The sequence below is a fragment of the Paenibacillus sp. FSL R5-0744 genome, from assembly GCF_037972555.1.
Classification (GTDB): Bacteria; Bacillota; Bacilli; order Paenibacillales; family Paenibacillaceae; genus Paenibacillus_AQ.
This window is the reverse complement of record NZ_CP150228.1, coordinates 1,038,085-1,095,755: the sequence shown is the minus strand read 5'-3', so window position 1 is coordinate 1,095,755 and position 57,671 is coordinate 1,038,085. Positions and strand designations below refer to the sequence as shown.

At 44.4% G+C, this 57,671-nt stretch carries 52 protein-coding genes and 1 riboswitch (2 of these 53 only partly in view); of the genes, 12 read left to right on the top strand and 40 right to left on the bottom strand.

The window, feature by feature from the left end; translation table 11 throughout:
* On the top strand, positions 1–707 hold the 3' portion of the coding sequence (locus MKY19_RS04820; protein ID WP_052404165.1) for a polysaccharide deacetylase family protein. The gene continues 43 nt to the left of window position 1, outside the view; only the last 707 of its 750 coding nucleotides appear in the window; its start codon lies beyond the left edge, outside the window; its stop codon occupies positions 705–707.
* A 66-nt stretch (positions 708–773) separates the two neighbouring features.
* A complete protein-coding gene (locus tag MKY19_RS04815; RefSeq protein WP_339800802.1) occupies positions 774–1,745 on the top strand; it encodes a helix-turn-helix transcriptional regulator in 972 nt (323 codons plus the stop codon).
* Between the two features lie 172 nt (positions 1,746–1,917).
* On the opposite strand, the gene modB is transcribed toward MKY19_RS04815, so the two are convergent.
* From modB to MKY19_RS04790, 5 genes are all read right to left on the bottom strand, one after another.
* Positions 1,918–2,580, bottom strand: a complete 663-nt coding sequence (gene modB / locus MKY19_RS04810; RefSeq protein WP_339269014.1) for a molybdate ABC transporter permease subunit — start codon at positions 2,578–2,580, stop codon at positions 1,918–1,920.
* Between the two features lie 35 nt (positions 2,581–2,615).
* Positions 2,616–3,404, bottom strand: coding sequence for a molybdate ABC transporter substrate-binding protein (modA, locus tag MKY19_RS04805; protein WP_042185209.1), 789 nt, complete (start codon positions 3,402–3,404; stop codon positions 2,616–2,618).
* 237 nt (positions 3,405–3,641) lie between these two features.
* Complete coding sequence (locus MKY19_RS04800) at positions 3,642–4,607, bottom strand: WYL domain-containing protein (RefSeq protein WP_339269012.1); 966 nt, start codon at positions 4,605–4,607, stop codon at positions 3,642–3,644.
* Positions 4,608–4,806: 199 nt separating this feature from the next.
* Entirely contained in the window at positions 4,807–5,493 is a 687-nt protein-coding gene (locus MKY19_RS04795) for a hypothetical protein (RefSeq protein WP_042185207.1), read from the bottom strand.
* Positions 5,494–5,684: 191 nt separating this feature from the next.
* Complete coding sequence (locus tag MKY19_RS04790) at positions 5,685–6,371, bottom strand: M50 family metallopeptidase (protein WP_060625056.1); 687 nt, start codon at positions 6,369–6,371, stop codon at positions 5,685–5,687.
* 225 nt (positions 6,372–6,596) lie between these two features.
* Between MKY19_RS04790 and MKY19_RS04785 the strand changes: the two genes are divergently transcribed.
* Together MKY19_RS04785 and MKY19_RS04780 are read left to right on the top strand one after the other, a co-directional pair.
* On the top strand, positions 6,597–7,064 hold the full coding sequence (locus MKY19_RS04785; RefSeq protein ID WP_042185202.1) for a hypothetical protein: 468 nt from the start codon (positions 6,597–6,599) through the stop codon (positions 7,062–7,064).
* A 49-nt stretch (positions 7,065–7,113) separates the two neighbouring features.
* On the top strand, positions 7,114–7,818 hold the full coding sequence (locus MKY19_RS04780) for an AIM24 family protein (RefSeq protein ID WP_042185200.1): 705 nt from the start codon (positions 7,114–7,116) through the stop codon (positions 7,816–7,818).
* Between the two features lie 80 nt (positions 7,819–7,898).
* On the opposite strand, the gene MKY19_RS04775 is transcribed toward MKY19_RS04780, so the two are convergent.
* A complete protein-coding gene (locus MKY19_RS04775; protein WP_339800796.1) occupies positions 7,899–8,354 on the bottom strand; it encodes a Dps family protein in 456 nt (151 codons plus the stop codon).
* Between the two features lie 185 nt (positions 8,355–8,539).
* Positions 8,540–10,018 (bottom strand): potassium/proton antiporter, encoded by a 1,479-nt coding sequence (locus tag MKY19_RS04770; RefSeq protein WP_339269010.1) that lies wholly within the window; start codon positions 10,016–10,018, stop codon positions 8,540–8,542.
* A gap of 194 nt (positions 10,019–10,212) precedes the next feature.
* Between MKY19_RS04770 and MKY19_RS04765 the strand changes: the two genes are divergently transcribed.
* On the top strand, positions 10,213–11,259 hold the full coding sequence (locus MKY19_RS04765; RefSeq protein ID WP_339800792.1) for a GNAT family N-acetyltransferase: 1,047 nt from the start codon (positions 10,213–10,215) through the stop codon (positions 11,257–11,259).
* Positions 11,260–11,692: 433 nt separating this feature from the next.
* Here the strand turns inward: MKY19_RS04765 and MKY19_RS04760 are convergent, their stop codons facing one another.
* The 22 genes from MKY19_RS04760 to MKY19_RS04655 form a co-directional block, all read right to left on the bottom strand.
* Positions 11,693–14,440 (bottom strand): discoidin domain-containing protein, encoded by a 2,748-nt coding sequence (locus MKY19_RS04760; RefSeq protein WP_339800789.1) that lies wholly within the window; start codon positions 14,438–14,440, stop codon positions 11,693–11,695.
* Between the two features lie 9 nt (positions 14,441–14,449).
* On the bottom strand, positions 14,450–15,970 hold the full coding sequence (locus tag MKY19_RS04755) for a glycosyl hydrolase (protein ID WP_339800786.1): 1,521 nt from the start codon (positions 15,968–15,970) through the stop codon (positions 14,450–14,452).
* Positions 15,971–16,123: 153 nt separating this feature from the next.
* Positions 16,124–17,674, bottom strand: a complete 1,551-nt coding sequence (locus MKY19_RS04750; protein ID WP_339800783.1) for a glycosyl hydrolase — start codon at positions 17,672–17,674, stop codon at positions 16,124–16,126.
* A 12-nt stretch (positions 17,675–17,686) separates the two neighbouring features.
* Positions 17,687–17,766, bottom strand: a riboswitch (cyclic di-GMP riboswitch).
* A gap of 136 nt (positions 17,767–17,902) precedes the next feature.
* A complete protein-coding gene (locus tag MKY19_RS04745; RefSeq protein ID WP_036676586.1) occupies positions 17,903–19,276 on the bottom strand; it encodes a sugar phosphate nucleotidyltransferase in 1,374 nt (457 codons plus the stop codon).
* 82 nt (positions 19,277–19,358) lie between these two features.
* Positions 19,359–19,544 carry a hypothetical protein gene (locus MKY19_RS04740; protein WP_339800780.1) on the bottom strand — a complete coding sequence of 62 codons (186 nt, stop codon included), beginning with the start codon at positions 19,542–19,544 and terminating at the stop codon, positions 19,359–19,361.
* A 454-nt stretch (positions 19,545–19,998) separates the two neighbouring features.
* On the bottom strand, positions 19,999–21,339 hold the full coding sequence (locus MKY19_RS04735) for a UDP-glucose/GDP-mannose dehydrogenase family protein (protein WP_339800777.1): 1,341 nt from the start codon (positions 21,337–21,339) through the stop codon (positions 19,999–20,001).
* A 4-nt stretch (positions 21,340–21,343) separates the two neighbouring features.
* Positions 21,344–22,444 (bottom strand): glycosyltransferase, encoded by a 1,101-nt coding sequence (locus tag MKY19_RS04730; RefSeq protein ID WP_042185185.1) that lies wholly within the window; start codon positions 22,442–22,444, stop codon positions 21,344–21,346.
* Between the two features lie 61 nt (positions 22,445–22,505).
* Entirely contained in the window at positions 22,506–23,645 is a 1,140-nt protein-coding gene (locus MKY19_RS04725; protein ID WP_339800773.1) for a glycosyltransferase family 4 protein, read from the bottom strand.
* On the bottom strand, positions 23,645–24,832 hold the full coding sequence (locus MKY19_RS04720) for a glycosyltransferase family 4 protein (RefSeq protein ID WP_042185181.1): 1,188 nt from the start codon (positions 24,830–24,832) through the stop codon (positions 23,645–23,647). Before MKY19_RS04720 ends, MKY19_RS04725 begins: the two co-directional genes overlap by 1 nt.
* Positions 24,819–25,676 (bottom strand): glycosyltransferase family 2 protein, encoded by an 858-nt coding sequence (locus tag MKY19_RS04715; RefSeq protein ID WP_042185179.1) that lies wholly within the window; start codon positions 25,674–25,676, stop codon positions 24,819–24,821. The genes MKY19_RS04720 and MKY19_RS04715 overlap by 14 nt, the downstream gene beginning before the upstream one ends.
* Before the next feature lie 26 nt (positions 25,677–25,702).
* A complete protein-coding gene (locus MKY19_RS04710) occupies positions 25,703–27,088 on the bottom strand; it encodes an oligosaccharide flippase family protein (protein WP_339268995.1) in 1,386 nt (461 codons plus the stop codon).
* Positions 27,054–28,532: an O-antigen ligase family protein gene (locus MKY19_RS04705; protein WP_076299139.1), complete on the bottom strand. Its 1,479-nt coding sequence runs from the start codon at positions 28,530–28,532 to the stop codon at positions 27,054–27,056. The genes MKY19_RS04710 and MKY19_RS04705 overlap by 35 nt, the downstream gene beginning before the upstream one ends.
* Entirely contained in the window at positions 28,529–29,302 is a 774-nt protein-coding gene (locus MKY19_RS04700; RefSeq protein ID WP_042124436.1) for a WecB/TagA/CpsF family glycosyltransferase, read from the bottom strand. Before MKY19_RS04700 ends, MKY19_RS04705 begins: the two co-directional genes overlap by 4 nt.
* Complete coding sequence (locus MKY19_RS04695; RefSeq protein WP_339800770.1) at positions 29,299–30,645, bottom strand: O-antigen ligase family protein; 1,347 nt, start codon at positions 30,643–30,645, stop codon at positions 29,299–29,301. Before MKY19_RS04695 ends, MKY19_RS04700 begins: the two co-directional genes overlap by 4 nt.
* Positions 30,646–30,654: 9 nt before the next feature.
* A complete protein-coding gene (locus MKY19_RS04690) occupies positions 30,655–31,590 on the bottom strand; it encodes a glycosyltransferase (RefSeq protein ID WP_339268993.1) in 936 nt (311 codons plus the stop codon).
* Positions 31,591–31,615: 25 nt separating this feature from the next.
* Positions 31,616–32,308: a sugar transferase gene (locus MKY19_RS04685; protein ID WP_042124430.1), complete on the bottom strand. Its 693-nt coding sequence runs from the start codon at positions 32,306–32,308 to the stop codon at positions 31,616–31,618.
* A gap of 30 nt (positions 32,309–32,338) precedes the next feature.
* On the bottom strand, positions 32,339–33,229 hold the full coding sequence (gene galU / locus MKY19_RS04680) for a UTP--glucose-1-phosphate uridylyltransferase GalU (RefSeq protein ID WP_042185171.1): 891 nt from the start codon (positions 33,227–33,229) through the stop codon (positions 32,339–32,341).
* A 149-nt stretch (positions 33,230–33,378) separates the two neighbouring features.
* On the bottom strand, positions 33,379–34,020 hold the full coding sequence (locus MKY19_RS04675) for a CpsD/CapB family tyrosine-protein kinase (protein ID WP_042185169.1): 642 nt from the start codon (positions 34,018–34,020) through the stop codon (positions 33,379–33,381).
* Positions 34,004–34,744, bottom strand: a complete 741-nt coding sequence (locus MKY19_RS04670) for a Wzz/FepE/Etk N-terminal domain-containing protein (RefSeq protein WP_076283895.1) — start codon at positions 34,742–34,744, stop codon at positions 34,004–34,006. Before MKY19_RS04670 ends, MKY19_RS04675 begins: the two co-directional genes overlap by 17 nt.
* Positions 34,745–35,009: 265 nt before the next feature.
* Positions 35,010–35,645, bottom strand: coding sequence for a response regulator transcription factor (locus MKY19_RS04665; protein WP_042185164.1), 636 nt, complete (start codon positions 35,643–35,645; stop codon positions 35,010–35,012).
* 25 nt (positions 35,646–35,670) lie between these two features.
* On the bottom strand, positions 35,671–37,317 hold the full coding sequence (locus tag MKY19_RS04660) for an ATP-binding protein (protein WP_042185158.1): 1,647 nt from the start codon (positions 37,315–37,317) through the stop codon (positions 35,671–35,673).
* A gap of 317 nt (positions 37,318–37,634) precedes the next feature.
* Positions 37,635–38,489, bottom strand: coding sequence for an AraC family transcriptional regulator (locus tag MKY19_RS04655; protein WP_076283894.1), 855 nt, complete (start codon positions 38,487–38,489; stop codon positions 37,635–37,637).
* Between the two features lie 84 nt (positions 38,490–38,573).
* Between MKY19_RS04655 and MKY19_RS04650 the strand changes: the two genes are divergently transcribed.
* Positions 38,574–40,484 carry a family 20 glycosylhydrolase gene (locus MKY19_RS04650; RefSeq protein ID WP_339800763.1) on the top strand — a complete coding sequence of 637 codons (1,911 nt, stop codon included), beginning with the start codon at positions 38,574–38,576 and terminating at the stop codon, positions 40,482–40,484.
* 41 nt (positions 40,485–40,525) lie between these two features.
* Here the strand turns inward: MKY19_RS04650 and MKY19_RS04645 are convergent, their stop codons facing one another.
* Positions 40,526–40,819 (bottom strand): hypothetical protein, encoded by a 294-nt coding sequence (locus tag MKY19_RS04645; protein ID WP_339268986.1) that lies wholly within the window; start codon positions 40,817–40,819, stop codon positions 40,526–40,528.
* 103 nt (positions 40,820–40,922) lie between these two features.
* Here MKY19_RS04645 and MKY19_RS04640 point away from each other — a divergent pair, with 103 nt between their 5' ends.
* Together MKY19_RS04640 and MKY19_RS04635 are read left to right on the top strand one after the other, a co-directional pair.
* Positions 40,923–41,858, top strand: a complete 936-nt coding sequence (locus tag MKY19_RS04640) for a hypothetical protein (protein ID WP_339268984.1) — start codon at positions 40,923–40,925, stop codon at positions 41,856–41,858.
* 94 nt (positions 41,859–41,952) lie between these two features.
* Positions 41,953–42,192, top strand: coding sequence for an NHLP leader peptide family RiPP precursor (locus MKY19_RS04635; RefSeq protein ID WP_170880314.1), 240 nt, complete (start codon positions 41,953–41,955; stop codon positions 42,190–42,192).
* Between the two features lie 16 nt (positions 42,193–42,208).
* On the opposite strand, the gene MKY19_RS04630 is transcribed toward MKY19_RS04635, so the two are convergent.
* The gene (locus MKY19_RS04630; protein WP_339804170.1) at positions 42,209–44,119 is read right to left on the bottom strand and encodes a HAMP domain-containing sensor histidine kinase; all 1,911 of its coding nucleotides are present in this window, start codon (positions 44,117–44,119) and stop codon (positions 42,209–42,211) included.
* A gap of 114 nt (positions 44,120–44,233) precedes the next feature.
* Positions 44,234–46,132 (bottom strand): ATP-binding protein, encoded by a 1,899-nt coding sequence (locus MKY19_RS04625; RefSeq protein ID WP_339800756.1) that lies wholly within the window; start codon positions 46,130–46,132, stop codon positions 44,234–44,236.
* A 224-nt stretch (positions 46,133–46,356) separates the two neighbouring features.
* Here MKY19_RS04625 and MKY19_RS04620 point away from each other — a divergent pair, with 224 nt between their 5' ends.
* Positions 46,357–46,755, top strand: coding sequence for a hypothetical protein (locus MKY19_RS04620; protein WP_339800753.1), 399 nt, complete (start codon positions 46,357–46,359; stop codon positions 46,753–46,755).
* Between the two features lie 92 nt (positions 46,756–46,847).
* Here MKY19_RS04620 and MKY19_RS04615 read toward each other — a convergent pair whose 3' ends face one another.
* Positions 46,848–48,053: an MFS transporter gene (locus MKY19_RS04615; protein ID WP_076283887.1), complete on the bottom strand. Its 1,206-nt coding sequence runs from the start codon at positions 48,051–48,053 to the stop codon at positions 46,848–46,850.
* A gap of 204 nt (positions 48,054–48,257) precedes the next feature.
* Here MKY19_RS04615 and MKY19_RS04610 point away from each other — a divergent pair, with 204 nt between their 5' ends.
* Entirely contained in the window at positions 48,258–48,941 is a 684-nt protein-coding gene (locus tag MKY19_RS04610) for a peptidylprolyl isomerase (RefSeq protein WP_339804168.1), read from the top strand.
* An 82-nt stretch (positions 48,942–49,023) separates the two neighbouring features.
* Here MKY19_RS04610 and MKY19_RS04605 read toward each other — a convergent pair whose 3' ends face one another.
* From MKY19_RS04605 to MKY19_RS04595, 3 genes are all read right to left on the bottom strand, one after another.
* The gene (locus tag MKY19_RS04605; RefSeq protein WP_339800749.1) at positions 49,024–50,130 is read right to left on the bottom strand and encodes a Glu/Leu/Phe/Val dehydrogenase; all 1,107 of its coding nucleotides are present in this window, start codon (positions 50,128–50,130) and stop codon (positions 49,024–49,026) included.
* A gap of 183 nt (positions 50,131–50,313) precedes the next feature.
* Positions 50,314–51,246, bottom strand: coding sequence for a manganese-dependent inorganic pyrophosphatase (locus MKY19_RS04600; RefSeq protein ID WP_339800746.1), 933 nt, complete (start codon positions 51,244–51,246; stop codon positions 50,314–50,316).
* A gap of 118 nt (positions 51,247–51,364) precedes the next feature.
* The gene (locus tag MKY19_RS04595) at positions 51,365–52,162 is read right to left on the bottom strand and encodes an AAC(3) family N-acetyltransferase (RefSeq protein WP_339800743.1); all 798 of its coding nucleotides are present in this window, start codon (positions 52,160–52,162) and stop codon (positions 51,365–51,367) included.
* Positions 52,163–52,329: 167 nt separating this feature from the next.
* Between MKY19_RS04595 and MKY19_RS04590 the strand changes: the two genes are divergently transcribed.
* Entirely contained in the window at positions 52,330–53,307 is a 978-nt protein-coding gene (locus MKY19_RS04590; protein WP_339800740.1) for a ring-cleaving dioxygenase, read from the top strand.
* A 58-nt stretch (positions 53,308–53,365) separates the two neighbouring features.
* Here MKY19_RS04590 and MKY19_RS04585 read toward each other — a convergent pair whose 3' ends face one another.
* Positions 53,366–54,067, bottom strand: coding sequence for a YjjG family noncanonical pyrimidine nucleotidase (locus MKY19_RS04585; protein WP_339800736.1), 702 nt, complete (start codon positions 54,065–54,067; stop codon positions 53,366–53,368).
* A gap of 168 nt (positions 54,068–54,235) precedes the next feature.
* Here MKY19_RS04585 and MKY19_RS04580 point away from each other — a divergent pair, with 168 nt between their 5' ends.
* The gene (locus MKY19_RS04580; RefSeq protein WP_339804166.1) at positions 54,236–55,171 is read left to right on the top strand and encodes an MraY family glycosyltransferase; all 936 of its coding nucleotides are present in this window, start codon (positions 54,236–54,238) and stop codon (positions 55,169–55,171) included.
* A 164-nt stretch (positions 55,172–55,335) separates the two neighbouring features.
* Here the strand turns inward: MKY19_RS04580 and MKY19_RS04575 are convergent, their stop codons facing one another.
* The 3 genes in view from MKY19_RS04575 to MKY19_RS04565 are tightly spaced (at most 42 nt apart) and all read right to left on the bottom strand, a layout consistent with a single transcriptional unit that may run on beyond the window.
* On the bottom strand, positions 55,336–55,857 hold the full coding sequence (locus MKY19_RS04575; protein WP_076283881.1) for a mismatch-specific DNA-glycosylase: 522 nt from the start codon (positions 55,855–55,857) through the stop codon (positions 55,336–55,338).
* 35 nt (positions 55,858–55,892) lie between these two features.
* Positions 55,893–56,450 carry an RNA 2'-phosphotransferase gene (locus MKY19_RS04570; protein ID WP_339800731.1) on the bottom strand — a complete coding sequence of 186 codons (558 nt, stop codon included), beginning with the start codon at positions 56,448–56,450 and terminating at the stop codon, positions 55,893–55,895.
* A 42-nt stretch (positions 56,451–56,492) separates the two neighbouring features.
* A protein-coding gene (locus tag MKY19_RS04565) for a polynucleotide kinase-phosphatase (protein WP_339800728.1) crosses the window boundary here: on the bottom strand, positions 56,493–57,671 show its 3' end. The gene runs 1,443 nt beyond the window's last position; the window shows 1,179 of its 2,622 coding nt (coding positions 1,444–2,622); the start codon falls outside the window, past its right edge; it ends in the stop codon at positions 56,493–56,495.

The following is a 57,671-nucleotide window of genomic DNA, read 5'->3' as shown; positions in this document are numbered from 1 at the left end:
TGTTATGCTTCACGAACTCCGCTCTAGGTAGCCCGAGCAAGAACCGCGACTACTACGAAAAAAGAGGAGACATGATTTGGGAAGTACATACTAACCAAAAAGTGATTGCATTAACGTTTGATGACGGTCCTGACCCTTCTGAAACCGATCAAATATTAAAGGTATTGAGTCAATATCATGCGAAATGTACCTTCTTTGCCATAGGAAAAAGAATTGCAGCGTATCCAGATGTGGCGAAACGAGTCATTTCCGAAGGACATGAATTAGCTAACCATACCTACAATCACGTCTATTTTAGAAAACCTATTAATAAAGCCCAGTTTGAGCGGGAGCTTAATTTAACCGAAGAAGAAATCATAAAGGTTTCTGGAAAGCATAGTGCTTTGTTCAGACCCCCGGGTGGCATGTATGACGAGACACTAGTGGATACTTCAAACAACATGGGCCTAAAGCCTATTTTATGGTCCTGGCATCAAGATACACGTGACTGGAATCGCCCTGGCGTGCAGAGTATCGCGAACAAGGTTATTCGAAACGCACATAATGGTGATATCGTCCTGTTTCATGATCATGTGCATGGACAATCTCAAACCAGAGAAGCGCTCAAAATTATTTTGCCAGAATTAGAAAAGCAAGGTTTCCGATTTGTCACCGTTTCAGAATTAATCAAATTATCCAATACACAGCAGGCAGGTAAAGCACAATAGCCTAATTGCACAGGACTTCAAAATAAGGTAGTCTTGTCCTATTATGAAGTTCTGGAGGCTTTTGTCATGTCTGATAACACATCCTATACGACTGAGGAAATTGCCCGTTTACTGAAGATCTCGAAATTAAAAGTATATGATCTGATTAAAAAAGGGGAGCTTCCCTCCTACCGTGTAGGAAAACAGATGCGTGTGGATCAATCCGATTTAGAAGCCTACAAACAGAATGCTCGAAGTGGCATGACCCTATCGACATCGCCGCTGACTTTTGCTGGAGCAAATCTAACACAAGTTGCCACACATTCTGGCCAATTTAATAGTAAAGCTACAGGACACAGCCTCGTGATTACGGGTCAGGATATGTCACTCGATATTCTGGCCACCTATTTGGAGCGTTGCCTGCCCACTGAGCGCCCTCTTCGTTCTTACGCTGGCAGTCTAGATAGTCTGATTGCCATGTATCAGGGCGAGTCTGACATCGTCAGTACGCATCTGCTCGACGGGGATACTGGAGAATATAACCTTCCCTATATTCGTAAAATACTTGTGGGCTTCTCTTATGTTGTAGTCCGTCTGTTGACCCGAAGTGCGGGATTATATGTTCAAAAGGGAAATCCTAAAGGTCTTCATGAATGGTCTCATCTGCAACAGGATGGACTTACACTGATTAATAGAGAACGGGGCGCTGGTGCACGTGTGTTATTGGATGAGCAACTCCGATTGCACGGCATTCCTACCGCAAGCCTATCTGGATATGAGCAGGAGGAGAATAGTCATTTGGCAGTCGCTGGTAAAGTGGCACGAGGAGAAGCCGATGTGGCCATCGGTACCGAGAAGGCTGCTCAGATTGTCGACGGCGTTGATTTCATTCCCTTGATTCAGGAGTGTTATGATCTAGTGATGCTCAAGCAACCGGGAAATGAGCACTGGATCACCACCGTGATTGATATTTTACGCTCGCCAGCCTTTCAAAGTGAGCTTGGGTCCATTCACGGATATGATCTCACGGAAACCGGGACGATTATTTACGAAACCTGATAGTCACAGGCTTGTTTCTTATTAAAAGGGTTTTGTTTTAACGGTGCGTTTCTAAAGAAAAAAACCTAGTCCATCCCAGGTTACTCCTGGATGGGCTAGGTTTTTTTTAATTTATCAAGATTTCCAATCGACATTCCACTGAAGTCAGCGGAGCGATCTCTGTCGAGCATAATTAAGTACGCCGGTTCACAAACATCAACATCACAGCAGACATAACAATAATGGAGCACACCCACATCCAAGCAAGAGTCATGTTGCCGCCATCCACCGCGACATAGATCGCTGTAGGTACAGTCTGCGTGCGGCCAGGAATATTTCCAGCTACCATGATCGTTGCGCCAAATTCTCCTAAACCGCGGGCAAAACCTAGAACATACCCAGCAGCGAGTGACCGACCTGCAAGGGGCAATGTGACATAACGCAGTACCTGCAGTTCACTCGCTCCCTGCGCACGCGCCGCATCCTCAAGATCCGCTTCCACGCCTTCAAAGCCCGCCTTCACCGTACGGTAAACGAGAGGAAAAGCTACGACAACCGCGGCCATAACCGCAGCCCCCCATGTAAAAAGGATCGTATGCTCCGTCATTTGTTCATACCATCTGCCAATCCAGCTGCGACGACCTAAGACGACCAATAACACAAATCCGACAACTGTCGGCGGCAATACGAGAGGAAGTAGCATTACAGTCTCAACCAAGCTATAACCAGGAAATTTCCGACCCGCCATAGCCTTGGCAGCGGCCGTTGCAAGAATAAATACAATGATGCTGGTAATTACTGAAATTTTAACGGAAAGCCATACCGGGGCGAAGAAATCAGTCCAATTTATTTCCATCCTTATTCACCCCGCTTCTTCTCATGATTTCTTATTTAAGGAAGCAAGAAGCCATAGCTTGCAAAAATATCACTAGCCTCTTTGCTTTGAAGATAATTGTAAAATTCTTTAGCTTCCTTCTGATTCTTCGAATCCTTCACGATTCCCGCCGGATAATTAATGGCTTTGTGAACATGCGGGCCTACAGTAAGGGCGATCTTCGTCTTTTTTGAAGTCAATGCATCTGTCTTATATACAAAGCCTGCATCGACATTCCCCGTTTCGACGTAAGACAGAACCTGACGTACATCCTTCGCAAATACAAGTTTGTTTTGCAGCGTATCCCATACCTTCTTCGCAGTTAACGATTGCTGAGCATATTGGCCAGCGGGCACAGATTCAGGCTGCCCTACCGCTACCTTCTTAAAGGATTTATCCGTAAGTTGAGTGATTGTATTTAATGAAGCTTTTGAATTCGAAGGTACGACTAGAACCAACTGATTCTTAAGCAGAACCTTATGGTCAGAGATCAGTCCAGCATCCACTAACGCATTCATCTGTTTATCCCCTGCTGAGAAGAACAGATCAGCCGGAGCACCCTGCTCAATCTGCTTCTGTAATGTGCCAGATGCAGCATAATTAAAGACCAAATCAATATCGGGATGCTTCTTCTCATAGAGAAGCGCCATTTTATCTAAGCTATCTTGCAAGCTGGCTGCAGCGGATACTATAATCTCTGTCTTCTTGGCGGCTGCCTCTACCTCCAACCCTGCGCCCGCAGATAAATTCACAACCAAAAAAATTGCTAATACACCAAAGATCCTGACTGACCATTTCTTAAACATTTCCATTCCTCCCATTTTCACATGTATATATGTAGATGCTATTCTAGCATACGTTTTTTCGATTTTCTATAGATTGAGTTGTGTTTGGATATGTTTAGTTATATATTGTTATAATTAGATAGTTAGAAATGAGTATCTTGGACTTACTCGCAAAAAAAGGATGCCACCGGCAACCATTTAAATGGTTGCTCAAGCACCCCATCTTTCGAATTGAACGAAGGTCAAATGAGCGTATCACTATTTATAGTGCGAACTCCATTTTTCCAACTGCTGCCTGATTACTTCACGATAATAGTACGGTTCAATGATTTCCGCTTCCTCTTCGAATCTCTTAATCCAGCGGACAAATCCTATATCTTGTTCCACGGCAACCTTAAAGTGAAAACATCTAGATTGACGATCCACTTTACTTGGCTTAAAAGGCAATTCGTCCTTCTTAATTCCTTCCATTACCCGTTCCGAGAATTTCACTTTGAATTCTACCTGTAAACTATCCCTATCGAGTGACCATTTCTGCTTCATAAAGGCTTGCACATCAAACGCTTCCTTCGAAAAAAAACGATTTAATGGCTTCACATTAGAAAAATCGTTGATATGATATGTACGAATAACACCCTGACGATGACAAAATCCAATGAGATGAAAACGACTTTCCAGCGGGACCAGACAATAAGGATCAATGGTGATCCCTTTCTCTTCTAATGCATTCTCACTATAATTCGCTTGAATACTCTTTTGCTTTAATAAAGCCTCCAGGATCGGAGTAAGAAATGAGTGTTGTTCCATATGCGAACTGTTTCTTTCTGCCCACCCCACCCCTACTTCTCTTCTTGCACGTTCTATTGTTTCTTCTCTCTCCGCCTTACGTTTATATTCAGCCGCGACTACTTTTTCATACGCGCTTTCAAAATCTATGGGTAATGCTGGTTTTATATCTTCCATAATATAGCGTAATTGCGAAAACGCGTTTGCTTCTTCTTCCGACCAATCCAAGGGATAGAGTGCAAAATTCCCAATAAAAGCATAACCTTTTCCATGCCCCAGGTGGGTTATGGGAATATGCATGGCGCTAAGCGCGTCCATATCCCGGTAAATCGTTCTCTCGCTGTTGCCGCAGCGTTCCGCCAATTCGCGGGCTAATATCCCTGGCTTGGCTTGAACAAGTGTAATAATGCGCATCAGTCGGATTAATCGGTCTGTCATATTCAGTTCCCCTTGATTTATGGTTAAATAGACCCATTATTTTATGAAAAAAAGTAAAATTGTGATAGAACTTTTTTACTATGTTACCACATTTTATATTACAATTCTTCTTATAATTTTCCGCCGAATCCGCTGAAAAATCCAATTTATGTATAGGTCTTTTTTCGCTTATGTGCATCCTCGTGCAGTGAGTCCTATATTAAATTCCACCAACGGCTTTACTTCGTTGCTGATGCTCGAACCCGATCTGTTTATACAACATTTCAGCCTCTTTAAGCAGCAAAGGATCTCCAGAGCGTACTGCGAGTAGCAACATCTTATCCGCATGTCGATTGAGCATTTCGTGAGCTTCACTATGCTGGCCTTTACTTCGTAGTGCCTCTGCTGCTTCAACCGTTTCAGCCGTCTTCAACAATTCCAGATGCTTCTCAACATAAAAGCAGCAAGTATCGCTCAGAATGCGCGTATGATGCGCGTACTCCAGCTCAAGTACCTTCACGGGGAGTTCACGAACACGCTCTACGGTTGGTTTTTTATACTTCCACTGTAGGGATAATGCTTCATATTTACCTGCTACAGAACTAGAAGTAGTGAACTCCAATCCTATGAATTTGCGTTGTCCTGTTTTTATTTTTCCAAGCTTAAGCAAGAGTGAATTCCCTTCTCCAGCCTCCATTTCACATCCATAACAGCGCTTAAAAGTTACATGTGGCTCAAGCCAAACTCGTAGTTCAATATCACGTGCAACCACTTTGTGGCTGCTTGGTCGGCTATTTTCTGAAGGCAAATTTCCTTTCCATTCGACAAGTAAAACAACATCCCGATTTCCACCTGCAAAAATACGATCTTGACCCCACGTAAATATAGGAGTAATACTTTCCATCATATTTTCCACCTCTTTCTTTTTTTGGGTCTTCTATTAATGTACCAATAATGGCGGACAACTCCATGTCATGGAATGTATGTTCGGTTCTATATTATCGACAAAAAAAGAGCCATTCTACATACTAAGTAGACTGACTCTCGCAAAAACAGCCCCTTTTGTCTGTTTATGACGAAAATTTTATGTTTTTAACTTTAACGACTCTGAAGTTTAGGCTGCACTCGCTCCCGCTTAAAAAATAGTCCCAGCGCCCATTTGGCGCAAAGCAGAGAAAATATAAAAAATAGGACTGCCCAAAATATGGCCGGCACCGATGTCATCCTTGCCAGGTTACTGGCATCTCCCGCACGAGATGGGGATACAACGGCCGCATATACGAGAAATAAACTTCCCATTACAGACTCTTCCAAGGTCAAAAAAGCTAATAACAAATAATAATATTTGCTGGCCTTTTTCCACACCACCAGCATTAAAACATTCAGCGCAATAAACCCGCCTAACCACATCATTCCGAAGCTTCCCCGCACGTACATTACCAGCATAATCAATGCTACTGTTGTAGCTAAGATAAGTCCCCAATCATGCCGTCCTTTACTGTAGAGATAGAAGAGCAGCAATGCGAATAAGGAAGCCAGCATATACCCGGATAGCGACACCAGTATCGCTCTGCCTCCATCTTGAATGGCTGAATAGGTGACCCCACTATGATTCGCGTATAGCTCAATCCGCAGCACACTGCCAGACAGCAGTAAAGTCACCAGCGCATGACCAAATTCATGAATCATCGTGTCCAAATTCCGAAACAAAGATGAGAATGGAATCAACCTCGTCAAAAAAGCAGATCCGACCAAAAATAACATTGTCTTAAGCCATTTATTCATTCCGCAGCAGCCCCTTTCCGTCCAAAGTATACGATAAATAGTCCCTCTTCTCAATCATGTTGAGCACAGCCAAATCGTTCTTTACAAGGAAGTGTAACTCACTTCAAACAGGCAAATATTACTGACCCAAGAAGCCCTATTCACGTTTAGCGTACGCTGTCAGAAGCTGTCAAGCTGTGTTAAAATAAAAGAAATACAAGCCTAAATTGGGTGGTGATTATATAGATGAAACAACGTAAATACCGTAAATATCTACAGCTGTTATGTTCGCTCCTGCTTCTGCTGACCCTTTCCATATCTCTTCCGGCCCCAGTAGCACAAGCCAATATATTCAGTGATATCTATAATGGATTCAAAAGCTTCTCTGAGCTTCCAAATGAAGTCAATGAATTGAAAGAAGGATTTCAGCAGACAGCTGAAGAGCTACAACAGGCGAAAGATAAGCTTACGAATACCATGCAGGAAATGGAGGCCTACCGGACACAGAACGAAGCCCTGCAGGAGCAGAATCGCCAACTAACGCAGATGGTTGATGAGTTGCAAAATGACCGGACGGCACGCGAAGAATATTATCATAAAATCAAAGTGACTATTTTTACAGGGATCGGTCTAATTCTGGGGTATTTTATACTCATCCGTATTGTTCGTTTCAGCATGCTTCACCGTTCTAGAAAAGGAGACCGCCTGCGCTAATCTTGAACATTCAGTAAAGATCACGTCTACAGCATGAGGGAGATGAAATATGAACATCGATGTCCAAGATGAAAGCGACAGCGGGAGCGGACAAGCCGTAGCCTTCACCCTTGGGGAGAAGGAAGAGGTTCATGTGCTGCACCCACAACAAATTATCGCTTATCAAGGGCCTGCCACTGGACGGGCAGACAGATTTATGGATGTAAAGGGCATCTATCGCAAGCGAAAACTGATTCGTTCGGATATGTCTGGCCCTTGCCATTTTGTCGCCGCCCTTCCACCAGGTTATCGGGTAAAGATTCTGCAGCTTGATGGAAAGAGCGATTTATTGTACGACTTTAAACATCTCTTCTTCTACAGCAAGGGAGTTACGATGGATACACGAGTGCTAAGTATGAAGAATGTGCTCGTTACACGAGATATTGTGAAAGTGAAATTTACGGGTAACGGCATCATTGGTATATTGACTGAAGGTACGGTATGTGAAGCTGAGCTTCATCCTTACAATCCGCTCTATGTGGATGCAGGCAGCATTATTGCCTATCCTGAGAATGCGAAGCTGGAGCTTACCGTTTACGGCAACCATTTAGCTAGCCAGCATATGAGTTATCATTGGAAGATGACGGGCCACGGCCCTGTGTTGTTTCAGGCGGGACGCCAGAATCGCCGATTTGAAAGAGATAATAACGATGATGGAATTATTAAACGATTTCTGCGCGAAGCCGTGCCATTTGGTGGAGTATTTATTAAATAGAATGCTTCAAAAAAAAGAGCGCCATGCGTTAACAATACGCAGGCGCTCTTTGTATATTCTATCCCTATAAGGATGTTGTCTTAGCCGATAAAGGCATTCAGCATCCAAGCATGTTTCTCAATGCTGCTTCTGATGCCAATCAGCAGATCCGCAGTTGGTTGATCGCTCAATTCTTCAGCAGTAGCAATTGCATCTTGCAGTTCTTTAGCAACAGTCTTAAAGTCTCTCACGAGCTCAAGTACCATACCTTTAGCATCTTCGCCGCCGCGAGCTTCTTGTAAGTCGGACAATTCAAGATATTGCTTCATTGTGGAGGCTGGTTGTCCACCAATAGAAAGCAAACGTTCAGCCAAATCATCTGCATAACCTGCAGCTTCATTGTATAGCTCTTCAAACTTCTCATGCAGTGTGAAGAATTGAGATCCGCTAACATACCAGTGATAATGATGAAGCTTTACCCCGAGCAGGAACCAGTTCGCAGTTTGGCGGTTCAAAGCAGCTTGCAGTCCAGTATGGTTCTTTAATTGTGTTGTCATTAATAAAACCTCCTATGGTTCATTTATTATAATTGTATTTAGACTCGTTCTAAATCTATATACAATTTAACACACTCTTTCGTGTTTTGCAACTATTCTGGAGATTATATGTTGTGCCGATTCTAGCACAGCTTATGTTATGAAGCCTATTATGTGTGTCACACTTTGGTAAAAGAGTCTCTTCTCTAGATTAAAGAAACATCCTCCTCCGCGGTCTTTCCTTTCCTGCTGCGGAAGAAAGCCCTCATCTCATCACGCTTACTCTTCGGACTTAGGACATACACAGTATCCCCAGGCTCAATAACAGTACTTCCATGCGGAGTGACAATCTTTTTATTGCGGATAATTGCCGTAAATAAGATATCATCTGGCAGACCTATTTCTGAAATCATCTGTCCAGCAATGGGCATATAAGGGTTAATTCCAATATGGTTAAACTCCGAGTCTGTCTTGCCAAGAGCAACCAGCTCCATCAGGGAAGGCTGATCTGAATCTTCTTGCCCCACAAGCTTCAATCGGGATGCTAGCGGGGAAATACTAGTTCCCTGAATCACCGCCGAGGTCAGTACGACAAAGAACACAACATTAAAGAATAGTCGTCCGTGAGACAGATCAGCCAGCAGCGGATAAGTCGCTAACACAATCGGAACGGCTCCACGAAGTCCGGCCCAAGAAATCAAAGTCTTCTCGCGGATCGTAAATTTGGAAAAGTGCAGGCTTATAAATACACCGATTGGTCTAGCTACAACCATCAGAATGACGGATAACAAGATACCTTGCCATGCCACTTCCGCCAGCTCCTGTGGAAATACTAACAAACCAAGCAGTATGAACATAAATATTTGCATCATCCAAGCAAAACCATGACTAAAATTCATAATGGTACGGTGATACATTAGCTCGGAATTCCCAAGCGTAAGGCCCATAACATAAACAGCCAGCAGCCCGCTGCTATGTACCCATGCTGATAAACCATAGGTCAGAACAGCAAAGCCAATCGCCATTACTGGATAAAGACCTGTGGAATCCAGGTTAATTCGATTGATACAGAAAACTGCGATCTTCCCCAGCACAAAACCCAGTACTAAGCCAATGCCCATCTCCCATATAAAAGACAACAGCAGCCCCCATATCGCCATATCCGGATGCTGTATCCATTCGATTAGCGAGACTGTCAAGAATACCGCCATTGGATCGTTGCTTCCTGATTCTGCTTCTAACGTCGAGGTCAGACGTTTATCAATGTTCTTACCGCCAAGTACCGAGAAGACTGCAGCCGCATCTGTCGATCCAACGATCGCTCCAAACAGAAAGCTTTCTGGCCATGACACATCAAGGATCAGCTTAGCGAATACCCCTACAATGGCTGTCGTCATGATTACGCCTACCGTTGATAAGGATAATGCTGGCCGAATAACAGGTTTAATATCCTTAATATTCGTCTGCATGCCACCTTCGAATAATATGACAACCAATGCGAAGATCCCGGCCATTTGCGTTAAGGAAGCATTGTTAAAAAAAACAAATTGGCTTAGCACCATCCCCGCAGCAAGAAACAGCACTAAAGCTGGCATTCCAAATTTAGTGGAGAACTTGGTGGAAAATACGCCTACAAGCAAGAGTGCTGCCAGTAATAATATAATATTATCTGCAAGTTGGGACACCGATTATTCACTTCCCTTTCTCTTCTAGCTTTAAAATATAAGAAGCTTCCTTATTTATGTACTTTATTACCCTTTTCGATATCCTTTTGAGACATTGAATAATATAAACAAGATTGGAGATTTCATTCCCCGGGCCTTATACTTTATGTAAATGCTTTCTCCCCATCGTGTGTACATATAGGAGGTTGAATGTTATGCAATTGAGATTAATTAAACCTGCGGAGCTAGACCAAGCGGCTCTGCTCGCAGATTCTGTCTTTCGTGAACCGGGTGCCACTTCAATGAAAGAACTGTTTCCACTTATTTTCCGTCCTGGGCTCAGTCATTCCTACGCGGCTATTACCGATGACGGAACGGTTGCTGCTTTCATGGGGCTCGTACCCTCCACGATCAAGACTGGAGATGCTTTCCTGAATGTATTCTCCATAGGTGCTGTCTGCACCGATCCCGCTTTTCGGGGCCAAGGACTGGCGGGCCAACTTCTACAGCTATGCCAGAGTCACGCTGCCGAGGCCGAGGCATCGCTGATTTTTGTCTCGGGTGATCGTTCGTTATACATCCGAGCTGGGTGCGTACCGTTCGGAGGTACGCAATTTGCCGAGCTGAACGCAAGCTCAGCTCAGGCTCTTGCAGCCGCAGCAGGAGAAGAATGGACGCTGCGGCCAATGCAGCCGGGCGACTTCTTCGCCGTCTACCGGCTGCTCAATGAACGCGAAGCCGGACATGTATATAGTCCGGGTGAGCTGGCGCTGCTGCTGGGGACCGAGGCTTACGCGGGTGTGATGGGCTTAGCCCAGCGCACACTCGTAGCCGTTCGGGACGGCAGCATCGAGGGGTTCGCCGCGGTGGCTGTGCCCGCGGCGGCGGACGTGCCAGCGCCGAACACGGCGACGGCGGTGGAATGGGCCGGCCAGCCGAGCGCGGTAGCGGCATTGCTGGCCAAGGCGGCCTTGTGCGGCGGCGTTGGCACGCTGCAAGTGCCTGTGCCGTGGCAGGAGCGCGGCTTGCTCGCGCTCCTGCGGGACGCCGGCGCCAGCTTAAGCGGCGGCGCGAACAGCGGGACGGTCTGCATCGCAGACCGGGAAGCGCTATTGCGGCAGACCGAAGGCTGCCGCAAGGGCCTCGACTTGTCGTCCGTGCAGGACGACAAGGAGCTGATCTCGCTGCTCTTTGATCCAGCGAGATCAGAGGATTCCGATGCTATTGCTTTGCCGTATATGTCTGGACTTCGTTTCATTTAACGGATTTAAACAAGAATAAACGGAAGCCGTCCTTTTAAGGACGGCTTCCGTTTCTGCGAGAAAGAGAAAGATAATATATGCCGTGGAACATATACATTCTGATCTATGGGATATCCCAAACTCCCCCACCTTCTGCACTCAGTCTAAGAAATTGTGATGGGGCGTTGGGGAAGGAGTTTTATGGGGAAAAACTCCCTCTATTTAGGATGATTTCCTCACAATTGCCCAGTTATGCGGAATTTCTCCCTATAATACGGAGGATTTTCTAAAAAACGGCGATATCCGCTGGAATACAGGGAGAAATTCCCTATATTCCACCTGTTCAACCCTAAAACACAAAATTTATAGGGAAGAATTCCCTATTCCATTGTAGATCTATCTCACAGTAATTTAGTATGCGCTATAAATGATTATATAAATTCAAATGATACCCTTATTCTCTGGAATACACCTGCAGCTCTTGAATGGACCAATAATTCCCGCCGGATCCGGTCTGTACAATTTTGACATACCTCGTCTTTACTTTAGAAAAGGATATCTTAGTAAGCTCTTTCGTACCTTTACCAGACGTGAGTTTTTTCCAGTTTTGAGCATCGTCAGAAATATAAACTACATAATCTCTTGGATAATCAAAAGGTGATAACGTGCTATCCAAATCTATTCTTTCAATTTCATGTGCTTCACCCAGATCAATCTGAAAATACTCTCCGGAAACCTGATGTTTCCCCGTATCCCAGCGCGTGCGCCGATCCCCATCGATGGCCAGACTCGGAGCTGATGCTGCCGTATTCACATTTGAGGATACCTTCCATTTAGTACGATCCAGAGGAACCAGTCCGGTGGCTGTAATCTGAACTTTATCGGACAGTAAATTAGAGCCGGATACCCTTACCGCGTAGGTATATAACGTCCCTTCACGTAAATTATGATCCGTATATTCTGTAAGCTTCACATCGGTGGCTACCACCTTCATTTCCCCGCCGCTACCTTCAGCGCGAAGCAGTTCATAGCTTGCTCCTGGTGCCTCCAACCAATTTAATTTTACAGCTAAACCTTTTGTTGCTGCGGCTTTGAATCCTTTAGGGGCCAACGGCTTTACTTCAGAGGAAGGCTGCAAAATATACTGTACAGCCTCTCCTGGAGCAAGTGTCTCCGTAAAGGTTAACGTGGGAGTAGCCTTTTTGCCTGTTACATAACTTCTTGCTTTTTCATACGTATCCCCGTTTCCAAAACGTTCCCCTTCGTACACCCCGTTTTTCTGCATAGTCACATTTACACTCACGGTCTGTGGAGTAGACTCAAAGTTAACGAAATTAACCAGTACCTTATTTGAAGTCGCCCCGCTTCCAGCAAGAGGCTTCAATGTAGAAGTATCCACGGCCCGAACATATACCAGCTTGTCGGCTAACACATCTTTGTTTGCAACTTGGTAAGTTAATGGAGCTCCATGTGTAGCATAGGCAAGACTGAGCCTTCTCATAATGCTGACACGTGAATCCTCATTTTCTTTTGTATAATAAATCTCTGTGGTCGCCGGATCATGCTCTTCTAAATTAAACCCGTATTTGAATAAACTGAAATCCTTAAAAAAAGCAGCATGCTGCACAAACATATCCGCATAACCAATATGCGCACGCATGATCCGGTCGAATACAGCCGCTGTCCGCTCCGTTGCCCCGTATTGATAGGCATCCACATGGCTGTCCGAGGTACCAAATTCAGTGGTCAGCATTTTTTTGCCGAGTCCATTGTCTGCGCCAGTGAAGGTCTTCAAATTCTCAGTAAAGCTTCCTCCATTACTAAAAATATAAGAGTCGCCGTAGGAGTGTCCATTGGTCAAATCCGTAACCTTCTCCAGCTCCATACGTTGCTCTGGATCACGTTCCCAGCCATCTGGATCTCCACATTCCTTCCCGGTTCCCTTCTGATTACCACAGGAATCTTCACTGTAGCTCGGCCAATACGCCCAGCCCGGAGCAACAGTTTGTAAATGGGGCGCGATTTGCTTCCCTTTTTTATTCAACCAGTCCGCAATCGCCAGGTTAACTGCCTTAGAACGATTGAATAACCCTGGCTCATTATCTACCTCATAATATTGAAAATAAGGGCTATATTGTTCAAAATAATCTGTCAGCTTTTTCTCCGCATCAGCAGGCAACGATCCATCTGCCTTAAGCTTAATATCACCAGTATGCAAATACAGAGCAACCGCCTGCATGTTGTAATCCTGCAATACCTTGTAATATTCCAGCATATCTGAGCAGGATCTCCCGACATCACTGGCACAGCTGGTACGCATCACATTGCCGCTATAAGCCATCCCTAGCCATTTGATAACATAAGGCAAGTGCGTAACCGCACCTTCATCAAAGTAAAACTGCTTATTATTCACTACTGTTCCGGTCAGTGTATAGCTGCCATGAATAGGCTCGGAAATTGGAGCGTTAAGAGATTCTAAACGGAGATTATCCCAAGTCCACCAGGAATATTCGTCTTCTTTGTCACTACAATATAAACAGCGAACCGTTTGCAGCTTCAATTCGTTCGTTCCCAGCTTCAATTGCTCCTTGGGAATGTATAATTCATAGGATTTTTGAAAGCTATATTCACTTTCTGTGCCCGATACGCCCGCAATTTGAATGATCCCTGACAATTGATGATTGGAAAACACACTCATTTGTGGCACGGATTTATAAGCATCCAGAATTCCTACGCTAAATAAGACCCCATTCTCCGGGATCTTATTTAGCTGATAGGTGATCGTTAATTCCGGCTGGGTCTTTCCATTCAAGCCTGCAGGCAAGCTCTGAAGAGCCGATGATTTGAGCGCTGAAGAAGGAACATTAAATATCTTCTTACTGCCAGAAGTGCCACTCGTAGCGAACTCAGCTGCTGAGCCATCATGTTGTCCCAGATTCCAGATCAGAGTACCATCCGGTATTTCTGCTGCAACATCACTTCCTGTGGCTAATCTTGGTATATTGGCACCTACCTTATAATCGTTCGTCTTATTCGTTCCGAAAACAGAGACAGACAACAGAAACAAGACGGTTAATGCGGTGAATTTCAGTAATAACAGTAATGGTTTGTTTGCAGTTATCCTATTTTTTCTATTAGATATTCTCCTCGTTATTCCCATCCATAGGTCCTCTCTTTCTTCCGGAATGTCTAACCCTATCATTTCATTAGATTAAGGAAGGAACAATGCCCCTTGTGGAATCACCTGCTGCTTCTGGCTGGAACTCTCCCACAGCAAGCGAAGATTAGCATCTCCTTCATTCTCATAATATTCAATTTGGATATCATAAAGTGTTCCGGCTGTGAGCGGGATACTTCCTTTATGAAGTGTTGCACTTTGATTCTTCCAATTATCGATGATCAGCTTTCCGTCAATCCAGACACGGACTCCATCATCAGAGGATGCCGAAATCGTATATTTTTCACTGAATTTGGGTTTGAGCTTCCCTTTCCAGCGAACAGAAAAATGATCTTCATCTATCTCCTGTGCAGGTGACCCGCCATGCCAATTAAAATCAATCTTACGATCATCGCGGATAAGTACCGCTTCTCCCTCTAAATCAGTATTGTTATAGTATTCTCCAGTTAAACCCGCTAGGGTTCCCGGGATTACCGGTGCTATCGAAGGGCCTCCTGTTGTGAGAACGTAATCCTCTCTCGATAATATAAACGAGTCATTCATAAAGCTTTTAATTGACTGTAGCGTATTATTTTCTGTCAGTAATTTTCCCCAGGTCATCATATAGACCCATTTATTTTGTTTCTCGGTTAATACTTCCGGGTTCGGCAGCTGTCCACTCTCCCCGATTCCGATAGGTTTACCTTCAGCAAGTGCGAGCAGATCCTCATAGTAGGACTGCTTATAATCGTTATTGTAGATATCCGCAGCCAGAACATCGAGTTTATCCGCACCCGGATAATATGCAGCATAAGGATCTGCCCATTCATTCGGCGCATTTGGATTCCACACCCACAGTAGATTATTCAGTTGATGTGTGTTTACAAAACGATCATAGACAATATTCCAAAGCGCTGAAAAATTGTCCTTTTTCCCCCACCAAAACCAACCGCCGTTCATTTCATGGTAAGGTCGCCATAAGACTGGAACTCCGGCATCACGCAGCTGTCCCAAATAGCCAGCGATCTCGTCTAGATCAGAGATTAGACTCTTATACTGAGCCGTCCCAGGCGTAACATAAGCATTAAACTTCTCTTGACTGAGACTTCTGTTTACATTGGACCATTCCGGAGAAGTCCCCGGCAAACTCTGATGGAATGTCATGGCTACAATGCCACCCTCTTGATGCCACTCCATTGCACTGTCTATAACAGCTTGTCGCTGTTCTGCGATCGTCCCTTCGGGTTGATTATTAATTGCCCCCAATTCATAACCATGTAGAACGGCATTTTGTCCCGATGTATTCTTCAGCTTATGAACCAGTTCATCTGGACTTTCTAGATAATCATGCTGGCCAGACAGGATTCCTTTGCCACGTAGATTCACCAAATTACTCAGCAGTTGCTTGGCTTCTTCAGAAGCTGATGGATTGCTTGGTATAGCCGAAGGAAGAGAGGAAGAAACACTCATAGCCTTCGGAAGACCCTTAACCTCTCCCCAAGGCAGCAAGGAAAAAATAATAAACACCGGTAATATAGTAAACAACAATCTGTTTTGCTTATAATATTTACGCAAATAAATCCTCCTTTCGGTAGCTGTACTGCCTCCACAGGTGCTAAATAAACATACCTGTTATCGGACAATCGTCTTCTGACCTAATGAGGACTATAGCTTAGTAGCTCTGCAATAACGCAGAGCCACTAAGGATCGACCTTTAATTTTCATCAATCAGGAGACATCCGGAAGATAAAGTGCACTTGCTGGAACTGTCTCTTTAGCTTGACTAGCACTTTCCCACATCAAGCGGACTCTCGCATCGCCTTCATTTTCGTAATACTCCACCTTGATATCATATAGCTGGCCAGCCTTCAGCGTTATATTACCCTTACGCTCAGTACCACTTTGCTTAGTCCAACTATCAATCACGGATTGCCCATTCACCCACACACGGATGCCATCATCTGAGGTAGTGTAAAATGTATATTGCTCATCATATAATGGCTTAATTTTACCGCTCCAACGTATGGAGAAACGATCAATCCCAAGGGCGGCATCCGGCGATCCTTGCCGCCAATTGAAATCGATAATTGCATCAGTTCTAGTAAGAGCTGCTGTTCCCGATAGCTGTATGTTGTTGTAATATTCTCCTGCAAGCCCCTTCGCAAGAGGAATGGCTTCCTCACCCTCTTCTTCGGGAGGTGCCGGCGCTGGTGCAGCGCTAGGTGTCGGTGCCAGACCAGTATTTAATTTATCTCTGGTCAGGGTATAGTTGCTATTCATAAATGTTTTAATTGTATCTGCACTGTTATTCTCGTAAAGCATTTTTCCCCAGCTCATCATATACGTCCATTTACTTTGTGATTGCTGAAGCTTCTCCAGATTAGGCATTTCACCATTCTCCCCGATCGCAATCGGTTTGCCTGCGGCTAGACTCAACAAGCTGTCATAGTATTTTTGCTGGTAATCATTTTCGTATATATCTGCTGCCAGAATATCTACTTTATCAGCACCTGGATAAGTTAGCGCATAAGGATCTGACCAAACATTGGGAGCATTCGGACTCCATACCCATAACAAATTATTTAATTTATGAACGTTAACAAAACGGTCATACATAATATTCCAAAGTTTAGAAAAGTTATTTTTCTTCCCCCACCAGAACCAGTTCCCGTTCATTTCATGATAGGGTCTCCAAAGCACCGGAACATTGGCATCGCGCAAGCTTTTTAGGGAGACTGCCACCTTATCAAGTTCAGCGATCAGATTGTTATATTGCTTGGTACCCGGTGTAACGTAACTATCGAACTCATTCTGACTAAGTGTTTTTTTTACATTATCCCAGTCATAAGAGGTGCCCGGCAGGTTAGCATGAAAAGTCATAGCTACGATCCCGCCCGCTTTATTCCAGTTGATGGCGCTGTTCACCACATTTTGACGCTGCCAGGCCATCGTTCCTTCTGACTGACCGCTGATCGCGCCCAGTTCATAACCGTGAAGAGCGGCATATTGTCCGCTGGTTCCCTTCAGCATATTGTTAATTTCATCTGGACTTTCTAAATAGTCATGTTGACCAGCAATAATACCTTTTCCTGAGATCGAGTAAAAATAGTTAAGCAGCTTTACGGCTTCAAGTGAGGCTCCTGGGGTAACTGGCGTTCCAGAATTTGAAGCAGCTATGACAACAGACGGCGAAATTCCAACAGTAAGCGGAAGTGCAGTCAGAAACAAGACGAGTGACAGAAATGCGCCAAATAATCGATACGTACGGTAAGCTTTCAAAATAATCTCCCTTTCGGTAGCCAGGCTGCCACTCTTTCGAAGGCCCTATAGCTTTGCGTCCCTACCTTTCGATAGGTTTGCCTTTTCAATTTAAGAGAAATAATCTCTCTTACCGTAAGTATCGACGACAATTAATGATATATTTAGTGTTTTTATGACTTTTTTTGATAATTGAGTCAATTTACCTGTTTCAAGAAATTTTGGATTGGTTAAATAGATAGGTTAGACCTATGAAATGAATTGTTGTAGTTCTATATCATTCCAGTCTAAAGTAATACGAATGTTATCTTCTTCTACTAATTCAGAACCCGTCTGTACCTCTATAAACTCGACATCCGTCAAAGCAAGGATCGCGTGCTTCGTTCCTTCCGGTATACGTACTACGTCCCCAGCCTTCACATTATGTTTTTTCTCATTCAGCACAATACTTGCTTCGCCGCTGACGATTGTCCAAATTTCACTACGCTTGCGATGTAATTGATAGCTGATATTATTCCCCTCGGATATAAAAATCCGTTTGGTCAGCACTTCATTGCCTTCATCATATTTCACATAATCAATAACTTTGTAATGGCCCCAGCGGCGTTCCTCGTACATCGGTCTTTGTTCAAAGGTCTTCAGCACTTCTTTAATCCGTGGGCTCTCAGCTTTATGGGTAACTAGAATCCCATCCGGGCTAGCCGCAATGATCAGATCCTTCGCACCAATTACCGTAATCGGAATATCCAGCTCATTAATCAAGCAAGTCCCCTCAGAATCCGCCGTTACAAAACCTTTTCCTACATGCTTGCTGCTCATTTCCTCTGTCAGCGTATTCCACGTTCCAAGGTCCTTCCAGAATCCATCATACGGCTGCACCACAATATGTTCTTCTTTCTCCACCACTTCATAATCAAAGCTGATGGAAGACAATAGCTTATACTGCTTCTGCAATTCTTCATATCCTAAAGGCAACCCTTTACGCTGCAAAATATCTAACAAGTACCCTAAGCGGAAGGCAAACACTCCACAATTCCACAATGCATTTTGCTCGATGAGCTGTTCTGCTTGTATACGGTCTGGTTTCTCTTGAAAGTGACTCACCTTCATAAAACCATTTCCCCCCGCCTCTTCGGTGGTAGGAATAATATATCCGTATTTCTCTGAGGCATGTTCAGGAACAACACCCATTAGTGCCAGATTTGCTCCACTTTCCAGCATGGTCCCCTCAAGCATAGCTATGGTATCGAAAAAGGATGCTTCTACATAAGGGTCAACAGGCAATATTGCTACCGTTTCCGCTGGAGAAACACCTGCCACTGAATAAAGATAGGTAGCTGTTAAGGCGATAGCCGGAAAAGTATCCCGACGCTCCGGTTCAACGATAATCGGCACATGACTTCCCAGTTGGCTTTGTATCATTTCTACTTGGCCGCGGCCGGTGGCCAGATAAGATGATTCTGCCATCCCTGCTTCCTCCAGCTGTCTCCAGACACGTTGTACCATGGATTCTGGTTCACCTTGAGGGCTTTCAAGTACCTTTAGAAATTGCTTTGAACGTGAGTCGTTGGACAACGGCCATAACCGTTTACCTGAACCGCCTGATAGAAGTACCATTTTCATAGAATGAACCCTCCTTGAATTGATATCAAAACCTATGTCTTCCGTTTGGTGGTCGTTGGAATGGATGCACTTACTAACTTTGTTAGGTAGAAACCTCTCCAAGGGATTTTGGATTTCCGATCGCTGTTATCCTCAGATTTCCTGATTGAACCGCTTCTAGCGGTAGAAATCCGAGGATAGCATATGCTTTCGAAGCTAGCTTTCCTACGGAAATCTTTCGGGCGAACACTCCGTTTCTACAGTTCCAAATTCCCTTTCCGTTCTTCACCTAACTAACTTCTTCTTAATACTTGATCCGTGCGTACCGGGCTGTACCAGCCGGAAGCAAGCACGTTTTTCTAAAGATTTGTTTCTGCTCTGGGGGAGGCAGCTGCAACTGCAAGAACAACTGCAAGAACAACTGCAACTACAAGAGCAACACTAGTTGCCACCACAGAGACAGAGACAATGACAACTACAAATGCTACTGCTACTGCGGTATATAATCAGAGTACCTAACTTTATAAATTGCTTAGAACCATAAAATAAGGGAACGAAGTGGCGGAGGGGAATTTGGGAACTGTAAGAGCGATAGCGTCCGCCTTTGTCTGCGGATTTCTACCGCTATCAGCGGTTAAAATCAGGAAATCTGCAGACAACAGCGGCTGAAAGTCCAAACATTCTCTGGAGTCACGGCTCATCCCTAAATAGAAAAATCACAAGTTCAATCAATATAACTTAGATTAAACCGCTCCAGCCACACTAGCAGAATAACCGCTCAATCCACCCATCTGCGGGCGACCGACAGAATGATAAACGAGGCCGGTACCCTCGATTTGCTCCTTGGAATACACGTTGCGTCCATCGATCAGCACCCCATTGCGCATGCTTTTCGCCAGCTGATGCAGATCAATCTCCTTGAGCAGGCTCCAATCGGTCAGCAGGCATACTGCGTCGCTGCCCTCAGCCGCTTCCTCTGGCAGATTGCACCAGCGAAGCTGCGGATGATCATATTGCTGCCTGAAATTTGTAGCTGCGATTGGATCATATAGTTTGACTGTTGCCCCCTCAGCCACCAGTGCCTCAACAATCTCTCTGGCGGGAGCTTCGCGGACATCATCAGTATTAGGCTTGAAAGCAAGCCCCCATATCCCAATCGTCGAACCGCGCAGGCTGCCAAGTGATTCATGCAGCTTGGAGATGATCATAAACCGTTGTCCCTTGTTCACTTCGACTACAGATTTCAATAATTTGAATTCGTAATCGACGTTGCCCGCAATTTGAATGAGCGCATTAGTGTCTTTCGGGAAACAGGAGCCTCCATAACCGATACCAGCCTGCAGGAAGGATGACCCGATTCTTTGGTCCATACCCATTCCTTGTGCTACCTCGGTTACATCAGCTCCCACTTTTTCACAAATATTGGCGATCTCGTTAATAAAGGAGATCTTCGTGGCCAAAAATGCATTTGAAGCATATTTGATCATTTCAGCACTGCGTATATCTGTTACAAATACATTTTCAGTGAAACCCTTATGAAGCTCGCGCATGGTTGGTTCCAGCTCTGGATTATCAAGACCAATGACAATTCTGTCGGGATGGAGGGTATCGCGAATCGCTGACCCTTCACGTAAAAACTCGGGAGCAGACACGATATCAAAAGAATGATGGGTAAACTTAGAGAGCATTTTGGAGATTTTCTCATTTGTCCCTACGGGAACTGTAGATTTAGTCATTATAATTTTGTGCCCGTCCATCGCTTTAGCGATTTCAGCAGCTGCACCCTCAATGTAGGTTAAGTCAGCTTCACCATTAGGCAGCGATGGCGTACCTACAGCAAGAATGATAATATCTGAATGCCGCACCGAATCCTGAAGATCTGCAGAAAAAGATAACCGTTCCTCACGAAGATTCAGTTCAATCAGTTCCTCGATTCCCGGCTCATAGATGGGCGATTCCATCTGTTTCAGCTTCTTAATCTTTTCCTCGTCCTTATCCACACAGATGACATGATGTCCGCCCAGTGCAAAGCACACGCCAGATACAAGACCCACATACCCAGTACCAATTACTGTCAGCTTCATACAATCATCCTCCTTTTAGAAAATTGACGTAGGCCTGCTCAACATACTGCTTGAACTTAACCATAAACGCCTGCTCATCGAATTTACGTGCATGCTCCATGATTTGATCGATATCCCAAGCGTAGGACTCTACCTCATTAATAGCCTTAAGCAGATCCTCCACTTCTTGATGCTGAAAGAACACACCATTTACATAAGGAATAATAGTATCCAGTGCCCCACCTGCTTGATAAGCAATTACCGGTCTTCCTGCAGCGTTCGCTTCCAGCGGTGTAATTCCAAAGTCCTCTTCTCCTGGAAAAATGAACGCTCTACACTGTGCCATCATTCCAGTCACTTGCTCATCTTCTAGCCGGCCCAGAAACGATACATTATCCTTAGCCATGCCTTCGAGACGCTTGCGATCTGGTCCATCCCCTACGATATAAAGCTTAAGTCCGTTACGGTTAAAAGCCTCTACGGCTAGATCAATCCGCTTGTAGGAAACAAGCCGGGAGACAATTAAATAATAGTCACCAATGGTTGAAGAGCTTGTAAACCGGGCTGTATTAATCGGTGGAAATATGACATCTGCATCCCGGTGATAATAATTCTGAATCCTCGTCTTCACTACTGATGAATTGGCTACGAACTGATTCACATTTTTGGAAGTTCGCTGGTCCCACGTTTTGAGCTGCTGCATGTATACCTTAAGCATCTTTTTGAACAACCCGGAATTCGACTGACGTTCCATGTAGGTGTCATAATCCCATGCGAAGCGCATAGGCGTATGGCAGTAACAAAGATGAAACGTATGTTTAGGAACTTGAATACTTTTCATAAAAGCACTGCTGGAACTCAGGACGATATCGAAACCGCGAAAGTCCAAATCACGGATGGCCATTGGATAAAGTGGCAGCACCCCTTTAAAATTGGTCTTTACCCCCGGAATCTTTTGCAGCCAGGAGGCACGGATATCCGCATCTTTGAGATTGTCAGTAAGGCGGCTTCCGTTAAAAACCGTTGTGTAGATTGGAGCCTCGGGATACATGTGATGAAAGACTTCCACCACTCTTTCCGCGCCGCCCATTTGGATTAAGTAATCGTGCGCTATCGCAATTTTCATGTGAATCATCCTCAAAGTTTTATGGAGCATCATCTTCAGAATTACCGCGTCATAGCATCTGTCAGGTGCCCGCCAACAAACCTTTATAGTAGTCAACGATGTCCTTGACCGTATTCTCGATAACAAAATGCTCTTTCACTCGTTTCATCCCATTGTCCGCCATCCGCCGTCTTTCCTCTGGGTGATCCAGCATCCATTTAATGGAATCTGCCAGTATCGCCGCGTCACCAGGCTCTATCAGTAGCCCTGTCTCACCTTGAACTACAATTTCTACCGGCCCGCCTTCATTGGAGGCGATCACCGGCAATCCCGCTGCCATTCCTTCAACGATAACTTGGCCAAAAGGCTCAGGAGTTACCGAAGTGTGAATCAGTAAATCAGCAGTATTCATAAGACCTTGAATATCATCCACATGCCCTAGCATGCTTACATTAGTAAGCTCGTCGTTTTTTATCTTTTGCAGCAATTCCTGCTTATAAGCCTCTTCTCCAAACAGAGCGTCTCCAGCCAGCCAGAATTTCACACGAGGTTCGTTCTTAAAGCCTTTTGCGGCTTCCAGCACAATATGCTGACCTTTCCAATGCGCCAATCGACCAACTAGCAGTACGTTAAAATCCTTCTGGTCCCGCATACCGATCCCATTACCAATCGCTTTAGCGAAAGCGGAGTATACGACCAACGTTTTTTTCGAACGCGGCAGCTCCAAAGCATTCAGCGTAGAATGTGAATTTGCGATGACTCCATTGGGGAGCAGACGCGACAGCAAACGAATGCCTTTGGCAACGATTGGCTTTAAATAAGGAGCTCCAATATGATCCCGGATGTGCCAGATCAATGGAACGCCCGCTATTTTTGCAGCGATGGCTCCGTATAAAGCAGATTTTAGGGAATTGGTGTGCACGCAATCTACCTTCTCCGCTTTTAAGAGCGGCGCAAGCTTGCGGCCATAAGCCAACAGCTTGAAGGCTGCAGCAGGTGCTCCCAAGTTGACAGCATTTCTCCCCCGACTTCTGATGCTCTCATCCAGCGGAATAATACGGACATCCATCCCTTTTTCACGTAGCCGTTCAGCCAGTGCACCATCCTCAGCCAGAATTACCAGTGGATCGATCTGTTCTCCAATATGGGTAAGGATGTTAAACAGGGCAACTTCTCCACCACTCCATTTAGCAGTGTGATCTATATAGGCTACTCTAAGCATTACGTGGTCACCTCCTCTCCTAAGGCTTGCAGGAACACGGATTCTACTTGATCCGTAACATGCTCCCAGGTATATCTCTCCAGTACATGCTCTCTGCATTCATCCCGGCTCGGAAGCAGCTTTCGATTGCTAAGCATATGGATCATACCTTCAGCCATGTGGTCGCTACTTGAACTCTTAAATAGCAACTCCGGCCGGAAGCCTTGCAAAATTTCCTTATTGCCGCCAATCGGTGTAGCCATCACTGGCAATCCTGAAGATAAAGCTTCAACGGTAATTAAACCAAAGCCCTCCAATGCCTGTGAGGGAACCACGAACATATCCGCTGCCTGATAATAAGAGGCTAGCTCATGATCGGGAATGTAGCCTAGCAGTCTTACCTTATTGCTTAAGCCATAGTCGGCGATCTTTTCTTCCAGTTCTCCCCGCAACGGCCCTTTACCACCAATCAGCAGAATTGCATTCGGGAAACGCTCCGCAACTTGCTTCCAGGCTTCAAGCAGCTGTAGTAGTCCCATCCGATTGACCAACCGCCGAACAGTCAGCACGGTTGTTGCTCCCTCAGGTAAATTTAAGCTTCGGCGAATCGCCAATCGATTCGTAGCGGGAATAAAACGTTCCACATTAGCTGCACCTGGAATCACAATAATTTTGTGTAGTGGCACTCCGTGCAGCTTATGGAGAATATCGCGGAACGTCTCACTAAGCACGATGAACTTATCCGCAAGCTTATAGGCTCTATGTTCAATGGATTTGGCGATGGTTGTTTTGACCCGGTGCTTAATGCCTTGGCCTTCGATTTTCATTTCTTCATTCCATGGGCCATGAAAAGTCATCACTACAGGAATCCCACGTTTCTTTGCTTCCAAGGCTGGACCAATACCATAAGGAGCAAAGTGAGTGTATAAAATATCTATACGGCCACTGCCCTCTCCCATCAGATCGGCCGCCTTACGCTGGAAAGCATCCTTACGTTTCCAGATCCCATCTTTTGGATCTCCGGCATTGTGAATAATCAATTCCTCAGGGGTAGCAGGCGTTTCTTGACTGCAAATCAGCGCATGCACCCGATTACGTGAGGAGAGTTGCTCGCAAACGGATTTGAAATACGTGTTAAGCCCACCCGGCTGTAGCGACGGCCAGCTAAGGCCTGTCGTCATAATGTTCAATCCGTCACTGTACGGCATAGCTTCTCTCTCCTTTATTCTCCTTCTCGGTCTGACTCGTCTTCGCATTGTGCTGAGTCAGCTTTCCCGATCTAATTAATTCGTAATGCTTGAAGCCGACCATGAATTCATACATGACCCAAAATACGGATACACCGAAACCTGACATTCCCTTCTTGAACAACCCGTGTAAGAAATACTTTTGCAGGAAACGGGCTGGCGGTCTTAACAGCAGATGACTGACCCGAAATCGTTTGCCCTTGGCATACGCACTTTCAGCTTCCAAGTCAGTGTACTTATTGAAACGTGCCACATGATCGTTAATACTGCGGTAACCATAATGCCAGAGGGTTCCTGTCAAACGTATGGTTCGCTCTTCAGAGACCTCGGGCATCTCGTGCACCAAGCTATTTCGAATTCCATACGCTTTGCGGTTGTAAAGGCGCACTAAATATTCGCCACGATCCAGCCATCTGCCCATAAAATCACCGATCCGGTAGATAGAATAGGCAACCGATTGATCCTTAAGCCCCGGTTTCAGTTCAAGAATACTTGCGGCCAACTCGTCGCTGACCACTTCGTCAGTATCAATAAGGAAGACCCAATCATGAACCGCGCGTTCTACTCCGAACTCCCTCTGTTTCGCATATCCGGGCCATGGGTTGACGTATACACGACAATTCAAGCTTTCGGAAAGCTGAACTGTCCCGTCTTTGCTGCCTCCGTCAATCACAATCACCTCGTCGGCGAATAACCTGCAGGATTGTATGGCCTTAGATATTCGAACTTCGTCATCCTGAGCGATGATGACAGCCGATATTGGATAATTGCCTTGGCCGCCTACCACGCTTTTTACTGAATCCATGAAGGTTCCCTCCCTTGTCTTTCGCATTATCCATTCATATCCATCGGTTTCTTGCGAATGTAAGAATTCATCGTCGTCTTCATCCATTGGATGTCCTCCCGGGTAATGAGCAGCCGGGGTAGTTTAACTTTTAAGGTGTACTTTATATTGAGAACAATGAAGAAGAATCGCAGGATTGCTGATGACAACATCGCTATCCCTGCTCCGAGTAAGCCAAACTTAGGGATGAGCAGGAACAACATTGGGATAACCAAGAGTAAGCCAAAACCTTGAAGCATCGAAACAATTTTCGGCTTGCCTAGCGCCATAAAGGCCTGCGCCAGAATGATCGTCCCCCCGCTAATAGTCACTTCAAGGAGCAACAAGCGAAACACGGTTAATGCCGCATTGAAGTCTTTGCCGTACATCAACGGAATTACTAAAGGGGCTAAGAGCATCAGGACTACTCCGCCAAGCATGGTGAAAGTCGTACTTATGCGAAAGGCTTTGAATGTTAACTCAACGGCCTGTTCTTTTGACAGCTCAGAAGCCTTGGGAAACAGTACGATAGTAATCGAGCTTGAGAAAAAATTGACCATTCGCGATAGACTCACAGCCACTACATACAGCCCCAGATCAGCAGGTCTTAACAAACCGGCAATTACGATCTGATCGATATAATAAGAGAAATTGCCAAGCAAGTCATTGCCGTAGGAACCAAGCCCGTAAGTAAACAATCTTTTTAAATTCTGATAGGCCCCTCTCATCTTCACCTTATAGGTACGAAGCAAGGAAATCGTCATTCCGATAAACAGCGGCGCTCCAGGAAGAAGATAGGCAACTGCAGTTGTAAATGGATTCATCCGATCCAGCGCGATCAATATCCCGATCATCGTCAGTGTAAGCAACGGCACTAGATAGCGAATCCAATTAAACCTCTTGTATTCACCTCTGAATTGAAAAGCTGCATTGTTAATTTGAGAGATCACTATAATCGGACACAGAATCATAGACCACTGAGCAAAGGTCACGACCTCCGGACTGAAGGATTTCAGCCAATAAGGCAAGACCACGATACCAATAATCATCGCTATGACCCCAAAAATGATACCCAGCAGCAATGCCATTCGATAAAGCACTCCGGCATCCTCCGGGTTTTTCTTAGCGTTATAAATCAGAGCTGATGGAATCCCAAAGCTCATGCTAAAGGCCAGAAACTGTGACCAGTTAATCATTGCCGTCTGTTCCCCACGTCCTGTCGGTCCAAGATAACGGGCGGTCAGTACACCCGTTAACATGTTAATCAGTAGGATCATGACACTGACAAACATTGTCTTCACGGCTGCCGAGCTGTTATCCTTACTCTTCGCGAACAATCTAAAAGATGACCAGATTGTTCTAGCGGGGAGAGATTTTGCATTCAATTGCTGCATACGGTGTTCCCTTCCTTCTACTTTGTGTAATCTCCCTTGCGCTGAGGCCAAGACCGATCAGCATCCAGATTAAGTATCCCTTGAGTCCGGGAAACCCATTATCTGATACCAAACTGACTATCGCACCGGTCCAAGTAGCAAGAGCAAGTCGGGCGTATGGCTGCAATTGGTCCCTGCTGATTACTCTAGCGAATATCTGTTTGACAACTGCGCCTAAAGCTCCGAAGAAGAAAACAGCACCCAGAATACCAAAGGTAAGCAGTAAGGCGATAACTCCGTTATCCATAATTCCGTACTCTCCAAGCTCGCCGTCATTACCAAGCTTAGTCCCTTGGCCTACACTACCGATTCCCTGACCTACTGGATTGGCGGCGACCATCGGCAACATGTTTTGCCATAAGCTTAGCCGTTCATTATAAGAGTGATCTTCCTGAACAGAAGAAAGTGTCTCTACCCGAGCAACCAGTCCTTCGGCGCCAGGCAATTTTGGCACAACCCAGAACAACGCAGCAGCCACAAAAACTAATTGGATCAAGGTTTTCCACTTTCCCTTAGAAGGAGAGGTTCCAATATACATGAGCAGCATCACCAGGAGTATCAGCCATGCCGCACGTACCAAAGTAGTCAGCAGGCAGATTACAACTAGCAGAACGCCGATCCAGCGCAATGTTCCCCGCCATTTTTTCTCCAGTATCATCGGAACTAAAGCAAACGCTAAGAATGTTGCAGCTGGTCCGGGCGAATTTAGCGTAGAGAACACTCGGATTTCCAATGGATATGGATTTCCGATGGACATCATATCCGCATGTTTCATCCAGAACACATCCCAAGGTGGCACCGTTAAATACTGAACAATCCCGTAAATGGCAACTAGGACTGCAATATTGGCAAAAGCGGTAAGCAGTCGATCGATATCCTTCGGCTTGAACTTCGTGACGGCAAAGTACGGCAATAACAGCAGTGGCACAATATAATTCGCTAAGTCATAAACTGAACCCATGCCATTCTTAGCCAAACCGATTAAAGCACCATAACCCAGTGCTACTGCGAACATTAACATGATCCGCGTGGAGGCTTTTTGAATATTATGAATCTCCTTCAGCAGCGGAATAATCAAGGTTACACCGGTTAACAAGGGTGCTAAGCTCAGCAAGGATACAGAGTGATACACTCCTTCTGACCAGTCAGCAATGCGGCGCAGCTCTGGAGCTACTGCCCAGATTAGCAAGGTATAAGCAACCAGCATTTTCGGTCTAAGTATGGCTAGCAAGAAAGCCGGGAATAGGATGGCTGAGAGAATGGCTCCCTGCAGACTGTTCGATGAACTCAGCATCGCACTGGAGAAGCCGATGATCAGCGGAAGAGAGACACCTGCAGCTGCAGTCCCCCCTATTAATCCAACTGTCTTGATGAACCTAAGTGATGGGGGCGTAAATACACTCATTCCAAGCCTCCTTCCTTCACCTTATCCCGCTTACGCAGTTCCTTAAGTAATAAAAGTAGAAATTGTGCATCATCCACAAGATATCTTTTCCAGAGCCGGCCCGGCTCCTGGCTTAGCCGCCAGAACCATTCGAACCCTGTTTTTTGCATAAAGCTAGGCGCTCGTTTCACTGAGCCTGACAGAAAATCAAAGGTCGCTCCCACTCCGATCGATATCGGAGCTTGATAAGAGGTATAGTGGCGGTAAATCCACTTTTCCTGCTTAGGCGCTCCTACACCAACAAACACGATATCTGGCTGGCACTCTGTCAGCATTTCTATAATGCGTTCATTCTCCTCCTCATTGTGTTCGAATCCATAGGATGGAGAATAACAGCCAACCACATTTATTCCGGGATGCGCTGTTTTCAAATTCATCGCTGCCCGTTCCGCCACGCCTTCAGCTGAGCCTAAGAAGAACAGCCGGTACTTCCTTTGCTCAAAGGCGTTGCCCAATCGATTAAATAGATCCGCGCCGGATACCTTCTGCTTAAGCGGCTTGCCTAGCATTTTGGATGCCCAGATCAGTGGCATTCCGTCAGCAACAACTGCGCCTGCCTTCGAATATACCGTTTGAAATTCTTTATCCTTACGAAGCTTGATCACATGATCTACATTGCAAGTGAGGATATAAGACTGATTCCTCTCCTGAATGGTTTTATCAATGTAATCAAGCAAATCCATGAAATCATAGTTATCAAAATTGACATCGAACATATTCACTTGATTCATCGTATCACTTCTTTTTGTGGGGAATCGGTTGGCTGTGAAGATCGATACAGGCAGTTCAGGTACCAACAGAACGGAATAATAAATTGGACCGTCGACAGCGTGTTATCGGAGAATGAGTAGATTAAAAACGCTGCAATAAATAACAGATAATAAGGTTTGATCGGCGGAGCCAATGCTCTGTACACCAGAATAAATACAGCCAATAAAGAGAACATCAACAGAATAGCGCCAATATATCCCCCATCGAAGTAAAAGCGGATATACTCGTTGTGCGGAACTACAAAACCCTTATACAATGTTCCATCATTTGCTACCGTCACTGCTCCAAGCCCTCTACCAGACCAAGGAGAGTCCGCAGCCTTGTTTAAGAAATACTCCCATGCCTCTGACCTTCCTGATAAATCAACAGCCGTATCTGTCTGTCTCTCAAAGGAACGTTTCTCAAAATTATCGAGCTGCCAGAAAACGGCGACCATAATCAGGAAAAATGCACCCATCAACGGAATTAGCAGATAGGTTCTGCCCTTCAAATATTGGCGGAGAATATCATAGAAGTAATAGAGAACGGTAAGTCCAAGTGCCAATATAGGCCCTCTTGTTCCTGTTCCAATCAAGATAAAGAAATTTAGAACTAACATGATATAGAAAAAGCGTGCTTGCTGCGGATTCCGCTTCACCTCAATAAATGGAATCGCTACTCCCATAAAGGCCAGCATTGCTAGATGCGCAGGAATATTAGCCCCCTGAATCCGTACAGCGCCTGTATACTCGATGTTGAGAAAATTATGAACATGCGCAAGCTGCAGCAACAAACCAACCACTACACTAACAAGGGGAAGCATACAGATAATTTTGATTTGCATCTCGGCTACATTCTTTTTCCAGTTGATTAATAAAAATACGAATGGAATGGATAGACCGATAAAAGCTTTAACTGCAATGGATGAGGTCATTTCCGGCAGCCAGATCGAAGACCCAAAGGTAATCACCAGCAGCGCTACCATTGCCCACAAGGGGTGACTCAGACGAAACCGCAAGCCATTGACCAGAATACAAGGAACAAGCAGCATCACGATAACCAATTTATAAAGGGACAGTATCTCCATTCCGAACATGCTGCCATCATATAAAAAGTTAATCGATATTGCCGTCGTGATTAGAACGAAATAACTGATCAGTTCAGGCCGTGAAATTGAGATTCCCAGCAAAATAATCAGAAGCACGGCAGCTATCGCAATCATCGGCTGGTAGATGACCGCCGTTCCAAAGAACAGGGCCGACATGAGATAGAGCATCCCGTATGGCAAAACATTTAATTTGGAGCCCCACTCAAAATTTGTCATATTAATCCCTCACCCCGCTGCGGAATGCCTCTCCCGATTGAGAATCATATGAAGCGTTCCACGAATACTCTCCAGCCTGCATTTGTTCAAAAGCCTTCTTCCTTTACTTCTTGAGAGGATAGAATCAGCCAGGATATACACGAGCTTAGCGGCTGTCTTTCCCACTAGAAGCAGCTTGCCTTTTAGTCCTTCGCTTTTCATAGCGTTAGAGATGCCTTGGCTATAATAGCGCCTCATAATCCAATCTTCCGTTAAACGGGCCGCCGGAACGAAATGGTCAACCGCCATTTCCGGATGGTAGAGGATGGAATGCCCTTCTTTTTGAATCTGTCCGAATAACCAGGTCTCTTCACCGGAGAGCAGAGAATCACCCTTTCTTCCGAGATCTAGGGGAAAAAGACTGATGTCGAATACGAGCTTCCGCATCGCCATATTGGCCCCACAAGGATGAAGTTGCTTGGGATATTCCTTAATCCGGCTACCTAAATCAACAATCGTGTACGGAAGCTCAAAGGGTTTAATCAACCATTCCGGACGTTTACTTTCAAATATCGGAGCGATTTTGCCTCCCATAGCCATGACCTCCGGTTTACTCTCGAAAGTACTGACAATCGTTGTTATCCATCGCTGGCAAGGTATCGCATCATCATCGAGAAAGGCAATCAGCGGCGATTTGGAAGCCAGAATTCCTGTATTTCTAGCCGCTGAAAGCCCCTGCATCGGCTCCATCATGTAGCGGATATTCACATCAGCTCCATGCTTTCCTATAAACTTTTTGACGCAAGCTTCAGTATCATCCTTGGAACAGTTATCCACAACAATGATCTCCGCCTGCTCTAAGTGATCTAGCTTTAAAAGTGACTGAAGCGTCTTGATCAATAAAGGTGCTCTGTTGTAGGTACAGATGATAATGGAAAGCTTAGGAACGTCTCCGTATTCACGCATCGGCATTCACCTAATTTCCACATTATTAATAAGCATCTTTTGAACCGAGTAACATCAGTCCGGTTTTAGCAATGATTTTTAGATCCAGCATGGTGCTCCGAATATGGATGTAGGTTAAGTCCAGCTGTACCATTTCGTCGAAGCCGACACTATTTCGGGCATTTACTTGCCAATATCCGGTACAGCCTGGTGTAACCGTCAAACGCTGTTTGTCATATTCCGTATACTGAGCCACCTCTTCAGGCAGCGGAGGACGAGGACCGACCAGACTCATTTGACCTATCAGCACATTCCACAGCTGAGGTAGCTCATCGATGCTCGTCTTGCGCAGGAATCTCCCTATCTGTGTGATCCGCGGATCGTTCTTAATCTTGAACATGGCACCGCTCACTTCGTTATAGGCCATCAGGTTTTCTTTTAACTCCTCAGCGTTACTAACCATGGATCTGAACTTATACATCGGGAACTGCTTTTCATTCTTCCCAACCCGGTTTTGCCGAAAGAACACCTTTCCTTTCGGATCCTCCAGCTTGATCAGAATCGCCACGACAACAAATAATGGCATTAACACGAGAAGACCAAGAGCGGAAAAAAAGATATCGATCATCCGTTTCATTATCAAATAGGACTCCGCTTCTTTCCTTCTCTCATCGGTATGCAGCATGTAAAGTTTCGGCAGGACCGCCTCGTAGTCTTCCGGCAGTTTTTGCATGCTCATCCTCCTCATCTAAAATTTTGCGAACTCAACTTAACTACTCAAGCTGGTTTGTCCCATTTTATTCAGCCATTCCGCCATTGCATCCATCACCGGATAGCGCAAATCTTCACTTTGCAGTGCAAATTCAAGTGTTGTCAAAATATATCCAAGCCGCTCGCCGACATCATATCTTGTTCCGTCAAAATTATAGGCATATACCCGTTCGCTCTGATTCAGCTTCTGAATGGCATCTGTCAACTGGATCTCTCCGCCAGCGCCTTCTTCCATCAAATCGAGATACTTAAAGATCTTTGGAGTAAACACATAACGGCCCATGATCGCCAGATTAGAAGGTGCCGTACCTAGTGGCGGCTTCTCTACAAAATTGTTAACCCGATACAATTTACCGTCCTGCAAATCCGGTTCAATAATACCGTAGCGATTCGTGAATTCATCAGGAATCTCTTGAACTCCGATAACCGAGTTTTGTGTTTCTTCATATTGATCGATCAGCTGCTTAAGGCAAGGTACGGCTCCTGTGACGATATCATCGCCTAACATGACACCGAATGGCTCATCTCCGATAAACCGTCTTGCACACCATACGGCATGCCCCAGACCCTTCGGTTCTTTCTGGCGGATATAGTGAATTTCTACCTTGGCTGAACGTTGAACCTCTTTAAGCAGATCCAGCTTTCCATCTTCCAGAAGCCTAGACTCCAGCTCAAACGCATTGTCAAAATGATCTTCAATGGCTCTTTTACCTTTACCAGTAACAATGATGATATCTTCAATACCGGAAGCAATAGCTTCCTCCACAATGTATTGAATGGTTGGTTTATTGATAATCGGAAGCATTTCTTTAGGCATGGCTTTCGTTGCAGGAAGAAAGCGCGTACCTAGTCCTGCCGCGGGTATGATTACTTTTTTTACCTTTTTCATCGCACTTTACCTCCTAAAAGTTTTGTGAGCATTAGCTTCAATGATTTGACTTCGTACAAAACTCACTTCGAAAGCATAAACTTAAGTTTTGTGAGCATTAGCTTCAGTGATTTGACTTCGAGCAAAGCTTACTTCGAAAGCATAAACATTTACTTCGCCTGGTTCATGGCAATTCCGATTAGATTAGAGCCGGTCTGTTCAAGCAGCGTCTTCGCTTTGCGGATCGATTCCCGTTTGGACTTTCCGTATCTGGCCACCAGGATCACGCCGTCCGCTTGAGGTGCCAATATACGAGCATCACTGAAATCGACTGCCGAAGGAGAATCCAGCAGGATCAGATCGTAGTTTTCTTTTAGTTCCTCAAGCAAAGCGGTCATTTTAGGGTTGCCCAGCAAATCCGGCGGACTAACATGCGTTTTACCCGCCGGGATGACCGAAAGATTGGCCAAATTTCCGAGGACAGCGATGTTATCCGCTTCCTCTTGCCCACTTAAATAAGCCGCAAGCCCGTCACTACCCTCTACTTCAAACACTGTATGAAGACCGGGATGTCGCAGATTGCAGTCCACCACCGCTACCTTCTTGCCATCCTGGACGAAAGACACCGCTAGATTTGACAAAATCGTCGTCTTGCCTGCTCCAGCTTCTGCTGACGTAAAGAGTAGCACTTTTCCTCCGCTACCCTGCGCTATTCCAAGCTGGCGTATATATGTGCGTAGCGATCGGAACGATTCCGAGATATGCGAGGATGGATTAACATCCGTAACCAGACTCTTATTTAGCCGCAACATAAGCACCCTCCTTCACTCTTGTGTTGCCGCCTGCTGCCTTACCCAAATCGCGTTTACGAATGGTTGCGATCGAAGCAATTACCGGAAGACCAAGGTCATATTCCGCTTCCTTTTCAGACCTTAATGTGCCGTTAAGAGTTTCCATCAGCAAAATAATTCCTAGGGCTGCCATAAGCGATACAACAAAGCTGATGATGAGATTCATCGCAAACCCGCCGTTCGAGGGCCCTGGAACATCAGTCGGATCGGCCGGTGTCAGCAAGGTCACATTGTCTACCCTCATCAGCGATGGCAATTCACGAATGAATGTCTGCGAAACCGCATTTACGATCCCGGCAGCTTTGGTGTAGTTTTCATCCTGAACATTGAGGTTGATCACCTGGCTCTTCTCTGAAGTTTTAATCTCAAGCTTCTGACTTAGTTCATCAGCCGTCAGACCAAACTCCGGGTGATTTTCTATTACGCTTTTCATGATGGTCGGTGATTTCATAATTTCCTTGTAACTCTCAATTAAATTCAGGCTAAAGCTCAAATCGTTAAGATTGTTGCTCTCGGGAGCCTTGGCAATATTGTTGACAAGCAGCTGTCCGGAAGCGGAATAGACGGGTTCAACGAAGTTTTTACTAACGTAGTAAGTCGTAGCACAGGAGATCAAAACGAACACCATGATGAGCCAAAACCTTTTTTTAATCAGGTTAATGTAATCCAGAATCGTCTTTTCCACAGTAACCCTCCTTCCGCTAAAATTACATTCTGAAAGCATTCATGAAAGTTTCAGTTGTTGCTTTAATTCTATCAATCCACACCATTCGCCACATGGCTCATATCATCACTTTCCTCTTCACTTTGGAGTAAGACGTTGTACTCCTTAAGAGGGGGGTGAGGTATACTTTAGCGCCATATTTAGGGCTAATTTAAGTTTTGACGCACAAAAAAACACGGACATCGAGTCCGTGTTTATGTACAATGCTTATAAATTATTTCAACTTTCACTCATAAGACATTTCATATTTGGTCAATCCGACAGCATTTGCGTAAAGCGCTGCCTGTGTACGATCTGCCACCTGTAATTTCGCTAAAATCTGACTGACATGCTTTTTCACTGTAAATTCACTAATAAAAAGACGTGAGGCAATTTCTCTGTTGCAAGCGCCCTGTCCTAGTTCGATTAAGACTTCCTTCTCTTTCGGGGTCAATTCATCTGTCGGACTGCTTTCACTCATTCGCATCTTATCTTCCATCAGACCAGGATCATAATACTTTCTTCCTTTATGGACCAACTGGATAGCAAATAGTAACTCTTCTGGCAATGCCTCTTTCAGTACATATCCGTCTACCAGCACTTCCTCAGCTTTCAGAAAATCCTCTCTGCTTGCAGATGATGTCAGCAGAATAAACTTACTAACGATTCCACGAGCACGCGCTTTCTTGATGACATCAAGTCCTGATTCATCCGCTAGCTTAAGATCAATGAGTACAAGGTCAGGCTGCGTCTCCTCAATCACAAGAAGCGCTTCTTGGCCGTTCGTCGCCTCTCCAGCAAACTTCACATTCGGTTGCATCGAAATAACGGATGCCAGCCCTCTTCTAACTAGAGGATGATCATCTACAATGACGATTTTCATTAGAAACGACCTCCCGCCCTAAAGTTTATGCATTCTTTAATTCAGCTACACCCACAGGAATGGAAATCAAGATTCTCGTTCCCATATTTTCATTACTGGACAGCTGGAAGTCGCCACCTAGCGACTGCGTCAAATATTGCATATTCTTCATGCCAAGCCCACTCGCACTATCTTCGGATTCAATCCATAACAAATCAGTATCAAAACCAACACCATTATCACAAATCAATAATCGAATCCAAGTCGGCTTCAGAGACAGTTCTACATCCACTCGACTGGCAGCACCATGCCTGATGGCATTACCAGTGGCTTCGGAGATAATCCGAAAAAGCGCTTTGTGGTAAGGATAAGGGAGACTGAAATCATCTCCCGTTATTTTTAATTCAATATCAACATCATTTAATCTGGATAAGCTCTTTAAATGTGATCTTACCATACCGAGCCATGTAGGCCCGCCACTCTTCTTGGAGCTAAGACTGTAGATCGTGATCCGCAGTTCTTTAGCAACCTTTGTAGCAGAGTCATGAATAAGCTCAATTTGTTCTTCTAGCTCATGATCTGACATTCTCTTCCACGATTCCTTCAGCGAATGCGTCGCATACACAATACCAAAAAGGCTTTGGGATACACTGTCGTGCATTTCATCCGCAATCCGGTTCTGTTCGTTCGTGATGATCAACCGGTTCTCAATCACACCAAGCTCATGCCTTTCAAGAATATTCGCACTTAGCTCAGATAAGAATATCAATTGTTGAATATACCATCTGCGGCCTTCCAGCCCCTCTGTAGACTCCAGCTTGAGTCCAATCATCCCTACAAATCGGGTGCTCATCCGTACAGGCATTAGCAGGAAATCTCCTAATCCCGGAAGATTTCTAAAAATAGGCTCTCGCTGCAATCTCCATTCATGTTCATGTTTTCCCAGTTCTGAGAATAAGAACTGTTCCTCTTCCTGCTGCCAGCCGGTCTGCCTGCTCTGCGGTGCTGGTTCTCCGCTTTTCTTGGCGAACCAAAACAAAGCCTTATCTAGCTTCGTTAGCTTAACAACATAATCGGTGATCACTTGACCGATATTCATGAAATCATGTTGGCTTGAGGTTTCCACGATATGGTACAGCGATTTGATATGCTCCATCGTCTCTTTCGTGCGAGCATTCGATTCTTCACGTTGCCGCTTCATCCGATTAACGATCTGCATTATTATAACCGTAAGTACCAGTGTTAGAAACAGATTCCCATTTACAAATACAATTTCCAAAAAAGTTTTGTTCGCAGAATTGATAAAAAAATAACAGAGCACCGCAAAAATACTGATGTAACTTAAAAGCAGCGACCATCCAAAATAAATGGACAATGAGCCTGCAGCAATCAATACAGGGTTTAGCACATAGAGCCTAAAGGAACTCTCGTACCCACCGGTAAACAAAGTCAATGCAATAATTCCCACCATCTCTATACTAACAGCCAGGACGAGAGTCTTTGGCCTGCTTCGTAACCTCCGATAAAAAAATGAGAACGTTTGTGCAAACAGAAAGAGTATGGCAATAACAAGGGATTTATAAATTACGGAAGGTCCCGTTTTATCTAGAAGATACATGAGCGATGTGAGGGACAAAGAGAAGTACCTGTAATACTCAATCAGTTTGTCTTCTGCAGTTGGTTTGATTTTCATCCCACCACCCTATTCTCCAGTTTTTTTGGAAAATGCGAGATTGTACTGTGCTCGATAAAAGCATCATACATGAGAAAAATCACAATAACAAGCTGACATTTCCCATGTTTGCGCTTCCATTTGAAAAATAGTTACAAAAAATTTATTATTTTTTTAGAAGATTTTATACCTAAAATTTGTCATTTCATCCACTATAGTTATAAAGAACTAACGTATTTATGTAATATTAATCCATAATTTTTAACATATCTCATAAAACGACAACAATTATATAATTATAACAATTCACATTGGGACTCTAGTAGTATGATGTCGATTTAAATGTTACTACGACAAAGCTGTGGCGCAATCCCCATATATTTTTTAAATAAACGCGAAAAATAGAATGGATCATTATAATGAAGCATGCCCGATATTTCTTTTACTTGTAATGGGGTATTTAGAAGCAGCTTTTTGGCCTCAGCCATTTTAAGACGGTGAATATATTCATGAAGCGGATACCCGCTACTACGCCGAACAAGACGACGAAGGGTAGACATCGAGATATGATGTTTTGCCGCAATTTGCTCTAGGTCCATTTCACCATAAATGCATAAATTCAGGTCCTCCCGAATCTGACGCATATAATCTGCCTGAGCATTCCAACTTTTTTCTTCTATTATAAAAGAACACTCCAATAGCATCCTTTCAACGAGTAGTGCGGCCCGATCCGCATCTGCAGGTTCTCCACTCTCCATTCGTTGTAGTACCTCTTCAAATAAGGTCGAAAGACCCATGATCGAATTCGCTTGGAACACATTCCCGCCAGCGATTAGACCCGACTCCAGCCATTCCGATACACGTGTCCCATTAAAATTAATATAATATTCATCCCAGCTCCCTCCAGGTGGTGGACCGAAATTGTAACTGTATCCTGGGCGAAAAAAGAATAAGCTGCCTTCACGCACCTGCTGTTCTTTCCCCGAAGTCTCCATATAGGTGCCACCACCTGATACTATGTAAACAATAGCCCAGTGTTCAAAAACTACGCCTGAACGGAATAACGTTCTTCCAGGCAAATGGCCGGCTTGTCCTACTCTAATATTTTTAAGCTTCAGCTTAGAGGACTCAACCTTCGGATCAATAATTCGTATTGGATATGGACTGATCATATAATCCATGCGCTTGGACATTATAGACATTCCCCCCTCTGTTTAGTAGTGATAAGGTTATTGTGAAGTTGATCATATTCTACATGAATAAGAGGTGTCCACGCTATGCTTAATCATTCTACACTACTGCTTCTGCCTAATCCGCGTGAAATCACATTGTCACAGGACTCATACCGTTTCCCAATAAGCGGAAGCATTGTGCTTCCTAGTACGGGAGAGGAAAGTTCAATGCCTGCTGCACAAAAGCTGCAAGCTGTGATTAAACAAGCCTTAAATCTTCATTTGACCTTATCTATTGGCACACGTCCAACGGTCGTATCCGCTTGTATCTTTAGCTATGTGCCGTCATTATCTGAGCAGGCATACGAAATAGTTGTTGATCAGAGCGGTATCGTTGTCTCCTATAGCTCACCTGTCGGTGCCTTCTACGCAGTAGCCACTCTGAAACAAATCATTGAACAAAGCGGCAGATCTATTCCTCATCTGCATATTCGCGATGAACCTGATTTTGGAGCGAGAGGGATAACCGTTGATATCAGCCGCAATAAAATTCCAAAGCAAGAAACCTTGTACCGAATTATTGACCTTATGGCCGATCTGAAGATGAACCAGCTTCAGCTATATATAGAAGGTACGCCGTTCGCGTACGAATCTTTCCCTCAAGTGTGGGAGCTTGAGACTCCAATCACAGGAGAGGAAATCCTGCTTCTAGATGCCTACTGTAAGGCGCGTTATATTGAGCTTGTTCCAAACCAGAACAGCTTTGGACATATGGAAGGCTGGCTTTCCCGTCCTGAATTCAATGCTTTAGCCGAAATTCCAGAGGGATTTATGCTTCCCAAGGAATTGTACATGGGGGATGTATATCCAGAGGGACTATTTATGCATCCCGGTACGTTTGATACCGAAGATCCTGCCGTGCTCCCTCTGCTAGAAAAAATGTTCGACGATCTGCTTCCATACTTCTCCTCTAATCAATTTAATGTAGGCTGTGATGAGACGTATGAGCTTGGTCTTGGCAAAAGCAAAGCGCTGGCTGAATCACAAGGTAAAGGTCAGATCTATTTATCTTTTCTTCAGAAGATTTATGAGCTTGTTACGAAACGCGGCAAGACGATGCAATTCTGGGGTGATATTATTATCCAACATCCCGAACTGATCCCTCACCTGCCTAAAGATATTATTGCTATGGAATGGGGTTACAGTGCGGAACATCCTTTTGAGTCGGATACCCTCAAATTCCGTGAAGCAGGTATTCCTTTCTATGTCTGCCCAGGTACCAGCTCATGGAACTCCATTACAGGGCGTAGCGACAATATGTTTGCCAATCTGCGTAGTGCAGCTATTCATGGCAAAAATAATGGTTCTATCGGCTATCTCATTACCGATTGGGGTGATCACGGGCATTGGCAGCATCTCCCAATCAGCTACACTGGATATGTTTATGGTGCTGCGCTTTCCTGGAATGTAGAGAACAATCTAGATGTAGACACTGCAAAATATTTAAATACATTCATCTTCGTGGATCGTTCCGAGGGTATTGGTCAACTACTCCTTGATCTCGGCAATTACTATCAGCTTGAATCCGAGATTATTCGTTCAAATGATACGGAAATGTCCCTGCTTCTTCGTACTAATCTCGACAATTTGTTAATTGTAGAGAAACTTACCGAAGAGCATTTCAACAATCTCGAAGAATACATGCTCTCTATCGAGGCACGTCTCTCGGGGCTTGATCTTCAATGTGATGATGCTGATCTTGTTCTTAAGGAACTGAGTAACGGAATCCATTTTGTGAAGCACGCTGTGCAGCTTGGAAGAATTAAACTGCAGCTGGCATCCGCGCCAGATTCGATTGACCCTAATCTGATTACGGAGCAAATCAATGATTTGAATGTTCTACTTCATCAATATCGTCTATTGTGGACCGAGCGCAACCGACTCGGTGGCTTAGATCAAAGTATTTGGAGACTTCTACGTCTTAGAGGTCAATACGAAGCATTGAAATCGAAGTAATTTCCTCATCCTAGCTGCAATTGGCGAGTCGAACGTTGAATTTAATGTTTCCGACTCGCTATGCGCAGCTCTTCATATTGATTTTCAAGCATTTCCCGCTCCCGCTTTTCATGCTTTTCTCTGCCGATTCCCTCTTTCATGCTTTCCTCATCCTCATAGATTTGCCACAGATCAGAGAACAAATAATCTTTGATTTCTACTGTTTTTCCATTCAATATCCCATTGGTCCAAATAAGTCCCGCAGAGGTACGCATCACAATGCGGCCGTCTGGCGTTTCAGCCTTTTGCCCCATTCGAATAGTCATAAGCATTTGTCCAAAAGTAAAGCACTCCATTCGTCCTTAAACCTCCTAAATTTTAGTTGTAATGGAATAAAGAGAAGGATATAATCAGGGCGAAAGAACCAGTTTTTTGCAATTTTATTGTAGGAGGGATGCAATGGATTGGCTAAATGATTACGAAGAAGAACTCCGCTTAGTATTTCAAGAAAGTAGAAAGATTATCTCCGAATTTCCTGAGCCTCTAAATTCACAAGGCATGTCCTATCTTGAACATTTTAACGTATTCAATGCGGAAAGCCACAAAAATTACATATGTTATCTATTACCCTTTTGGCTTCAGAAAAGCTGTGGGCTCTCAGCAGAAATTACCCGTCAAATGTCGATGGGCAATGTCTTCTTCATGCTATATTTTTTCATACAGGATGACCTGATGGACAGCAAAGAATCCTCTACATACGAAAGATTACCTTTAGCGAACCTACTCTATGTTGAATTTTTGAATATCTACAGACTTTTATTTCCGAATGACTCCTCTTTCTGGACATCGTTCAATCGTTATATCGCTCAATGGGCAGACAGTGTTAGTAATGAAACCACCAGTGATTATTTTCTTAATGATCGGATCAAGATCCCTTATAAAGCCAGTCCGCTCAAACTATCCAGTACCGCTGCCCTTCTGCTATCTGGTAAGGATTCTCTTGTACCGCAGTCTGAGGAAGTGATCGACTCTGTTCTACTTACACTGCAAATGCTTGACGACTATGAAGACTGGAACGTAGATTTATCAGAAGGCAGCTATAATTGTCTCCTCTCACTCACACGAAGCTATCTATCCACTGATAAAGCAACCACACTCACATCAAAAGAGGTCGAATTCTTCCTGTTTACAGCAAACGGACTACGTACCTATGCTGAGCTAGCGCAGGATACGCATCGCAAAGTAATGGCTTCCAGCTTAGATATACCTCATCTCCTAGCATTCCACTCCATGTTGGTGACGAACTTACAACAGATCTCAGATTCTATAGAAGCAGAAAAGCAGCTTTTACAAGGTGGAGGCTTGTTTTATTATTTGTCAAAAAATATACAATAAATCTATTATTTTGTAATAAAAAGAATAGATTTAGCACAATTGCTATGTTATATTATTAAAGGTAAATATATACATTTTGGAAAGGGTGATTATTATGTCAGAAGCAGTTCTTAGAAATCAAGTCATTCAAAAGGCATGGGAAGATCCAAGTTTTAAGCAAAGACTACTCGCAGATCCAAAAGCAGCTCTCCAAGAAGCGCTAGGCGTAATCATTCCCGACAGCGTTACCTTGAAAGCCGTTGAAGAAGGTTCAAATGAATTCTATCTTGTAATCCCACCAAGTCCATCATCAGATGTATTGAAAGCAACCGCAGCACCACGCGGTTCTTGGTAAGACAGCAGGATTAACCTCATAGGGAGTAGGAATCATCCGGAGCTTCTGCCAATGGCAGTATGGTAATGGATTCGGTTCCTACTCCTTTTTTGCTTGTAAATCTCACTTCACCTTGCATAGCTTCAATGATGCGAAAGGTGACCATCAATCCTAAACCTGTTCCTTTATTTTTCTTGGTGAAATATGGTTCTCCGAGTCGGTGCAGAACATCAGGGTCCATTCCTTCCCCGTTATCTTCGATGTGAATAATCACTTTATTATCTTCACCGTACACCGACATATAAATGAACCCTTCTTCACTGAATGATTCAATGCTGTTCTTGATAATGTTAATGAACGCCTGCTTAAATTTCGAGGAATTTCCTTTTACCCATAATTGGCCGGATACATCCAGAATCATTTTTCCTCCATTGATGTGACACAAGGGCTGCATAATACTCTCAATATGCTTGAATTCATCATATAAATTCAGACTAGAGATTGTCTCAAATTCTGGTTTAGCAAAGGTTAAGAAATCTGTAATAATATTGGATGCACGATCTAGTTCACTTAGGGCCATTGACATATAAATTTGCTCTTCGTTAACGGACTTCTCGCTAAGCAGCTGAAGAAATCCCCGGGTGACTTGTAGTGGGTTTCTTACTTCATGAGCTACGGATGCAGCAAGCTCGCTAATGATCTCCATTTTTTCCGAACGCTCCAATTCATTGTTGAAACGCTCTAGTTCTCTAGAGTAATTAACAACCTGTTGATGGTTATAGGCTAATCTTCGTTCCAGAATTACGATCAAGGAAATAATGAAAGCAACTAGCCCCCACTTCCACAAGAACAAATCATAATTCCCTTTTTGGATGTAATACCATAATAGCTCTGCAACTACAGTAAACGCAGCGGTTCCAAACCCAATGGCAAACACAATAGCATCTTTATTTCCTTTAAGAGAGAACATAACCACACATGCGATCAGCAGGATGAATTGGAGGATAAAGATAACCCCTATAATGGTGGTAGAAATAAAATAATAGAACTCAATAAAGCGATTATTTGATAGGAGATTGATTAAAAGACATAACAAACAAAAAGAAGAGTAAAGTACTTGAAATTGACGAAATTTTCGAATGATACTGAATTTACCACTACCGAATAATTTCTCAAATAAAAAGGTAAGCGCTGGGAGAAGTGAAAAAAGGGCTAAGTCTAGGCAAACGTTACTAATTGGCCCCAATTTATTATAAAAGGTATAGATGAAGGGGGAGTAGGTTATAGAAAGGATTCCGGTAGCCGCTATAACCACTGCTAGTGAAGCAACACTGGAGAAATAATCTCTGTTTATGTATAGAGCACTTATAAATAGAACGATAGCCACCAGAAAAAATGCGCAGCCCAAAATCACATCACTTAGTCCATTCTCAATATATTCATTAATTAATTGACTATGTTCACCGATCATTACACTTTTTTTAATTCCAATTCTGTCTTGCATGGTTTCTGTCCAGATATATAGTGTTTTCCCGTTATCTTCTTTACTTAAAGGCAACAGCAAAGAATAGTTATCCTTGATATATTTACGATTTTCCTCGAAGATCAAACGATCCTCCACATACACTCTCACATGAAGAGCATATAAAGTATCGATATACACCGAAGGAGACACATAACTTAAATCGGGTAAGGAAATGCGGGTCCAAGAAGAGGATACTCCTGAAGGTAACTCTGGGAGTTCCTTCTTAGAATTTACGTTCATCCAGCTTTGCTGGCCTTCACTCCACGGAATCTCTTGTCCTGCATTTCCTGTTTCATCCCCCCATTTCATTTGCCACTTTGTAATTTCTTGGGATGGATTTGGGTTCGCTGCCGATACAATAATAGAGCCACAACCTATCAGGAGGAGTGAAAGGGTGATTGTAATGTGGAGTATTCTAACCATCAAGCGCATATAGGCACCTCAGAAGGAAGTTTCAGAAACAATATTCTGTGTGTTACTACTTCGCTCACTATGCTACCCTTTCCTTCTAAAAAACGGAATAATCATTAAATTCTCCTAATTTTTTCTAGCCGTTGGCAATTTAATGATAATCTCCGTTCCTTCCCCCTTCTCACTATGAAACTCCGTTGTCCCTTCCATCGCCTCAATTATTCGGAAGGTTACCATAAGTCCAAGTCCTGTTCCTTTTGTTTTATTAGAGTAATAGGGCTCACCCAATCGGGCCAGTTCACTACCATTCATCCCTTCTCCATTATCACGTACACTAATCATTACATGGGCTTCGGATTTCCAGGCCGTAACTCTAATAAGTCCATTATCCTGCAAAGCTTCGATGCTATTTTTTATAATATTAATAAACGCTTGTTTAAATTTGGCAGATGATCCAATTACGCAGAGTTCCGACTGCAGGTTGAGTTCAATGACTCCCCCTTGCAAATTCGCAAGCGGAGCGAGAATACCCGACACATGCCGTAACTCCTCGGATACATTAAGCCTCTCAATGGTCTCTAGCCCTGGCTTAGCAAAGGTAAGGAAGTCTGAGATAATAACCGTAGCTCTATCCAGTTCTGCGATAGCCATCTGCATATATTCCCTCTCCTTATAATCTGAGCGTTCTCCTAGGATCTGAAGGAAACCACGGGTTACCTGTAAAGGATTCCGTACCTCATGCGCTACAGAAGCTGCCAATTCACTTATAATCTCCATTTTCTCGGAACGCTGTAAATCATTATTAAACGTCTCAAGCTTACGAGAATATTCAACGAGTTGTTCATGGTTTCTCGTAAACCTTCTCCCCAGAATGACGATTAAGGATAATACGAAAACCATCATCCCCCACTTCCACCAATATAATTGATAGGATTCTCTGGATATGTAGTATACGATCAATTCGACAAGAGATATAAATGCAAAGATTGTAAATCCTGTAGTAAAAACAATAGCATCCCCATTGCCGCGATAAGTATGAATAAACGCTAAGCTTACCAATAATATAAATTGCACAATCATAATGATGCCTAGAATATCAGCAGTCATGAATCTATAAAAGTCTTCCAGCTGATACGACAGAAGGATATTAATAACCATTAGTGAAAGACAGAATATAGAATAAACCAATTGAAACTTACGGAATCGGGTGACGATTTGTTTTTTCCCTGAACCGAATATTTTCTCAAAATAAAAGGTTACTGATGGCAACAAGGTGTACAATGCTAAATCAAAGAATACAAGCACGATTTTCCCATAATCCCCGAGGATGATCGGCAAAAACGAAGAATACGTAACCACTATGACTCCAATGGATAAGAGAATTAACACCAACAAAAATCCGGCCGTAAAAAATCCTTTTCTCAAGAATAATGAACAAATAAACAGGACAATAGCTATAAAGATAAACGTCATCCCAATGATGATATCCATTAAGCCCTGCTTCACATAAATGGACAACAGCTCACTGTAGCGATCTACTCTTATTTCGCCTTCTATTCCTAAATCTTTGCTTCCTCCGTGTGTCCATATGTATAGTTCCTTCCCTCCATCTTCTGTGGATAAAGGAATTAGAATTTTGCTGCCGTTGAAATTGTATTTATTCTCAGAATCATATACTAACGCGTTATTCACATAAGCTTTGACGCTATTTCCATATACCTTATTAATGAATAACGCGGATTTCTCGCTCATTTGCGGCAAAGAAAACCGGAGCCACGCTGAGGATGTACCTTTTGGCGTCTCTGGTTTGTGATTATGAGGCGTTACGCGAATCCATTCATCATCTGAAGCTGCTACAGCTTCTTCTACAGTCTCTGCTTCTGTATTTCCAAATCTAATCTCCCAACTTGGCAGCGCAGAGTCTGATGATCCAGCACTCACTATCGCCGCACCGTAAGGCACTATTGCTGTTAGCAATAGAAATAATAGCAAAGTAGCCGCTATCTTTGGTTTTGGCAACTTCATCGTAGCACCTCAGTAATTCATTAGTTGTTTAAATGATCATATATGATTCTTAATTTCGACAACCTTCGCACTATTCCTGCCTATTCTTGTAAATTTTCTCGAAAAAAGACGTTATTTATCGGCGTTATTTCCCTGATTATTTATAAAACGATTCGATCATAGGCAATCGGGTAAAGATACATATGAGAAGTCCAAATCTTAACCTACCGAGGGAGTGAACGGCTATGGAAGATACACCTAATAAAACTGAAGCCGATTTTGCATATGAACGTTATATACAAGCTGATATTGATGTAGAGGATGTTGTCAATGAAGATGCCGACCCCGTGTTGGTTGGCGATAAATATTTGGCGGCGGATATTGGTTTAAACCAACCTGAGGAAACACTCGAAAGAAATGACTTACTGGAATCCGATGCATTCCTCGCCGCTGAAACGGCAGGACTAACAAGTAGCGATAATGCTGAGGACGAGGAGCTGCTAGAATTGGAAGAGGAGGATCCGCCATTGGAAGATATTCCTGATGCAGATGAGGTGTATCCTGGATCCATCATCGACCCTGCTTCACCACCAGTAGATGGCATGCCTGGAACGGACGTCTTAAATGGATCACAGGGAGATTAGACTATATAAAGCCGCCGGGCTAGGATCCGGCGGCTTTATTTGTTTTTCAATATGAGCACTTTCTTCATTAAGGGTTACTCTTGAGCAGCCGGTTATTCTGCTGAACGCGCTGCTGCAATTTGAGAATCCAGCTTACGGGTCTTAACCAATACCGCTGCTACAAGCAGCATCACCCCATTGATCACAAACACCCAGCGGATCTGGATAAAAGCCCCAAGTAAGCCGCCTATAATAGGACCGGCCATTGTCGCGAGTTGAGATGCCGCTTGGTTGAGACCAAAAGCACGTCCGCGAAACCCGGGCTCAATCACTTGTACAATCATTGCATTTACAGATGGAAGCACACCTGCATAGAACAAGCCGTAGGCAAAACGAAGAACGGCGAATTCCACATACCCTGTAACAAAGAATTGCAGAATATTACCGATACCTCCACCGATTAATCCAATGAACAAGATCATCCCGAAGCCCTTCCGGCTTCCGATTCTCCCCCATTGCGGAGCCATTAGCACAGTAGCAATACCCACAGCGGAGAATACAATTCCTGAGCTTAGCGAGGCGCTGCTTTTGGCGATTCCCATGTCTAGTAGATGTATCGGAATAAGCGGCTCCAGAATCATAACAGAAAAGGTGCTTATCCCCGCCAGCGATAGCAAAGTCATAAATGCGCGATTGCTTCGCGCTTCCTTGATATCATCACTTACATGAGACCTCGGAGCAGATCGGTCAAAATTCTCTTCTTTAGCAAAAAAAGTAGCAATAAGTGCCGAAACGAGTACAATACCTGCTGAGAATAAAAAAGCAACCCGATTGCTTGTATAAAAGCTCACTACACCGCCGATCAATGGACCAATGATACTGCCCGTTGCTCCGGCTGTAGACATAATACTCAGCGCATAACCGGTCTTATCCTCAGGTGTGTTCGTAGCCACCATGGCTATCGCAGCCGGAACAAATCCAGCAAGCAATCCTTGTAGTACGCGCACGATCAGAAAGACGTAAGGATCATGCACGAAGTAATTAATCAGATATAAGGCTGCCAAACTGAAGCCCGAGCGAATAAGCATCGGCTTCCGACCATATTTGTCGGCGAGGGAACCCCAGTAGGGAGAAATTAAAGCGCTGGCTAGAAAGGTTATGCCAAAGCTAACCCCAGACCAAATTTCCAAATGATTCGTAACCCCAAGCTCGTCACTCAAAAAAATAGAGAGGAATGGAATAGAGATCGAATACGCCGTACTACAAAAAAAGACACCCACCCAAAGCACGATCAAGTTCCGTTTCCATGAAAAGCGCATGATCTACACATCCTTTCTTGATGTTCTCGCGGAAACATTCCTATTATTGTAAACCTCTTTTGAGAATGTGCCAATCCCACATGTCACAACTGACCTTTGCATGTAATGGGACAAAGAGGTTATTATGAGAAGTACCTACGAGATTATTCAAGAAAAAGGAGAGATTGATTAGTGAAGTCTACACGAGCAAGATCTGCTATCCTAATGATCATGTTATGCCTGGTGATGGTTATTGCAGCAGGTTGCGGTAATAAGCCTACCAATAACAATGCCAGCAGGAATAATGGAAGCAGCAGTGGAGCAGCAGGAAATAACGCAAGCAGCGAGACAAATGCTGCGGCTAACGAAGGACTCCCTTCAGCTACAGCAAGTCACCCCATTGTGACCATTGAGATGGATAACGGAGGCATCATCAAAGCCGAGCTTTATCCTGAAGTTGCCCCTAACACTGTGAACAACTTCATCTCACTGATTCAAAAAGGATTTTATGACGGCACCATATTCCATAGAGTGATCCCTGACTTCATGATTCAGGGCGGTGACCCTGATGGTACCGGTATGGGTGGCCCAGGATATAGCATCGCTGGAGAATTCTCTGGAAACGGGTTTACTAATAACCTGTTGCATACGGAAGGTGTTCTGTCCATGGCAAGATCGCAGGCTCCAGATTCTGCCGGTTCCCAGTTCTTTATTATGGATGCAGCTTATCCTAGTCTAGATGGAAGCTATGCCGCTTTTGGTAAAGTTACCGAAGGCATGGACGTGGTTAAATCCATTGTTAGCTTGAAAAGAGATGGTTCTAATCGTCCGGAAGAGCCACCAGTGATGAAGAAAGTAACCGTCGACACACTGGGCGTCACTTACCCAGAACCACAAAAGGTACAATAACAAGCAAAAACGCCTTCGGCGTCCTTAATGGACGCCAACGGCGTTTTTGCTTGTGAAAGACTAATGAAAGTACCTAAGCGTCTTATCCCCGGAGTGATCTTCTGCTAAGAGCATGTTGACTGTTACGCAGGAAAGTACTACGAGTATTTCTTAATAAGGAAATCCGCTCCTCTGCAAGCTGATTTGCCGCAAAAGAAGTAGGAATTCCGTTTAGACGTGAGATCTCTAGCACGCGGGTAATGTTATCGTAAATTTTTGCAACCTGTTTAAATGCACGTTCTTTATTATATCCATTCAGCTCATCTGCAATATTAATAACGCCACCAGCATTAATCACATAATCAGGAGCATACACAATGCCCATTTCGTGCAGAGTATCGCCATGATAGGCCTCTTTTAACTGATTGTTGGCTGCGCCTGCGATCACCTTCGCCTTAATTACCCTGAGGGACTCATCATTGATCGTTGCTCCGAGTGCGCATGGAGCATAGATATCACAGTCTGTACTGATAATATCTGCGGGATCGACTGCTTTGGCGCCGTAAGCCTCTACTGCGCGCCCCACAGCTTCTTTATGAATATCGGTTACGATAAGCTGAGCGCCCTCTTCATGAAGATGCTTACACAGCGAAAAAGCCACATTCCCAACGCCTTGAACGGCTACAATCTTTCCTTCGAGCGAATCACTGCCAAACGCTGCTTTGGCCGCTGCCTTCATCCCTTGGTATACGCCGTAAGCCGTAGCTGGTGATGGATTACCCGAGGAACCATAAGTAGGAGATGTACCTGTAACATAATCTGTCTCCTGATAAATAATGTTCATATCTTCTTCTGTAGTGCCAACATCCTCGGCTGTTATGTAACGTCCATTCAAGCCCTGTATGTATCTTCCAAAAGCACGGAACATCGCTTCATTCTTATCCTTCTTGGGATCCCCTATAATTACCGTTTTCCCACCGCCTAAATTTAGGCCGGATACTGCATTTTTGTACGTCATCCCTTTCGCTAATCGAAGCGAGTCAACAATCGCTTCCTCTTCTGTAGCATAGGTCCACATCCGTGTTCCACCCAGTGCGGGCCCTAATGTCGTGTCATGAATGGCGATGATTGCCTTTAATCCTGATGCTTTATCCTGACAAAATAACAGTTCCTCGTAATCGTCCTGCTCGAGTGTTGCAAACAATTCCATTCTTAATATCCCCTATCTCTTTGTTATATTCCAGATGTTGGTTGTTACTCTTACCTCTCAAAGTATTGTAGCAGAATGTGTCGTAAAACAAAAAGAACCACGTCACCCTTATAACTTTCAATGGATGACGTGGCTCTTATATGAATGCTACTGCACCGAACAGAGTGCAATTGTCAAAATGCGTTACAGCTTAGCAATTGTTTCTGTAAGAACAGGAACGATTTGCGATTTACGGGATACTACACCTCTGAGAAGTGCTTTATTGTCATCAAGCTTAACATTGTACGCCGTTTCTACTGCACCTGCAACACGACCCAGAGCCAGACCCACAGAATCGTTATTGAGGATATCTGTAACTACAAACAAAAACAGATCCAATTCTTTTTCAGCAATAATGGAAGTAAGTGCAGTTTCCAGTTCAGCTTGTTTGGAGAGAACATCATTAACATCCACCGCGTTCACTTGAGCGATTTCAACTTTATATTCACCCATTTTGAATTCCTTTGCATCCAAGGAAATCAGTTGAGCGATACTCTTGTCGCTAAGATCAGCTCCAGCTTTCAGCATGTCGAGACCGTAGCTTTCTGCATCTACACCAGCGATTTCAGCAAGCTCACGTGCTGCAGCTACATCTTCCGCAGTGCAAGTTGGTGATTTAAACAGCAAGGAATCAGAAATGATCGCAGACAGCATCAATCCGGCGATTTCATTAGGAATAGCAACTCCGTTTTCTTTATACAACTTGTTAAGAATAGTAGCTGTACAGCCTACTGGCTCAGCACGATAGTATAACGGATGTGCAGTCTCAAAGTTTGCGATCCGGTGATGGTCGATAACTTCAACCACGCGCACTTGATCAATGTCATTTGCACTTTGTTGGCGTTCGTTATGGTCAACAAGAATAACCTGATTTGCTTCACCAGCTACGTTCTCTACCAGACGAGGAGCAGCGACTCCGAAATGATCAAGCGCAAATTGCGTTTCACCACTAACCTCGCCCAGACGAACGGCCTCAGCATCCCAGCCCAATTCCTTTTTGAGTGCAGCATAAGCAATTGCAGAACAAATGGTATCCGTATCCGGATTTTTGTGTCCAAAAACCAAAGTATTTTCCATTTCCAATCTCCTTACTATGTTTTAGTGAGATTAATATACCATACATTGATAGCGGCTTCCAGATTGTGTGGTTTGAAAAATGCTTTATCGGCATTCAATTAGCCTCTTCTAAGGTTGCTCACGCCCTAGTCTTTGGAAGTGGTACCGGCTTGTCCTCCCCATGCAGTGGCTCATTATCCGAGAAAAGGTCCGGATTCTCTGTCAGCATCTGGCTTAGAATATCCGTCGTTTCTACCGTCCCACATACCCTGACTAACGCGTCTCCAAAGTTACCCTTGCGCATGGCACCGCCCTCTTCAAGCTCACGCTCCACCTTCCAAAAATGCTCCGACCAAGAGAGGCCACAATGTCTGCGAGAAGGCACCATGATTTCATCTCCAACCGGCGTCACCGTATATAGCTCCTCATGGGTATCCGTCATTCTGCCTGGAATATCGACCCACTCTTCAATGCCATGGATGAACGTATTCCGCCGAAGATCGACTCCCAGCAGTACAATTTCCGCCTTTCGATCAAGTAGCTTGCCCCATGCTGAACCACGGGCGCACGGCGTATCCCAGCGTTCATCCCCCGTAGTGAACTCCTCAGCATCTGCACCTAAAGCCGCTACAGAATGTGTCGGATGCCAAGAGCGAATAACACCTGGACGTTTACGGAATAACTCCGGTAATATCCCTACACAAGATGGGGAATCTTGAACAGAGAACCTTGGATTGTCTGCATTAATATAAGCCCATGTATGAGTTGGCAATACGAGCAGTCCATCCTTCATATATTCACTGAGTACATCCAGTACTGTGTTCGCGCCTCCATCTACTTCCCCAATGCTTTTTAATGACGAATGGACCAGAATAGTCCCGTGTGGATCAAGCTTTAGCTCCTGCAATTGTTTCATCAAACTAGTTGTTGTGTGCATTGTACACTCTCCTTATGTATGAACTGGATTTTATGATGCATAAACATCTACTTGCAAAAATCGCATTTTACTATTAAAATTATAGTAACTTAATAATACTCACTAAATCTTTTAAAGATCAAAATATAACTTACTCACATTTAGCATTTACATGGAGGTAATTACACATGACATTAACATTAAAAGGACTGCATCACGTATCCGCAATTACAGGTAAAGCGCAAGAAAACTTTAGGTTCTATACCGAAGTACTTGGACTGCGTCTCATTAAAAAGACAGTAAACCAGGATGATATTTCAGTGTATCATTTATTCTATGGTGATGAGAAGGGTAATCCCGGAACCGAATTAACTTTCTTCGAACTCCCGATGACGGGCCGCAACCGTGCAGGCAATAACAGCATCTCCGCGCTCTCCCTTCGAGTGCCAAATGATGCTGCACTTACCTATTGGGAGCAGCGTTTCACCGAGCTTAACGTAGAGCATGAAACGATTCAAACAATCGGTGACCGCCAGGCTTTAGCCTTCCGTGATCACGAAGGGCAACGTTTCATTCTAGTATCCGACGAAAATGATAATGGTGTTGCCGGCGGCATCCCTTGGGCTAAAAGCCCAGTACCTGCTGAATATGGGATTGTTGGCTTAGGTCCTGCACATCTTACAGTAGAAAGTGCAGAGCATACGGCGGTTGTACTGGAGCAATTGCTTGGCTTCCGCCGCAAAGGCACTTATCCTTCAACAATTGCGGGCCAGCCAGATGTGATTGTATTTGAGACTGGAGAAGGCGGATCAGGTGCAGAGGTTCACCTAGAGGAACGTTATGATCTAGAGCAGGAACATCTGGGACGAGGTGGTGTGCACCATGTCGCATTCCGCGTGGATAACGAGGAGGAATTGAAGCAATGGGTCGAGCATATACGCACAGCTCAGCTTCCTAACTCCGGATTCGTGGATCGTTTCTACTTCCGCTCCCTTTACTTCCGTGAGCCTAACGGCATTCTTTTTGAGCTAGCTACAGACGGGCCAGGCTTTGCAACAGATGAGCCAATGGAAAGTTTGGGCGAATCTCTTGCACTGCCACCATTTCTGGAATCGAAACGCCAGCAAATCGAAGCTTATCTGAAGCCGCTGGATACTCGGCAATAAGATTCTTCAGCTCACTTAATAAAAGGTGTGAGTCGCTGATGCGCTCACACCTTATTTTTTATTGAAGATCCGTTGTCTTGCCTACAATGTCTAAGAGCTCCGACAGAACTCGAATTTCATATTTCGGTTGAACACCCGACGTATTCTCTTTACCGAGCGGGTTAAACCAGCAAGTATCGATCCCATAATTGATTCCGCCTTGAATATCAGAGGTTAAGGAGTCCCCTACAATCAGTACTTTTTCCTTATCCGAAATTCCCAATTTAGCAAAAGCATAATCAAAAATCCCTGTCTCCGGCTTCTGACAACCAGCCTCCTCTGAAATAATGATCTGCTCAAATGTTTCACTAAGCGGTGATCCTTGAATTCTGGAAGTTTGCACTTCTTTAATTCCGTTCGTAATGATTGCTAATCGACAGCCGGCAAGCTCCTCGCACAGCTCGATCGCTCCCTGGATCAGAAAGGTTCCCTCGCCTAAGAAACGTAGATACGCTTCACTAAACGCCTCAGGATCTAGCTCCAGCGCATTCGCAGCGAATAACCGATTAAACCGTTCCACGCGTAATGCAGCAGAACTAATCTTCCCCTGCTCCAAATCACGCCACAGCGCATGATTAATCTCCTGATAACTGGCAGCATAATCCTCAGCACCTGTGGGCATCCCAACATGTAGAAATGCGTTAGATAACGCGTGACTTTCTGCCATTCTGTAATCAAACAGTGTATCGTCAGCATCGAATAAAATAACGTCGTATTTCATAAATATCCCCCAAAACTCTTTTCTCAAAAAGGTACTACAGTGATACAATCAAGTCAACTTATCAGTCAGACGACAAAAATTTACTTTTTTAAGGTAGTTTTAAGCGAATTGTGTTATTTTAAAAAGAAAACGGTGGTGAGCGTCATATTATACGTTTTATCGTTTCTAATGTCTTTTTCTATCGTCTACTTTCTAATTCCGCCGCTCGGCAGACTAGCTTTCCGACTCGATTTTGTGGACAAGCCTCGTCAGGACGTTGAGCGTAAAATTCATAGAGAGCCTATACCGCTTACGGCCAGTTACGCCATATTCATTGGATTCTTCATTACCTATCTGGTATTTGCCCGTGAATTCTCCATGGAAACCGTCGCGCTGTTTGCAGGGGGCGTACTACTGCTGACCATAGGTACCATAGATGATTGGTACAAAACAAAAGGTAAGGATTTCCCGGCACTGCCCAAAATGATTGTGCAGGTTAGTGCGGCTGTTCTTGTTTATCTTTCCGGCAACGCATTTACAGGCTTCTACAACCCATTCTCAGGGGATTATATCGTTCTACCCGTTGTATTACAGTTTCTATTGACGATTATCTGGATCTTCGGCGTAACCACTGTCATTAATTTCTCGGATGGTATGGATGGTTTGGCTGGCGCCTTAACTGCTATTTCGGCCATAACACTATTTATTGTCGCATTAACTAAGGGGCAATCCTCTTCTGCGATTATGGCGATTGCACTCGTCGGTGTCACCATTGCTTATCTGCGCTATAACAAACCGCCTGCCAAAATCTTTATGGGCGACGCCGGGGCTACCTTTCTAGGTTTCATCCTTGCGGTAATCGCACTCGACGGCGCGTTTAAGCAAGCTACGGCCCTGTCGCTGTTCATCCCGATTCTGGCGCTGGGCGTTCCGATCTTCGACAATATTTTTGTCGTCATCAAACGCTTTATCCAAGGCAAGTCCATTTATCAGGCCGACGCTACCCAGGCTCATTACCGCCTGCTTCGTGCAGGTTTGAGCCAGAAGCAAGTCGTTGCCGTGTTATGCTTGATCAGTGTTTGTCTATCCTTATCCTCTATCATTCTGTTGTTGATCGAGACTTGATGTATTATTTGCGGATTAGTATCGTACAAGAACAATCGCATCGGCTAGTCCATTGAAGTAATAAAAACGAGCAAGTTTCCAATCTGGAAACTTGCTCGTTTATTGTTTGAAGTTCATACTTCTTCAAGCCCATAACTCTGCAGCCAAACACATCATCCAACAACTCACCCATTACTCTCTTGCGTAAACTCGGCTAACCTACGGTAAATTCCTATAATTTCCTCCATAGGCATCCTCACTAATCCACTGGAAGAGGGAGCTACAAATTCACGTACACCGTCTACCTTCGGAGGTACATCCCCTTGAAATCCCCAGTTTGCTTTAGTCCTACGACTAAACTCTGTATATACACCTTTTCCTACAAAACAGGCGACCTGTGGGCGATACAATTCCAGCTTGGAGCGAAGCAATTCTCGGCCCTCATTATATTCCTCACGGGTAATATCGTCGATTCCGCGTGTAGGCCTGGAAACAATATTTGTAAAACCATAACCCAGCTTAAGTAGTTCCCCATCCTCAGACGCGTCGTATAGCCGAGGAGTAAGTCCTGAATTGTGCAAGATTCTCCAGAAATTATTTCGTGGATTCGCGTAATGGTGCCCTACCTCACCTGAACGAATACTCGGGTTAAAACCAATAAATACAATCTGTAATCCGTGATCTAGGTGATCAGAAATTCCATCCATGTGAGTATGCCTCCTAACCAAACGATGTTCTAATTCTACAATGGGGTATACACTTTAAGACAGGAAGCCGGAATTGGGTCCGCCAGCCATACCTCATTACCCGCACAATAAAAAGTTACACCCATTTGACCAGCGCTAATCGTATCAACAGTCAGTAGAATCAATTTCCCTCTGCGGCTTCCGGCCAGACTGGCAAAATGTGTCCCTTCGGACAAATGAACATATTGACGTCCCATCGATTGGAGTCCCTCTTCCAAAATAACTGAAAGAACGCCAGCATGAGTTCCATGATAAAGCGTAGATGGCGGAGTTCCCGGATCATAGGAAATTTTGGTATGACTATGCCCGTACCGAGCTTTGATTCGATCTCCATTGATTTCAAATCGTTGCTTCTCGCAGCCTGCAACCACTTGCTGAATATCTCCCACAGTCACCTCAGACCATCTAGGAGCTTTCACAAGTACGGACAACAAATCGTCCAATGTACAGGAACCATCCTCAGGATCCAAAATAAGGCCATACTGCTCTGGAATATGCCGGAGCAATTTAGTCATAAATTTACTTAACGACACTTCTGTAGCATTGCTTAACATTATATTTCTACCTCAATTCATAACTCATTTCTATTCTATTCTCTACAGCCGTGGATCTACAGGATCAGACTCCAAAGACAGCGCAGCAAGCACACATTCATGTACGCGTTCTATCGGCTCTTTACGAATAAAACGTTCCACCGATTCCCGGCTAAGCGCACATTCCATTAAGGCATTTCGCTCTTTTTTGCTTGTTTTGCGCTGCTTGAGGCGTACAAGATTGTCCGGCTGTAAATAATCTATTCCATAGATAATATGCAGATATTTACGCCCTCTCACCTTGAGTGCAGGCTGAACCAGTTTATCTCCATTACGTGTTATAAACGTTTCCGGTTTGATAACAATCCCTTCATGCCCATCCTCCGTCATCTCTTCCCACCAACGGATTATCTGTTCCTCGTCCGCTTCATTACAAACCGTGCGGTATTCAGTCTCCATAAATAAAGGTGACAACTCCGCTAGTTCACGATTATGCTCCATATGCCAAAGATGGCTGTGCTCAAAGAAAGTTTGTCCGCTATGCGCAAGCGTGTGGAAGGGAGCAATCTTAATCCCCTCTAATCCACTTACGTCCCAGCAATACTTTTGGAAAGCTTCCTTAAAAAGATGAGCATTCTGGAGCTTCTCCTCCATTTCCTGTATCCACGAGGTAACATCTCGCCCTGATCTTTCAGCCTCACGCAGCTTCTCCAAAAGATGCTCCCGATCTAACAGTGCTGCTTCAGCCACATGTGCATATTGGGAGGAAATCAGCTCACGCGCTTTCAAGTTCCACGGTACGATCTCCGCATCTAGGAGCAGCAAATCCGTGTTATTTTTCGCAAAATAATTCGCCTGCACGAGATCCGCGTTCAGCCTACGTAACACTTCAGATTCAGTATCCCTGTCAAAAAAAGCTCGGCCAGTACGTGTATAAATCGTGCCTAACGACGGCCTGCCCACATATGGTAATGCCGCCTCTTCATCCCGGAATAACAATAGGATGGCCCGGCTGCCCATATGCTTTTTCTCCGCGATCATTGTCTTCACACCTTGTGCGCGGAAATAAGCAAAAGCTTCACGCGGATGCTCCAGATAGTTCTCATCTATAGACACTGAAGGCGGCGGACTCATGGTCGGTGGGATATATACCAGTTCCTCAAGTGGAACCGTAAAGTGGGAGACCGTGTCTATGGCCGCTTTAACGAATTCTCCGCGCACAGTTATTTCACCATAAAGGTC

Bases quoted from the DNA above. Each gene is read 5' to 3' on its own strand.
- MKY19_RS04815 (WP_339800802.1), top strand. From the start codon at position 774: ATGTCTGATAACACATCCTATACGACTGAGGAAATTGCCCGTTTACTG.
- modB (WP_339269014.1), bottom strand. From the start codon at position 2,580: ATGGAAATAAATTGGACTGATTTCTTCGCCCCGGTATGGCTTTCCGTT.
- modA (WP_042185209.1), bottom strand. From the start codon at position 3,404: ATGTTTAAGAAATGGTCAGTCAGGATCTTTGGTGTATTAGCAATTTTT.
- MKY19_RS04800 (WP_339269012.1), bottom strand. From the start codon at position 4,607: ATGACAGACCGATTAATCCGACTGATGCGCATTATTACACTTGTTCAA.
- MKY19_RS04795 (WP_042185207.1), bottom strand. From the start codon at position 5,493: ATGATGGAAAGTATTACTCCTATATTTACGTGGGGTCAAGATCGTATT.
- MKY19_RS04790 (WP_060625056.1), bottom strand. From the start codon at position 6,371: ATGAATAAATGGCTTAAGACAATGTTATTTTTGGTCGGATCTGCTTTT.
- MKY19_RS04785 (WP_042185202.1), top strand. From the start codon at position 6,597: ATGAAACAACGTAAATACCGTAAATATCTACAGCTGTTATGTTCGCTC.
- MKY19_RS04780 (WP_042185200.1), top strand. From the start codon at position 7,114: ATGAACATCGATGTCCAAGATGAAAGCGACAGCGGGAGCGGACAAGCC.
- MKY19_RS04775 (WP_339800796.1), bottom strand. From the start codon at position 8,354: ATGACAACACAATTAAAGAACCATACTGGACTGCAAGCTGCTTTGAAC.
- MKY19_RS04765 (WP_339800792.1), top strand. From the start codon at position 10,213: ATGCAATTGAGATTAATTAAACCTGCGGAGCTAGACCAAGCGGCTCTG.
- MKY19_RS04760 (WP_339800789.1), bottom strand. From the start codon at position 14,440: ATGATAGGGTTAGACATTCCGGAAGAAAGAGAGGACCTATGGATGGGA.
- MKY19_RS04745 (WP_036676586.1), bottom strand. From the start codon at position 19,276: ATGAAAATGGTACTTCTATCAGGCGGTTCAGGTAAACGGTTATGGCCG.
- MKY19_RS04735 (WP_339800777.1), bottom strand. From the start codon at position 21,339: ATGAAGCTGACAGTAATTGGTACTGGGTATGTGGGTCTTGTATCTGGC.
- MKY19_RS04730 (WP_042185185.1), bottom strand. From the start codon at position 22,444: ATGAAAATTGCGATAGCGCACGATTACTTAATCCAAATGGGCGGCGCG.
- MKY19_RS04725 (WP_339800773.1), bottom strand. From the start codon at position 23,645: ATGCTTAGAGTAGCCTATATAGATCACACTGCTAAATGGAGTGGTGGA.
- MKY19_RS04720 (WP_042185181.1), bottom strand. From the start codon at position 24,832: ATGCCGTACAGTGACGGATTGAACATTATGACGACAGGCCTTAGCTGG.
- MKY19_RS04715 (WP_042185179.1), bottom strand. From the start codon at position 25,676: ATGGATTCAGTAAAAAGCGTGGTAGGCGGCCAAGGCAATTATCCAATA.
- MKY19_RS04710 (WP_339268995.1), bottom strand. From the start codon at position 27,088: ATGCAGCAATTGAATGCAAAATCTCTCCCCGCTAGAACAATCTGGTCA.
- MKY19_RS04705 (WP_076299139.1), bottom strand. From the start codon at position 28,532: ATGAGTGTATTTACGCCCCCATCACTTAGGTTCATCAAGACAGTTGGA.
- MKY19_RS04700 (WP_042124436.1), bottom strand. From the start codon at position 29,302: ATGAATCAAGTGAATATGTTCGATGTCAATTTTGATAACTATGATTTC.
- MKY19_RS04695 (WP_339800770.1), bottom strand. From the start codon at position 30,645: ATGACAAATTTTGAGTGGGGCTCCAAATTAAATGTTTTGCCATACGGG.
- MKY19_RS04690 (WP_339268993.1), bottom strand. From the start codon at position 31,590: ATGCGTGAATACGGAGACGTTCCTAAGCTTTCCATTATCATCTGTACC.
- MKY19_RS04685 (WP_042124430.1), bottom strand. From the start codon at position 32,308: ATGAGCATGCAAAAACTGCCGGAAGACTACGAGGCGGTCCTGCCGAAA.
- galU (WP_042185171.1), bottom strand. From the start codon at position 33,229: ATGAAAAAGGTAAAAAAAGTAATCATACCCGCGGCAGGACTAGGTACG.
- MKY19_RS04675 (WP_042185169.1), bottom strand. From the start codon at position 34,020: ATGTTGCGGCTAAATAAGAGTCTGGTTACGGATGTTAATCCATCCTCG.
- MKY19_RS04665 (WP_042185164.1), bottom strand. From the start codon at position 35,645: ATGAAAATCGTCATTGTAGATGATCATCCTCTAGTTAGAAGAGGGCTG.
- MKY19_RS04660 (WP_042185158.1), bottom strand. From the start codon at position 37,317: ATGAAAATCAAACCAACTGCAGAAGACAAACTGATTGAGTATTACAGG.
- MKY19_RS04655 (WP_076283894.1), bottom strand. From the start codon at position 38,489: ATGTCCAAGCGCATGGATTATATGATCAGTCCATATCCAATACGAATT.
- MKY19_RS04650 (WP_339800763.1), top strand. From the start codon at position 38,574: ATGCTTAATCATTCTACACTACTGCTTCTGCCTAATCCGCGTGAAATC.
- MKY19_RS04645 (WP_339268986.1), bottom strand. From the start codon at position 40,819: ATGGAGTGCTTTACTTTTGGACAAATGCTTATGACTATTCGAATGGGG.
- MKY19_RS04640 (WP_339268984.1), top strand. From the start codon at position 40,923: ATGGATTGGCTAAATGATTACGAAGAAGAACTCCGCTTAGTATTTCAA.
- MKY19_RS04635 (WP_170880314.1), top strand. From the start codon at position 41,953: ATGTCAGAAGCAGTTCTTAGAAATCAAGTCATTCAAAAGGCATGGGAA.
- MKY19_RS04630 (WP_339804170.1), bottom strand. From the start codon at position 44,119: ATGGTTAGAATACTCCACATTACAATCACCCTTTCACTCCTCCTGATA.
- MKY19_RS04625 (WP_339800756.1), bottom strand. From the start codon at position 46,132: ATGAAGTTGCCAAAACCAAAGATAGCGGCTACTTTGCTATTATTTCTA.
- MKY19_RS04620 (WP_339800753.1), top strand. From the start codon at position 46,357: ATGGAAGATACACCTAATAAAACTGAAGCCGATTTTGCATATGAACGT.
- MKY19_RS04615 (WP_076283887.1), bottom strand. From the start codon at position 48,053: ATGCGCTTTTCATGGAAACGGAACTTGATCGTGCTTTGGGTGGGTGTC.
- MKY19_RS04610 (WP_339804168.1), top strand. From the start codon at position 48,258: ATGATCATGTTATGCCTGGTGATGGTTATTGCAGCAGGTTGCGGTAAT.
- MKY19_RS04605 (WP_339800749.1), bottom strand. From the start codon at position 50,130: ATGGAATTGTTTGCAACACTCGAGCAGGACGATTACGAGGAACTGTTA.
- MKY19_RS04600 (WP_339800746.1), bottom strand. From the start codon at position 51,246: ATGGAAAATACTTTGGTTTTTGGACACAAAAATCCGGATACGGATACC.
- MKY19_RS04595 (WP_339800743.1), bottom strand. From the start codon at position 52,162: ATGCACACAACAACTAGTTTGATGAAACAATTGCAGGAGCTAAAGCTT.
- MKY19_RS04590 (WP_339800740.1), top strand. From the start codon at position 52,330: ATGACATTAACATTAAAAGGACTGCATCACGTATCCGCAATTACAGGT.
- MKY19_RS04585 (WP_339800736.1), bottom strand. From the start codon at position 54,067: ATGAAATACGACGTTATTTTATTCGATGCTGACGATACACTGTTTGAT.
- MKY19_RS04580 (WP_339804166.1), top strand. From the start codon at position 54,236: ATGTCTTTTTCTATCGTCTACTTTCTAATTCCGCCGCTCGGCAGACTA.
- MKY19_RS04575 (WP_076283881.1), bottom strand. From the start codon at position 55,857: ATGGATGGAATTTCTGATCACCTAGATCACGGATTACAGATTGTATTT.
- MKY19_RS04570 (WP_339800731.1), bottom strand. From the start codon at position 56,450: ATGTTAAGCAATGCTACAGAAGTGTCGTTAAGTAAATTTATGACTAAA.